General features: G+C 40.0%; 37 protein-coding genes and 1 tRNA gene. 26 read left to right on the top strand and 12 right to left on the bottom strand.

Annotation, left to right across the window (positions count from 1 at the left end; genetic code table 11):
* Positions 1 to 123: 123 nt before the first annotated feature.
* A complete protein-coding gene (locus tag ACIQZ2_RS08390; RefSeq protein ID WP_395768407.1) occupies positions 124 to 1,152 on the bottom strand; it encodes a GntR family transcriptional regulator in 1,029 nt (342 codons plus the stop codon).
* Between the two features lie 210 nt (positions 1,153 to 1,362).
* Between ACIQZ2_RS08390 and ACIQZ2_RS08385 the strand changes: the two genes are divergently transcribed.
* Genes ACIQZ2_RS08385 through ACIQZ2_RS08375 form a run of 3 tightly spaced genes read left to right on the top strand, consistent with a single transcriptional unit; the run spans position 1,363 to position 6,945 of the window.
* Positions 1,363 to 5,451 (top strand): two-component regulator propeller domain-containing protein, encoded by a 4,089-nt coding sequence (locus tag ACIQZ2_RS08385; RefSeq protein WP_395768406.1) that lies wholly within the window; start codon positions 1,363 to 1,365, stop codon positions 5,449 to 5,451.
* Entirely contained in the window at positions 5,438 to 6,406 is a 969-nt protein-coding gene (locus ACIQZ2_RS08380; RefSeq protein WP_395768405.1) for a zinc dependent phospholipase C family protein, read from the top strand. Before ACIQZ2_RS08385 ends, ACIQZ2_RS08380 begins: the two co-directional genes overlap by 14 nt.
* A 2-nt stretch (positions 6,407 to 6,408) precedes the next feature.
* The gene (locus ACIQZ2_RS08375; RefSeq protein ID WP_395768404.1) at positions 6,409 to 6,945 is read left to right on the top strand and encodes a metallophosphoesterase family protein; all 537 of its coding nucleotides are present in this window, start codon (positions 6,409 to 6,411) and stop codon (positions 6,943 to 6,945) included.
* Between the two features lie 38 nt (positions 6,946 to 6,983).
* Here the strand turns inward: ACIQZ2_RS08375 and mnmA are convergent, their stop codons facing one another.
* Positions 6,984 to 8,132 carry a tRNA 2-thiouridine(34) synthase MnmA gene (mnmA, locus tag ACIQZ2_RS08370; RefSeq protein WP_395768403.1) on the bottom strand — a complete coding sequence of 383 codons (1,149 nt, stop codon included), beginning with the start codon at positions 8,130 to 8,132 and terminating at the stop codon, positions 6,984 to 6,986.
* Between the two features lie 102 nt (positions 8,133 to 8,234).
* Here mnmA and ACIQZ2_RS08365 point away from each other — a divergent pair, with 102 nt between their 5' ends.
* From ACIQZ2_RS08365 to hemF, 3 genes are read left to right on the top strand one after another with little or no spacing between them, the layout of a single operon-like run.
* Positions 8,235 to 8,825, top strand: a complete 591-nt coding sequence (locus ACIQZ2_RS08365) for an N-(5'-phosphoribosyl)anthranilate isomerase (protein WP_395768402.1) — start codon at positions 8,235 to 8,237, stop codon at positions 8,823 to 8,825.
* 3 nt (positions 8,826 to 8,828) lie between these two features.
* Positions 8,829 to 11,450, top strand: a complete 2,622-nt coding sequence (locus tag ACIQZ2_RS08360) for a transglycosylase domain-containing protein (protein WP_395768401.1) — start codon at positions 8,829 to 8,831, stop codon at positions 11,448 to 11,450.
* A gap of 1 nt (position 11,451) precedes the next feature.
* On the top strand, positions 11,452 to 12,336 hold the full coding sequence (gene hemF, locus ACIQZ2_RS08355; protein WP_395768400.1) for an oxygen-dependent coproporphyrinogen oxidase: 885 nt from the start codon (positions 11,452 to 11,454) through the stop codon (positions 12,334 to 12,336).
* Positions 12,337 to 12,371: 35 nt separating this feature from the next.
* On the opposite strand, the gene ACIQZ2_RS08350 is transcribed toward hemF, so the two are convergent.
* Both ACIQZ2_RS08350 and ACIQZ2_RS08345 read right to left on the bottom strand, forming a co-directional pair.
* Positions 12,372 to 12,773: a hypothetical protein gene (locus ACIQZ2_RS08350; protein WP_395768399.1), complete on the bottom strand. Its 402-nt coding sequence runs from the start codon at positions 12,771 to 12,773 to the stop codon at positions 12,372 to 12,374.
* A 39-nt stretch (positions 12,774 to 12,812) separates the two neighbouring features.
* Complete coding sequence (locus ACIQZ2_RS08345; protein WP_395768398.1) at positions 12,813 to 13,859, bottom strand: o-succinylbenzoate synthase; 1,047 nt, start codon at positions 13,857 to 13,859, stop codon at positions 12,813 to 12,815.
* A gap of 51 nt (positions 13,860 to 13,910) precedes the next feature.
* Between ACIQZ2_RS08345 and lpxK the strand changes: the two genes are divergently transcribed.
* From lpxK to mnmE, 7 genes are read left to right on the top strand one after another with little or no spacing between them, the layout of a single operon-like run.
* Positions 13,911 to 14,909, top strand: a complete 999-nt coding sequence (gene lpxK / locus ACIQZ2_RS08340) for a tetraacyldisaccharide 4'-kinase (RefSeq protein ID WP_395768397.1) — start codon at positions 13,911 to 13,913, stop codon at positions 14,907 to 14,909.
* A 30-nt stretch (positions 14,910 to 14,939) separates the two neighbouring features.
* On the top strand, positions 14,940 to 16,904 hold the full coding sequence (locus ACIQZ2_RS08335) for a putative porin (protein WP_395768396.1): 1,965 nt from the start codon (positions 14,940 to 14,942) through the stop codon (positions 16,902 to 16,904).
* Positions 16,905 to 16,943: 39 nt separating this feature from the next.
* Positions 16,944 to 17,450, top strand: coding sequence for a gluconate 2-dehydrogenase subunit 3 family protein (locus ACIQZ2_RS08330; RefSeq protein WP_395768395.1), 507 nt, complete (start codon positions 16,944 to 16,946; stop codon positions 17,448 to 17,450).
* Between the two features lie 3 nt (positions 17,451 to 17,453).
* Entirely contained in the window at positions 17,454 to 19,163 is a 1,710-nt protein-coding gene (locus ACIQZ2_RS08325; protein WP_395768394.1) for a GMC oxidoreductase, read from the top strand.
* A 3-nt stretch (positions 19,164 to 19,166) separates the two neighbouring features.
* The gene (locus ACIQZ2_RS08320) at positions 19,167 to 22,082 is read left to right on the top strand and encodes a PD-(D/E)XK nuclease family protein (protein WP_395768393.1); all 2,916 of its coding nucleotides are present in this window, start codon (positions 19,167 to 19,169) and stop codon (positions 22,080 to 22,082) included.
* A gap of 30 nt (positions 22,083 to 22,112) precedes the next feature.
* Positions 22,113 to 22,397 (top strand): SCP2 sterol-binding domain-containing protein, encoded by a 285-nt coding sequence (locus ACIQZ2_RS08315; RefSeq protein WP_395768392.1) that lies wholly within the window; start codon positions 22,113 to 22,115, stop codon positions 22,395 to 22,397.
* Positions 22,397 to 23,764 carry a tRNA uridine-5-carboxymethylaminomethyl(34) synthesis GTPase MnmE gene (mnmE, locus tag ACIQZ2_RS08310; RefSeq protein ID WP_395768391.1) on the top strand — a complete coding sequence of 456 codons (1,368 nt, stop codon included), beginning with the start codon at positions 22,397 to 22,399 and terminating at the stop codon, positions 23,762 to 23,764. Before ACIQZ2_RS08315 ends, mnmE begins: the two co-directional genes overlap by 1 nt.
* 3 nt (positions 23,765 to 23,767) lie before the next feature.
* On the opposite strand, the gene ACIQZ2_RS08305 is transcribed toward mnmE, so the two are convergent.
* Positions 23,768 to 24,289, bottom strand: coding sequence for a murein L,D-transpeptidase family protein (locus ACIQZ2_RS08305; RefSeq protein ID WP_395768390.1), 522 nt, complete (start codon positions 24,287 to 24,289; stop codon positions 23,768 to 23,770).
* A 226-nt stretch (positions 24,290 to 24,515) separates the two neighbouring features.
* Between ACIQZ2_RS08305 and ACIQZ2_RS08300 the strand changes: the two genes are divergently transcribed.
* The gene (locus ACIQZ2_RS08300) at positions 24,516 to 25,217 is read left to right on the top strand and encodes a spheroidene monooxygenase (RefSeq protein ID WP_395768389.1); all 702 of its coding nucleotides are present in this window, start codon (positions 24,516 to 24,518) and stop codon (positions 25,215 to 25,217) included.
* Between the two features lie 129 nt (positions 25,218 to 25,346).
* Here ACIQZ2_RS08300 and ACIQZ2_RS08295 read toward each other — a convergent pair whose 3' ends face one another.
* Positions 25,347 to 25,688, bottom strand: coding sequence for a P-II family nitrogen regulator (locus ACIQZ2_RS08295; RefSeq protein WP_395768388.1), 342 nt, complete (start codon positions 25,686 to 25,688; stop codon positions 25,347 to 25,349).
* An 18-nt stretch (positions 25,689 to 25,706) separates the two neighbouring features.
* A complete protein-coding gene (locus ACIQZ2_RS08290) occupies positions 25,707 to 26,960 on the bottom strand; it encodes an ammonium transporter (protein WP_395768387.1) in 1,254 nt (417 codons plus the stop codon).
* Between the two features lie 105 nt (positions 26,961 to 27,065).
* On the opposite strand from ACIQZ2_RS08290, the gene ACIQZ2_RS08285 reads away from it, so the two are divergent.
* From ACIQZ2_RS08285 to ACIQZ2_RS08275, 3 genes are read left to right on the top strand one after another with little or no spacing between them, the layout of a single operon-like run.
* Positions 27,066 to 28,976, top strand: coding sequence for a beta-N-acetylhexosaminidase (locus ACIQZ2_RS08285; RefSeq protein ID WP_395768386.1), 1,911 nt, complete (start codon positions 27,066 to 27,068; stop codon positions 28,974 to 28,976).
* A complete protein-coding gene (locus ACIQZ2_RS08280) occupies positions 28,976 to 29,728 on the top strand; it encodes an alpha/beta hydrolase-fold protein (protein WP_395768385.1) in 753 nt (250 codons plus the stop codon). The genes ACIQZ2_RS08285 and ACIQZ2_RS08280 overlap by 1 nt, the downstream gene beginning before the upstream one ends.
* A complete protein-coding gene (locus ACIQZ2_RS08275) occupies positions 29,725 to 30,378 on the top strand; it encodes a DNA/RNA non-specific endonuclease (RefSeq protein ID WP_395768384.1) in 654 nt (217 codons plus the stop codon). Before ACIQZ2_RS08280 ends, ACIQZ2_RS08275 begins: the two co-directional genes overlap by 4 nt.
* A gap of 121 nt (positions 30,379 to 30,499) precedes the next feature.
* Here ACIQZ2_RS08275 and ACIQZ2_RS08270 read toward each other — a convergent pair whose 3' ends face one another.
* Both ACIQZ2_RS08270 and kduI read right to left on the bottom strand, forming a co-directional pair.
* Positions 30,500 to 32,359 carry a glycoside hydrolase family 88 protein gene (locus ACIQZ2_RS08270; RefSeq protein WP_395768383.1) on the bottom strand — a complete coding sequence of 620 codons (1,860 nt, stop codon included), beginning with the start codon at positions 32,357 to 32,359 and terminating at the stop codon, positions 30,500 to 30,502.
* A gap of 13 nt (positions 32,360 to 32,372) precedes the next feature.
* A complete protein-coding gene (kduI, locus tag ACIQZ2_RS08265) occupies positions 32,373 to 33,203 on the bottom strand; it encodes a 5-dehydro-4-deoxy-D-glucuronate isomerase (protein ID WP_395768382.1) in 831 nt (276 codons plus the stop codon).
* A 62-nt stretch (positions 33,204 to 33,265) separates the two neighbouring features.
* Between kduI and ACIQZ2_RS08260 the strand changes: the two genes are divergently transcribed.
* From ACIQZ2_RS08260 to ACIQZ2_RS08220, 9 genes are all read left to right on the top strand, one after another.
* Entirely contained in the window at positions 33,266 to 33,982 is a 717-nt protein-coding gene (locus tag ACIQZ2_RS08260) for a hypothetical protein (RefSeq protein ID WP_395768381.1), read from the top strand.
* Positions 33,966 to 34,715, top strand: coding sequence for a tRNA (adenosine(37)-N6)-dimethylallyltransferase (locus ACIQZ2_RS08255; RefSeq protein ID WP_395768380.1), 750 nt, complete (start codon positions 33,966 to 33,968; stop codon positions 34,713 to 34,715). Before ACIQZ2_RS08260 ends, ACIQZ2_RS08255 begins: the two co-directional genes overlap by 17 nt.
* 64 nt (positions 34,716 to 34,779) lie before the next feature.
* Positions 34,780 to 34,867 (top strand) — tRNA-Ser (locus ACIQZ2_RS08250).
* Between the two features lie 58 nt (positions 34,868 to 34,925).
* On the top strand, positions 34,926 to 35,597 hold the full coding sequence (rsmI, locus tag ACIQZ2_RS08245; RefSeq protein ID WP_395768379.1) for a 16S rRNA (cytidine(1402)-2'-O)-methyltransferase: 672 nt from the start codon (positions 34,926 to 34,928) through the stop codon (positions 35,595 to 35,597).
* A complete protein-coding gene (locus tag ACIQZ2_RS08240) occupies positions 35,598 to 36,701 on the top strand; it encodes a DUF4105 domain-containing protein (RefSeq protein WP_395768378.1) in 1,104 nt (367 codons plus the stop codon).
* On the top strand, positions 36,702 to 38,891 hold the full coding sequence (locus ACIQZ2_RS08235) for a DUF5916 domain-containing protein (protein WP_395768377.1): 2,190 nt from the start codon (positions 36,702 to 36,704) through the stop codon (positions 38,889 to 38,891).
* Between the two features lies 1 nt (position 38,892).
* Positions 38,893 to 39,906, top strand: a complete 1,014-nt coding sequence (locus ACIQZ2_RS08230; RefSeq protein WP_395768376.1) for a threonine aldolase family protein — start codon at positions 38,893 to 38,895, stop codon at positions 39,904 to 39,906.
* Between the two features lie 39 nt (positions 39,907 to 39,945).
* A complete protein-coding gene (rhaM, locus tag ACIQZ2_RS08225; RefSeq protein ID WP_395768375.1) occupies positions 39,946 to 40,260 on the top strand; it encodes an L-rhamnose mutarotase in 315 nt (104 codons plus the stop codon).
* A 3-nt stretch (positions 40,261 to 40,263) separates the two neighbouring features.
* Entirely contained in the window at positions 40,264 to 41,373 is a 1,110-nt protein-coding gene (locus tag ACIQZ2_RS08220) for a glycoside hydrolase family 88 protein (RefSeq protein WP_395768374.1), read from the top strand.
* Between the two features lie 32 nt (positions 41,374 to 41,405).
* On the opposite strand, the gene ACIQZ2_RS08215 is transcribed toward ACIQZ2_RS08220, so the two are convergent.
* The 3 genes from ACIQZ2_RS08215 to ACIQZ2_RS08205 form a co-directional block, all read right to left on the bottom strand.
* Positions 41,406 to 42,644 (bottom strand): hypothetical protein, encoded by a 1,239-nt coding sequence (locus ACIQZ2_RS08215; protein ID WP_395768373.1) that lies wholly within the window; start codon positions 42,642 to 42,644, stop codon positions 41,406 to 41,408.
* A gap of 9 nt (positions 42,645 to 42,653) precedes the next feature.
* A complete protein-coding gene (locus ACIQZ2_RS08210) occupies positions 42,654 to 43,301 on the bottom strand; it encodes an ATP-binding cassette domain-containing protein (RefSeq protein ID WP_395768372.1) in 648 nt (215 codons plus the stop codon).
* 17 nt (positions 43,302 to 43,318) lie between these two features.
* Positions 43,319 to 45,011: DUF4836 family protein (locus ACIQZ2_RS08205; RefSeq protein WP_395768371.1), on the bottom strand; the 1,693-nt coding region annotated here is incomplete at its 5' end.

Here is a 45,011-nt window from a genome sequence, read left to right as displayed (position 1 = left end):
ATTTAAAAACCTTTTTCAGTATTCAGCCATTAGTCGAACCAAGTTGGGGGGTATTCGAAGAAACATTGCTCATGCAAAAAAAAAGAGGCCATGAAAATCATGACCTCTTTTTGCAAAATAACCTTAAAGTGATTTTCTTACTATAAATTGTAATGCTAGCTCATGACTTCCTTTATCATTATGGTTGATAAGTTTGGCAGCCATTTCGCCCATTTGTATAGGTTGGTTAGATAAAACCGAAATTCCACCTACCAATATTTCCTTAAAATGCGAGTCGTTGAATGCAATGATTCCCACTTGTGATCCAATGCATAATTTATTTAATTCTGCGTATTTGATGGCCCGAACTAAATCTTGGTCGTCTAAGGTGAAATAAATTATCCCTTCACGCACATCTTCTGGTTCGAGGCCATCCAATACTTGAAAATCCAATTGATTGGATTCGCAGAATTCACTACATCCATTTATCATGGCAGGGTCGAAGTAATCTTCTTCCGAAACAACTAATTTAAATGAATGGTACTTATTAAACAGGTTTAGTTGGTTTTCAAATAAAGCAATTAACTGGGCTTTCGGTTGGCTCACAATACTGGCATGAGCATGCGAAATGCTGTTGAAATTTTGGTCTAATAAGATTAATCGATCCCCCGAAATCTTTTTAAGACATTTGATATTTTCTTCCTCCTCTTCAATCAAATGCGGCATAATTACGTAATAATGGTAATTGCCTAATTGTTGAGACATAATCTCTTGGAATTGACTGGTCTTGTATTGATAGGTGTAAATGTCAACCATGACATTTTTACCTAAGGATTCACAGAAGGAATCAAACACAACTTTATTGGTATTGGTTATTTTCCCTACTAAAAACAATACCTTGGTTTTTGTCTTGACTTTAGCATCTGAAATAAAATAGCCTTTACGGAAAATGGAGGTAATTACACCCATTTTATGTAATTCTGTATAGGCTCTTTCTACCGTATCGCGCGATAGATAGCATTCCTCGGAGGCTTCATTGATGGATGGTAAACGTTCTCCTGGTTTTAGTTCCCCCATTTCAATATCCCGTAACAGCGAGTTAATGAGTTGCTGGTACTTCGGCAATTTATTGTCGGCGTTTTTCGCTGAAAATGAAATAAATGATTTTACCATGAGTTTACCTTGATTAAAACGCTACTCTGATATTCAAAGCATATACAAATCTACATCGAGTTCGGTCTTTCGTTTGGGACAAATCTTACAAATACATGGATTTATCTTGCAAAAGCACTCCAATTTCAAATATGTACAAGTTTTTTATTCAATGTCCTCGGGATAATGCAGCAAGAACTCTGTTAATAATTTTCTATTTTAGCTACCCAAATGATGCAGTTCAATAAAACTTTCTTTTTATTCCTCATGCTTTGCGTGAGTCTACCAAGTTTTGGTCAGGCAACCCAGCGTTATGAGCGTTTGAGTACGGCATCCGGTCTTTCTCAAAGCACCATCTACAAGATTATTCAAGATCAAAAAGGATTTTTATGGTTTGCTACGGCTGATGGCTTAAATCGATATGATGGGCATTCATTTGTAATTTATCGGCATGATCCCGGTGATTCCAATACCTTGAGTGGTAGTGATGTTTCAACCATTGCTGAAGATGATGAGGGTAATTTATGGGTTGGTACTAGAAGTTCGGGATTAAATAAAATCGATTTAAAAACTGGGAAAATTACGCGTTTTACCAGAGGTCCCAAGGGGATTGATTTTTCTTCAATAACGGTTTCTTCCATGCTTAATGTAGGTAAGCATCGTATTTATGCAGCCGTTCTCGGGGTAGGTTTACTCGTTTTTGATTCGCATACCAATACTTTTTTACCCAAAGAGTCTGAGTTAGTTAATCCCTTAGCAAAGGATGTTGTTCGATTTTTCAAACATTCAAATGGTTCTGTATGGATGGGGACAAGAACGGGTCAATTGATTTCGCATTTAGGAAATCATAGCTTTATCCCATTTGATTTTTCTGGCAAAACGATGGCAAGTAATTACCGGGTTAGAGCCTTGTTTGAGGCAAAAAATGGTGATTTATTTGTTGGTACAGAGGGTAAAGGATTATTTCGTTTTAATCCTCAAAATCAGCGATTCAAGAATGTCTTTTATTTATCGAGCGATCCTTTAAGTCGGCAGAATGTAGTCACATCCCTCGTTCGTGATGCCTATGGTAATTTACTTATTGGGACAGATAATGGGATATTTAAGTTGAAAGGCGAAGACTTTTCTAAAACGCAATATATTCCATCTAATCCCGACCCAGATTTAGGCATTAGTTCGTTTTCAGTAATGAGTATGTTTACTGATTCTGATAAAAATACGTGGATTGGAACATGGGAAGCGGGTTTAAATATTAGTTTTTTTGAAAAGGCTCGATTTGCAGTGTTACGCTATAAGCCCAATACCTTTCAAGGATTATTGAGTAATAAAGTTACCTCATTAAGTGCTGGAAACGATCGAGGCGTTTGGGTAGGTAGTAATGTGGGACTATCATTTTTCAACCATAAATCTGGTAAAGTAGAACATTATGTTAATCAAGCGGTAGAAAATAAATTAAATGTTTCTACGGGTTTTGATGTCAATTTAATGCAAGCGCTGGAAGATGGTTCCGTTTGGGTTTCTGCTTGGGGGAAGGGCCTATTTCATTTTACCCCTCCCAATGACCTAAAATCTTATCCTTATCGAATAGATGAAGCTGGAATGAAATGGACCGCCTTATATTTCGATACCAATCGTTTGCTTTTGGGATCTCAATCTAGGGGTATTTTCGCCTTTGATTTAAAGAGCAAGAACTTTTACAACCCTTTTGGTGAATTCAGTTCTCAAGAGTTAAAGAATAAGAATATCAATAGCATTCTAAAGACTTCGAATGGAGACATTTGGGCTGGCACAACGGTGCATGGGATTTACATATACCATACTCAAACCGAACAAATAGAACATTTAGAACGTACGAACTTAGCTAATAGCCTAACCTATAATCACATAACTTGTATTAAAGAGGATCGTCAAAAACGGATTTGGGTCCTAACGAACGGGGGAGGTTTGCATTTGTATCTTGGAAAGGGGAAAGGGTTTAAAGTATTTACCGTAGCCGATGGATTAGGTAGTAATACCCTGCGCGGCATGCAAGAGGATAAAAAAGGTGATTTGTGGTTTACAACCAATGGTGGGATTTCAAAACTTGATACCAAGACGCTGAAATTTGTAAATTATGATGATGCTGATGGTTTACAAGGCAAGGAATTTATCATTACAGCTCACACCAAGAACAAACAAGGATGGTTGTTTTTTGGCGGAGTTAATGGATTGAATTACTTGAAATCAGACAGTTTGCGAATGGGTTTAGATGTTCCAAATGTTTACATCACAGGCTTAAAAATCTTCAATAAATCGGTAGGCGTAGGGGAGGATAAATCCCCCTTGTCGGTTGATTTGCCCTATTTAAAAACCTTAGTTCTACAGCCTGACCAATCAGTTTTTAGTCTCGATTTTGTGGCTTTAGAATACCAAAGACCCAAAAATAATCGCTACGCATACCTCTTAGAGGGATTCGATAAAGAATGGAATTATGTAGGTACCCAGCGGACTGCTTCATATACCAACCTAAGTCCGGGCTCCTATATATTTAAAGTCAAGGCTACAAATTCTGATGGAGTCTGGAGTGAAAAGCCAGTTGAGTTACGGATAGAAGTACTACCGCCTTGGTATCGTACGTGGTGGGCCTATTTGTTTTACACGTTCTCCATAGCTGGTATTATTTATGGTTTTATACGTGAAATTCAAATACGAGAATCATTTAAAACCGACATTCGATTAAAGGAAATCGAAAAAGAGCGTATTCGTGAGTTGGAGCAAATTAAAACCTCCTTTTTCACCAACATCTCTCATGAGCTACGCACTCCACTAACCTTGATTATAAGTCCGATAGAGAAGTATTTTTTGAAGAATAAAGACATGCCTAAAGAACAAGTAGGTAGGTTAAATGCTATTCATCAAAATGCGCAAAAATTGTTGCGACTAATTAACCAATTGCTTGATTTGTCGAAAATTGAAGCGGGTAAACAACATCCAATCATTGCTAAGCATGATATGATTTCTCAATTGGAACAAATTTTACAGGGATTTGAAGCTTATGCCCAACAAAAACAAATTCAATTAAAGTATAAATTTCCAGTGGATACCTTATGGGTCTATTACGATTCGGATATTCTCGAAAAGTGTCTGAGTAACTTATTGTCAAATGCATTTAAGCATACGCCTGAAGATGGCAAAATAGGGGTTGAACTAGAATTAGATACCATTTTTGTGGATGGCGTTTCCCATGTCCGAAGAGTTTTGCTTCGGGTGATGGATACAGGACGAGGAATTTCTGAAGCACATTTGCCGCATGTTTTTGATCGGTTTTACCAAATACCTGATGTCGCTAAAGTGGTAGGTACTGGGGTCGGATTATCGTTATGCCGGGAATTAATGAATTTACATCTTGGGGTTATACAAGTCAAAAGTAAACTAGGGGAAGGTAGCGCATTTACGTTACAATTTCCTGTAGAAATAGCGGCATTTGATTCTTCGTGGGTTCAATCAACTGTTGCTAATATCCCCCTGACATCGCTCGTGGATATACCTGAATTAGGTGTCATTCAAAAAGAGAAACCGATCTTATTAGTCGTTGACGATCATGCTGAAATGCGTCAATTTATAGGCGGAATTTTTGATATACGTTTTCAAGTTATTTATTCAGATCGAGGGGAAGATGCCTTGGAAAAAGCGAGTGATTTTTTGCCTGATTTAGTAATAACTGATTGGATGATGCCCGGCATGAGTGGAATTAATTTATGTAGGGCTCTTAGACAAAATGCAAAAACAAGTCATATTCCGATCATTATTTTGACATCGAAAAGCTCTCAGGAGAGCCAGATTGAGGGGATGCAATCGGGGGCAGATGATTTTGTAAGTAAACCATTTAATGCTGATTTGCTTGAAATACGGGTTAAAACCTTGTTGGAGGCCAAAGAACGTTTACGTAAAAATTGGCAGAAACAAATGATACAGCAAGACCTGAGTGTGGGGAAAATGCCTATTTTTGAGGATGCGTTTTTAGTTAAGGCTACGCAATTAATTATTGATCATTTAAGTGATGCAGATTTCGATGTGGAAGATCTTGAGAAGGGGTTAGACATGAGTAAAATGCAGCTCTATCGAAAGTTAAAGAATTTAACTTCTTTAGCTGGTAATGAATTTATTCGATCGATTCGACTTCAACAAGCTAAGATTTTATTGGAAACATCAAGTCTTAATATTTCTGAGATAGCTTATCAAGTTGGCTTTAACGATCCAGCCTATTTTACAAGAGCATTTAAAAAACAATACGGCCGTACGCCAAAATCCTTTATCAACAATACCCATGAAAAAAGTTAGTGTATTTATACTTATCGTCTGTGCCTCTTGGGGTTTTTTGGCGCATAAAACGTTGCAGCAGATTTCAATTTATCAGTTGCCAGACGATTTGGCAGCTTATTTTTATGCGAATCAAGACTATTTAGTCCAACAATCCATTCGTCCTGATGTTCGTCGGAAAGATGATAAACTAGAAGATGCGAAACATTACCTTGATATGGATGCACCATTGTTTGGGGCTGATTATAAGACATCTATTCCACATGATTTTAAGCAGGCCGTTTTAAAATATAGCTTGGATAGTTTACGTAAGGAAGGTTTGGTGCCCTGGGAAGTAGTACGTGTTTATGGCCGTTTGGTTGAGGCATTTAAAACGGAGAAGCGAGATTCTGTGTTGTTTTATGCGGCTGATTTAGGTCATTATGTAGCTGATGCACATGTACCTTTGCATACAACGAAGAATCATGATGGTCAGTTGACAGGACAGAAAGGCATGCACGTGTTATGGGAAAGTTTGGTTCCTGAGGCTCAGTTACAAGGATATACCTTAAGCAAAGTTTCTGGTGTTCAATACATCGCGAAACCTCAAGATTTTATCTTTCAAATTTTATTGGAATCACATGCTATGCTTCCTGCGATGTTTGCCGCTGAAAAGGAAGTCCGCAGTGCTTTAGGAGAGGATGGTTCATTTGAAATGGTTGAGAAATATGGCCGTAAGCAGCGTTATTATACAAAAGCATTTATTCAAGCTTACGGTGAAAAAATGGGCTCCTCTATTCCCAATCGCATGTTGCTTGCCTCTTCTCGCGTAGCTTCTTTTTGGTACTCTGCTTGGAAAGATGCAGGTTCACCAGCCTGGGTAAAACAGGATGTAGAGGTTGTTAATGCGCTGAATCAAGAAAAGGTTATTTGGAAGAAAAATGAATTAATTTCATCCAATAAATTGATCTCGTTAAAAGCTAAAAAAGCTGAATAGGCATGGTTAACGTATTATTACTTTCTGATACTCATAGTTATTTGGATCCGAGATTGGATGAACATTTAAAGGCATGTGATCAAATTTGGCACGGGGGTGATTGGGGCTCTGTGGAATTAGCTGATAAGTTGGCCGCCTACGGAAAACCTATTGCAGGGGTTTATGGTAATATTGATGATCGCACGATTCGAAATATGTATCCCAAAATAAAGCGTTTTCGAGTAGAGGATGTTACGGTTGCGATGACGCACATCGGGGGCGCTCCTAGTCAATATAAACCAGATGCCTTGGAAGCTTTTTCAAAAGGCGTACCTATGATTTTTGTCTGTGGACATTCGCATATTCTACAAGTCAAACGGGATGCAAAACGCAATAACATGCTATTTTTGAATCCAGGTGCTGCAGGCCAGCATGGATTTCACCCAGAACAAACTGCACTTCGGTTTAAGATTGATGGTGCCCGTATTTTTGATATGGAGCTTATTCAAATGCCTCGTATTAAGGTAAAATTAACGCCTGAGGAAGCCAAATTGTTATGACCCCGGCAGCGTGATTCCACGCCGCTGCGTACTTCAATTTACGCGTTTTTCACTTCAAAAGACTGATAATTTTCGAACACAGAACCTTGTTGGTACGATTTTAAAATCCAACCACCTCCCACAACATCATCTCCTTCATAGAATACAGCTGCCTGACCTGGAGCGATCCCACTAACTGGATCATGAAAATCGACTTTGATTTTATCAGAAAACTGCTGAATAATGGCTTCCGTCCCTGAATCCTTGTAACGTACCTTGGTCACTGTTTCAATTCCCTCAGTAGGGATTTCAGAATATTTTTGAAGATTTAACTGTCCTACCCACATGCCTGTCCGATTCAAATCTTCTATTTGACCAATTACCACTTCGTTCGTCTCTTTACGTATTTCAATCACATAAGCAGGAAATCCAAAAGCTTTTCCTAAACCTTTTCGTTGGCCCACGGTATAGAATGGATATCCTTCGTGTTGACCGATAACTTTGCCGTCTACATCAATAAAATCACCACCAGCAACCTGAGCTTCTAATTCAGGTAATCGACGTTTTAAAAATCCTCGGTAGTCGTTATCGGGAACAAAACAGATTTCATAGCTTTCTGATTTATTTACTAAATCGACAAAACCTCGTTCGGTGGCCATTTCTCTGATACGTGCTTTCGTCAATCCCCCGAGTGGTAAAATGGTTCTCGCCAAACTTGATTGTGATACGCCCCAGAGTACATAGCTTTGATCTTTTAAGGTATCTACTCCTTTGGAAATAATATGACGACCGTTTTCTTGTCTTATTTGAGCATAATGTCCTGTGGCGATGAATTCACAGCCTAATTGGTCGGCGCGGCGCAACAAGGCATCCCATTTAATATGGGTATTACACATAACGCAAGGGTTTGGGGTACGCCCATCCACATATTCTTGCGTGAAATAGTCGATTACTGAATCACCGAACTCTTCGCGGATGTCTAGAATATAATGTGGAAAACCAAGGGATACAGCAATGTGCCTTGCATCATTGATTGAATCCAACGAGCAGCAGCCCGTTTCTTTTTTATCACCCCCAGAACTAGCATAGTCCCAGGTTTTCATCGTCATTCCGATGACCTCATAACCTTGTTCGTGTAACATAACAGCTGCGACCGAGCTGTCGATTCCGCCGCTCATGGCGACTAAGACTCTTCCTTTTGATTCCATATTCAAATACAGGTTCAAGGCCTGTCGAAAATTTCATGCAAGTTAGGATATATTTTTCTGAAAGCGTAGTTTTGTCCTCACGTCTAAGCACACATTTTCCTCATGTTAAAAACGCTTGTCAAAGTTTCATCCATTAGCAACTTATCTGATGCACGTTATTGTGCTGGTATGGGTGTTGATTTCTTAGGTTTCCAAATTCAGGATATTTCGCTTGAGAAATTTACGGAAATTCGAAATTGGCTAGCGGGTGTTCAAATTGTAGGGGAGTTTTCTAGCCATTCGGCAGATGAGATAAGGCTTAAAGTGGCAGAATATATGCCTGATGTGGTTGAGGTTGATACGAAAGTTAATTTAGTTGCAATTCAAGATATTACCACTCCAAAGATTTTACGGGTGAACATTGATACCGATAATTTACCTGCGGTTTTTGCGGCTTCAGCACCTTATGTGCGCCATTTTTTGTTGGTAGGCGATAGCCCTGAATCATTAAATGGCATGGAAGGGTCTATTGAAATCTGGTCGGCTCAATACCCCATTATATTGGGTATTGAAATCCCTGAATCTGATTTGGAAGAATGGGTTGAGCAGAGTTCTATTAAGGGAATTGGGTTGGTTGCCGGTGATGAAGCTCGACCAGGATTCCGGGATTTTACAGATTTAATGAATATCTTAGAAAAATTAGAAACCGAATAAGTTATGTTCCAAAAGATTCAGCAAATCTATTCGCTCAGTAAATCCAAAATTAAACAAGGATTTCTTTTCCTTTTAACCTGGTTGTTATTGGGTTTGAAAAAGGTTTTGGGGCAGGCGCGCTATGGGAAATTGGAGAGTTTTTATGATCAAGGTTTGCTGTATTATCAAGAACTTCGTGCACAAGTTCAAGCATATTATGATGCGCGTGTAGATAAAGAATCTCCTTATTATGCGCCAATTGTACGTATTTGGCGAATTGCCGGCAAGACTTTGTGGTATGGCATTGTTTATTTGTTGATTATTGAAACAAATATATTTTGGTTGACTGGAGAAATGCCAAGTGTTGACGACTTGCAAAATCCCAAATTATCTCAAGCCTCCGAGATTTATTCAGCTGATGGCGTCCTATTAGGAAAATACTTTGCAGAAAATAGAACTCCTGTTCGTGATTTTAAGTTAATTTCTCCTTACCTCGTTAAAGCCTTGGTTGCAACGGAGGATGTTCGTTTTTACGATCATACGGGCATAGATTTTCAAGCGTGGGCTGGCGTTGTTGTCGGTATCATTAAAGGGGGAGATCGTGGGGGAGGTAGTACTATTTCCCAACAATTAGCTAAGAATTTATTTAAAACCCGTACTAAGAAAGGTTTTACGAAAACGGGTCTTTTGGGATATATTCCGGGGTTAAGTAAGTTGATATACAAGTCCAAAGAATGGGTTACTGCCATTAAATTGGAACGGTTTTACACAAAGGATGAAATAATTCTTTGGTATTTGAACACGGTTGATTACGGTAACAATGCTTATGGCATAAAGGTGGCATCTAAAACCTATTTTAATACGTCACCAGATAGTTTAACTATTCAAGAGGCTGCTATTTTGATCGGTTTGCAGAAAGCTACAACTACCTACAATCCCACCCGATACGATGGAAAACCTTTAGCTGAAAATAAGGCTTGGAAACGTCGCAATGTGGTTTTGTCACAAATGGTAAAAGCAGGATACCTGAAACAGACGGAATATGACTCATTGGCTCCCATGCCGATAGTCTTACATGAAAATGAAGAGTCGCCATATGATGGTACCGGTAATTATTTTAAAGTAGCCATCGCAAAAGAGATTCAGGAATGGGCGAAGGCGAATGATATGGAGGTTGATTTGTATCGGGATGGTTTAAAGATCATGACTACGATTGATTCTCGTTTACAGATTCATGCAGAAGAAGCGGTAGAAGAAGGCATGCGAAGCACGCAAAAGTCATTTGATAATCACTGGTCGGGCAATAATCCCTGGATAGATGAAGCGGGGAGGGAAATTCCCGGTTTTGTTGATACGATGGCCAAGCGAACTGAATATTACAAGACTTTAGTTAAAAAATATCCCAATAATCCAGATTCTGTTTGGTATCAGATGAAGAATGTGAAGCGAAAAATGTGGGTTTATTCGCGAAATACGCTAGGTGAGGAGGAAAAGATGATGAGTGCTATCGATTCCATCAATTATTACAAGCGTTTTTTACAAGCTGGTATGATGACGATGGATCCGTTCACTGGACATATTAAGGCTTGGGTAGGCGGGCTAGATTTCAAGTATTTCAAATATGATCACGTGAAGCAAAGCAAGCGCCAAGCTGGTTCAACTTTCAAACCTTTTGTTTATACGGCGGCGATTGATGGTCCGCGTGATTTGTCTCCCTGCTTTACTGTTGAGGATGCACCATATACCATAGAAATTGAGGATGAGGGGGTAAAGAAAATGTGGAGTCCTCACAATGCAGATGGTACTTTTTCACATACCAAAATGCCATTAAAACGTGCTATCGCAAAATCCGTAAATACGGTTGCAGCACGTTTAACAAACGATATTGTGGGTCCTGATACGGTCGCCTACTATGCTAAAAAGATGGGGATTAAGAGCCCACTAAAACCTGTTGCATCCATTGGCTTAGGTTCAAATGATGTTTCTTTACATGAGATGATTGGCGCTTATTCTGCTTTTGTAAATGAAGGGATGCACGTAGAGCCTATGATTATTACTGAAATTAAAGATCAAAATGGGAAAGTCCTGGTTGATTTTGAGCCAGTAACCGAACAAGTAATTAAACCTGAATCAGCCCAATTAATGCGGTTTATGTTGGAAGGCGTTGTACATGAAGGGGGAACGGCAAGCTCATTACTATGGGGTGATGGTGCTATTTTACTGCCACAAGGGAATAATCGCTATGCTCATAATTTCGCCGGAAAAACGGGTACAACTTCGAATCACTCCGATGGTTGGTTTATCGGAATGACCCAAAATCTCATTACTGGTGTATGGGTGGGCGGGGATGACCGTTCAATCCACTTTCGTACCGGTGCGCTAGGTGAAGGATCAAAGACTGCCATGCCTATTTATAAACGATTTATGATTAAGGTTGTTAAAGACCCTATGTTGGCGATGTACAAGCCTACTCCATTTGATAGGTTGGATAAACGAATTGTTAAGAAAGAATTTGATTGCGGTGGTGGTATAAGTATTTTACCAGATTCGCTTCAAGTGACGGATTCCGAGTTAGACTCATTGAATGCTTTACTTGAAGAACCTGAAACCCAACCATCGGATACAAGTGCTGATTCGCCTAATTAATATGAATAAAGAGCATATAGCTGCATATTTTCAAGATCTTCAAGATCGAATTTGCCGGGGCATTGAAGTTGCTGATGGCAGTGGTAAGTTCCGAGAAGACCTTTGGTCTCGCCCCGAGGGTGGCGGTGGCAGGACTCGATTAATTGAAGGTGGGACTATCTTAGAGAAAGGGGGCGTTAATTTTTCTGAAGTTTCTGGACCCTTGCATCCCAAAATGGTTACTAGTTTAAATGTGACGGAAGAAGTAGAATTCTACGCGACAGGTGTTTCCATTGTGATGCACCCATTTAATGCTTGGGTGCCCATTATTCACATGAATGTCCGTTATTTTGAATTAAGTAATGGTCAGTCGTGGTTTGGTGGGGGTATCGATTTAACACCTCATATTGTTATTCCGGAGCAAGCAAAGTGGTTTCACCAACAAGTCAAAGCTTCTTGTGATGGATTTGGTGCGGATGTTTATACTAAATATAAGACATGGGCAGATGATTATTTCTTCAATACCCACCGAAACGAAACGCGGGGAATTGGCGGGATTTTCTTTGATTATTTGAAAGAAGATAAAGAGAAGACTTTCGATTTTGTGAAGTCGGTAGGTGAGTCTTTTGTCCCTATTTATAGTCATTTGATGCAAGTAAATGCACGTAAACCGGTTAGTGAGCAAGAAAGAAATTTTCAATTATTACGTCGGGGCCGTTATGTGGAATTTAATTTAGTGCACGACCGTGGAACAAAATTCGGCTTAGAAACGAACGGTCGGACGGAATCAATACTAATGAGCTTACCTCCATTAGCATCTTGGGAATACATGCACGATGCTTCGGGGTATCCCGATGGCCAAATGACTTTGGACCTGTTGAAAAAAGGAATTGATTGGTTGGCATAAAAAAAGGTGAGGATTTTGTTCCGCACCTTTTTTGTTTATTTCGATTCTTCCCAGACAATTTCAAGTCCTTTGGGTGTCATCAGTAGGACACGTGTAGGAGATGGTAATAAAACCAATCTTGCTGCGGCTACAGGATCTTCAATCCATTCTACTTCAACCCCTTCTTTTTTGCTGATTTCAACTTCGCCATCTTCCGTTTCAACAAATTTCTTTGCTAAATAGGCTGTTGGCAATAAAACATCTGATTCTGGGCAATGCTTCAAGTGAACTTTTTCTAGGATTTCCTCTAATTGGTCCCCATACTTTTCATTGAAATCATCTTCTAAATCATGCAATAACTCTTCTACGTCATCGTAGTTTTCATCAGAGTATGACAATTTACTTAATTTCAATCGTTGCTCTAAAATGGCAATCATCGCCTCGTCAATCGTATTCATGCTTTTATTTTAATTTTTTGCTGAACAAATATAGGGGTTTTAGTCAAAAGGCGTGGCTCTTTGTACCCCGGTTTTTTGAAAAATATTGCCTTGTTGGATATAAAGTCCACTTTCAAAATTATTCGTGTATAATTGACCTGTTCCTAAGCCTTGTGGAAGCGGATTATTACATGATGCGCAGAATTGAGCTATTGCCTGCAAACCAATGTTTGATTCCAATGCTGAAGTAATCCACCAATCGATGCCAAGTTCTTCTGCTGCTGAAATCCAGCACCTAGTTGCATGAAAGCCTCCTAATAAACTAGGTTTCAAAATTATGTAGGGTGGTTTAATCAATCGCAGTAATGCTGACCGGTTTTCTATGGAAATCAATTCTTCGTCGAGCGCTATGGGTAATATGTTTTCCCTGCATAAATCATGCATCGCTTCCCATTGTCCCGCTTCGATGGGTTGTTCAATGGAATGCAGGTCAAAGTCCGCTAGTCTTTGTAGTTTACCTTTAGCTTCATTTATGCTAAATGCGCCATTGGCATCTACCCGTATAATTAAATCAGTTGCGGAATACCTAGAACGAATATCTCGCAGGATTTCGATTTCTTGTTCAAAATCAATCGCGCCAATTTTTAATTTTAAACAAGTATAGCCTTCAGCTAATTTAGCATCGATTTGTTTCCGCATGAATGCCGGATTACCCATCCAGATTAAACCATTGATGGCAATGGGTGTTTCTTTGGTCGAAAACGAATTGTTAAAATATTGACCATTCCCACCCTGCACCCAATCGATAAGTGCCATTTCCATCGCCATGCGCAGGGAGGGGAAATGGAAGGGGATATTTTCTAAAAAAGTGGGTATATCAGCTACTGTTTCAGGAATTGCTGGTAATCCATGAAGGATAGATTTAAAGCGCGCAGTGCAATCTTCTTCGAATTCAGGACTTAATCCTCGCAAAGGTCCCGCCTCACCTATTCCCGCACGCCCACCTTGTTCTATTCGTAGAAAATAGCTGGTTTTGTTCGTTAAAACACCCCTGGATGTGCCTGCTTCGAAATGGAAGTCAAGCTGATGCGATTTCAATTGAATCATGCCCGCAAGTTATTATTTTCTATTGAATTGTTTATTTAGTAGTTTTAAGGAATGATAAAACGCTTCGTATTTTATTGGTTTGCTAAGCTTTTTGGGTTGATTACTTTCATGCGCAATAGGCTATATGATCGCGGTATTTTACAATCAACGCATTTTGTTAAACCGACCACGCTGGTCATAGGGAATTTAGCTGTCGGCGGAACAGGAAAGAGTCCATTCGTTTCTTATTTAGTGCAAAATTGGCCTGAAAAAGAACGCTTAGGAATTTTGAGCCGTGGTTATGGGCGAAAAAGTACAGGCTTTCGTCTTGTTGAAAGCAATTCCACAGCTTCCGAGGTTGGAGATGAGCCACTGGCTTATAAACAATTGGTGCCAGCTGTTACGGTTGCGGTTTGTGAAAATCGCGTTTTAGGCGTAAGTCAATTGCAAAGTGACGTAGATACGTTGTTTTTGGATGATGCTTTTCAACATCGAGCAATTCAAGGGGATATAAATTTACTTTGCACGACTTACGATAAGCCATTTTTTACAGATAAATTATTGCCTTTAGGCCGACTTCGTGAGTCGATTCAGGGTGTAAATCGAGCACAGGCGATTATCGTGAATCGTTGTCCAGCTACCCTAAATGAAGCAAAAAAAACGGCATTTGAATCTTTTGGTTTGCCCGTATTTTATACACGTGTAACGTATGGGACACCTTTGGGACCGAATGGTAACTCAATAAAAAATTGGCACTTAGTAGCTGGAATCGCCGATCCTTTGCCATTTTTTAAACATGCCAAAAACTTAGGTGAAATTTTAAATCAAGAATCTTATCCGGATCATTATGCATTTAAAACAGCAGATTTTCAATATTGGGAATATATAGCTAAAAAATGCCAATCTGAAACGGGAATTTTAACCACTCACAAGGACTTTATGCGTTTTCAAGAGCGTATTATTGATTTTCCAGCCTTGGCCACGCATTTATATTATTTACCTATGCACATCGAGTTTGTGTCTGATGAATTGGAATTTTGGACTTGGTTAAGGCAAAGCCTAAAGCGCTAAACAATATTTAATTACCTTTGCGCTGTGAAAATGCGGTCAATTTCTCTTCTTCTTGTTTTTCTTTTTCTGTGTTTGAAAGGATATGGTCAGTTTCCAGCGAATCAAATGGGGACAATCGATCCCGCCAATGCTGGATTTCCTAATCCTAAATTGCAAAATAAGAATGGCCAACAAACTTCCAATAAAACAGGACGGGCAGCCTTAGATGATTCTACCAAGCAGATTTATGGTCCGAATACCGTGCATTATTTTTTGGAGTCTGATGCTGTGAATAGTATTGACATTAAGCGCCGAATTGATACCACACTAACTTTGATGCACCGCTATTTGTATCAGGAACGTGATGGATTTTTGTCAACAAATTTAGGGAATCAAGGAACAGCCTATCGGGATATATTTACGCTGGCTCCCAAATCAATAGGTACCCAATTAGGCTATAATGCCTATTTACCTTATGCTTTTCAAGCTGATCAGGTTCGTTATTTTCATACAAAATCCCCTTATTCTGATGTAACCTTTAATTTGGGTGCTGGAGGACAAACCAATCTTAATTTTACTTTTGCGCGTAATGTGGATTCCCTGTGGAATGTGGGTGTAGAACTTCAGCGAATGGTTGCTGACAAGAATTTAACGGATGCCGCATTTAAGGCGAGGGATCTAAGTTTAACGGGTCAATGGGGCTTGATTTTGCATACCAATTTTACATCAAGAAATAAGCGATATCGTTTATTGGGGCATATAAATTACTTTGATCAAGGTACCAATGATCAAGGTGGAATTCGATTGAGCGCTAGTCAAACTCCCGATGCCGCCTTGAAATATATCGATAATACAGCCCTGTTAAATGACGCTAAGTCCCAGTCCAACGACCAGTTTTTGAAACTTCATTTGTATCATGAGTTTATAGGATTTAAAGGCTTGCAATTATTTCAGCGTTTAGACGCTGAAACGCGAAAGGTGAAATACCGTGATTTAGCGTTTCAGACTAATTTAGCTGATGGTTTTTACCCTCGAACCTACATAAATTTTATTCAGGCGCCGGCGTCAGATTCACTTTATAATGAAAATCAATGGCGTTCATTTAGTCACCAAACGGGAATTAAGGGCATCTTTCGCCAGTTTACTTACCGAGCACATGTAAAGCAACGTTATTGGTCGGCTTATAATCCATTAAATGATGCAAGCCTCGATAAATTGGAAAATTATGTAGGATTGTGGTTACGCCAACAAGTTGGTAAAAACCTTGATTTTCAAGCGGAGGGTGAATACCTCATTGGGTCGGATTATTTGATAAAGGCGTCTTTGGTTTCACCTTGGTTTTGGGCGAATTACCAGCGGACATCGGTAAGTCCTACCGTTGTGAATCAATGGGTTTATAATACATCTTACCGCTGGAAAAATAATTTTGATAATATTCAGTTTGACCAACTAGCTGGGGGTATTGAGGTAAAAAGTAAGCATTTTTTTGTTAAGCCATCCGTAACGATTCAGCGGATAGGTTCTTGGGTTTACTATGATCAGCTAGCCACGCCGATACAAGCCAAGGAAGCAATTGCTGTATTCCGCACATCAGTAGCTTTAGGCGGCAATTTTAAGCGTTTTGAATGGCAATCAAATGTGCATATAAATACACAAACGGGACCTGATGTGATGCGTATGCCGAGTTTAGTGGCAAATGCCAACCTAGCCTTGAATGTTCAGTATAAGAAGTTGTTGTACATGCAGTTTGGATTGGATGTGATTGGTCAATCAGCCTATTATGGAGATACCTATCAGCCTGCTATTCAACAATATCATTTGCAAAATCGCTACGAATTGCCAGCTTTTGTGCAAGTAGATCCATACGTTTCCTTGCGAATTAATCGGGTTCGTTTATTTTTTAAAATGGCCAATGTTACTCAGGGGTTATTGACGGATAATTATTATGCAGCTTATTTGTATCCTGCCATGAGACGAGGCTTTGCTTTTGGCGTTAAGTGGCTTTTATTTGATTAATTTTTGATATGTTTGTGAGATAATAAAAACCTTATAAACATGAAAATGTCGAGTCGCCGTGATTGGATAAAAGGGATGACTTTAGCCGCCCTTGGAACCGTTGCCTTTTATGATTTGTCGGCCAAATCAAAACCTGCATCTTTCGCCTTAAGTATTGCTGAAGAAGATGTACTCAACCGTTGGATTGGTGGAATTATTCCCGAATCTTCAATTCCAGGAGCTGTTAGTTTAGGTGTTCCTACCTTCGTAAAAACCATGTTGAAAGATTGTTATGAACCCAAGGCTCAGGAAAGTTTCCGTGCGGTATTGGGTCAAATTCCATCCTATTTTAAAGGCGATTTCAATCAAGCAAATGGACCTTCCTTGGAAGCTTTTTTATTTGAGTTGGAGCATGGGAAACATGGTTCTGAGGCTCAAAAGGCTATGGCAACTTTGAAGGGATTAACCATTCAAGGGTATGTGACGAGTGAATATGTTATGGTCAATCATTTAAACTATCAAATGGCACCGGGATTCTGGAATCCTTGTGTACCTGTTAAAAAATAAGCGATGGAAATTTTAAAACATGCAGAAAAGCGTTCGTATGGTGCGATTGTTATAGGTTCAGGCGTCGCAGGAGGCTGGGCCGCAAAAGAATTTTGTGACAAAGGAATTAAAACCTTAGTTCTTGAAAGAGGACGTAAAGTGACACATAACGAAGATTACCCGACGACCTTACTGAGTCCTTGGGAATTCGAGCATCGGGGTCGTTTGACCAATGAAGAAATTGCAGCGAATCCGATTGTCAGTAAATGTTACGCATTTAAGGAAGATGCCAAACACTTTATGGTCAAAGATGCTGAACATCCTTACGTTCAAGACAAACCCTTTGATTGGATTCGTGGCTACCAGGTAGGTGGTAAATCATTGCTTTGGGCAAGACAAACACAGCGCTGGTCTCAGATGGATTTTGAAGGTCCTGCCCGTGATGGATTTGCAACTCCCTGGCCAATTAATTACCAGGATATTGACCCATGGTATAGTTATGTTGAATATTTTGCCGGTATTTCTGGAAATAAAGATGGTTTAGATTCCTTACCGGATGGGGATTTTTTGCCTGCTTATGATTTAACCTGTGTGGAAAAACATTTCCAAGCAGAAATGAAAAAGCATTACCAAGATCGCCATGTAATTGTAGCACGTTGCGCGCATTTATCTGAGCCGCGAGAGATTCATTACCAACAAGGTCGTGGAAGGTGTATGAGTCGTAATTTATGCCAACGAGGCTGTCCATATGGGGGGTATTTTAGCTCGAATGCATCTACTTTGCCTTGGGCTGCGAAAACAGGTAATATGACCTTGCGTCCTGATTCGATAGTTGAATCGATAATTTATGATGAGAAAAAAGGACGCGCAACAGGTGTTCGTGTGATTGATGCGCATACGAATGAAATGGTCGAATATTATGCTAAAGTAATTTTTGTGACGGCAGCCGCGCTGAATACCAATGCCATCTTATTGAATTCGAAATCGAATCGTTTCCCTACAGGATTGGGTAATGACAGTGGTGTATTGGGTAAATTTGTAGCTTTCCATAATTACCGCGCTTCGCTTTCAGCCGAGTATGAAGGATATTTAGATTCGAAGAGTGAGGGATCTCGACCTACTTCAGGTTATGTGCCACGCTTCCGGAATTTATATAAACAGGAGACCAACTTCCTACGTGGTTATGCCGCCGGCATGAGTGCTGGTCGTGGATCGCATGCTGATCGTGAGTCGGTTGGTGAAAGTTTAAAGAATTCCTTGTTGAATCCCAAATTGAATACGAATTGGTACGCTGGTTCTCACATGATGGGCGAAACAATTCCAAAAGAAACGAATAAGGTTACTTTGGATACTTCGAAAAAAGACGCACATGGTTTGCCTATCATGCATATGGATGTTTCTTATGATGATAATGATGATAAAATGGTAAAAGATTTTATCGAGCAGTTTACGGAAATGTACCATAAAGCTGGATTTACCAACATTCGTACGCGTGATTCAAAACAAGCTCCTGGATTGGATATCCATGAAATGGGCGGTGTTCGCATGGGTTCAGATCCTAAAAATTCGATGCTGAATAAGTGGAATCAGATGCATGCTGTTAAGAACGTATTCGTAACGGATGGTGCTTGTATGACTTCTACCTCAACTCAAAATCCGTCATTAACCTATATGGCATTGACGGCTCGTGCAGTGGACTACGCAGTAAAAGAAATGAGAAAAGGGAACATCTAATTAATGAAGACTTTTTTAGGGAAAACAGCAGCGCATTTATGGGCCCAACACGGTGTCGATGAAATGCAAGACATTGCGGTGGTTATGCCATCACAGCGTGGTGTGCTGTACCTTAAGAAAGAATTAGCTTATTTGTCGGACAGACCCTTTTTAGCGCCTGACTTCATGACAATCGAGGAGTTTGCCTTGAAAATGACTGATTCGAGCCTGGTTGATCCGATTGAATTGTTGTTTGAGGCCTATACTTGTTTCAAAGAGGTTGACCCTTTGGTTGATTTTGATCGGTTTATGGGTTGGGGCCAAATGATGTTAAAGGATTTTGACACTTTGGATATGTATTTGGTAGATCCTTATCAAATATTTTCGTTTTTGTCAGAGGTAAAATCTTTGGAACGGTGGGGAGCAGCCTATGGGGAGGAAGATACAGGCAAGTATATAACCCAACATACGCAGGCTTATTTCAAATTATACGATCATTTACTGGAAGTTTATGGCCGTTTGCAGGCGCGCTTAAAGGATCGCGGGCAGGTGTACCGTGGTATGGCTTATCGGGAGTTGGCAACTGTTTTGGCTTCGGGTACTGCTATGTCAAAGTCGTATAAAAAAATCTATTTTGTAGGTTTTAATGCCTTATCCAAAGGGGAGGAAGAGATTATTCGGTTGCTTGTTAAGTTGGATTTAGCCGAAACGCTCTGGGATGCGGATTCATATTATATAAAAAATCCGTTTCATCGCGCAGGTAATTGGCTTAGAAACTATTCAGATTCAAGTTCTACTAAGTTTTTAAGCAAAACGAGTTTTAACTGGATGGAACATCATTATGCGAATGATGCGAAACAAGTAGAAGTCTTAGGTGTTGCGAATCCCAGTGCTCAGGTATTTGTGGCGATGGAATTAATCCGTCAGTGGCAACAAGAATATGGTTCTGAAGAGCAAGTGGCGTTGGTTTTGGGAGATGAATCGTTACTTGATCAGGTTCTTTTGTTTGTTGGGGAATTCAAGGATCGCTTGAACATCACCATGGGATATTCATTGAAAAAGACGCCAGTTTATTCCTTTTTAAACTTGCTGGGTGATATACACAAGCGCGCCGATCAAACGCGAATACCGGTTGCCGTATTCAAGAATTTAATGCAACATGCCATCATGCAATATTATATTGATGGTTGTTCCAGGAAGGCATCTAAGGATTTAAACAAAGCGTGGCAAGCATTAGCTGGGCCGGCAGATTTGTATGTATCCTTGGATTCAATTAAAGCGCTGGCATCATTGCCCGTATTGAATACGCTACTTCGTACGGGGAGCTTCGCGGAAAAATTACCTGAGTTTTCATCGGCTTTTGAGCAAATTCTAAAGGAAATGCCCAAGCGCGAATGGGGAGCAGATGCACAAGCGCTGACGCAAGCACGCCGAGTTATTGATAATTTGAGTGATGTCATTGATCGTGTGGAGGAGGTTTCGATTAAAATTGGATTTAAGCTGTTATTAAATTTAGTCCAACAACAAAAATTAACCTTTGAGGTAGCAGAGCAAAAGAATCGAACGCTGCATGTCATGGGATTGTTGGAAACAAGAACGTTGGATTTTGACCGCGTTATTGTATTATCCTTAAATGAAGGAAGTTTACCCGGTACACGAAAGCGGGAGAGTTTAATTCCCTTGGATATTGCCCAAATGAATACCTTCGATTTGCCTACGTTCACGCAAGCGGATGCGGTTACGTCCTATCACTTTCACCGGCTATTACAAAGACCTAAGCAGATCGAATTGATTTATGTTCAACCATCTGAGAAGTCGAGCGTTAAGGAAATGAGCCGGTTTATAAAACAATTGCGATTGGATTGGCCTTCCCAAAATCCATCATTATTATGGTCAGAACCCCAATTAAAGTTTAATTTAGCAGACCAGGTTCCAAATGATTTCGTTCATCGAATTGAGAAAACGGATGAGGTGATAGCCCTGGTGAAGGATAAATTAGCATTGCGTGGTTTATCACCATCTGCGATGGCTCAGTTTGCTAATTGTAGTTTGCAATACTATTACAGCTATGTTTTGAATTTGCGGAAGGACCGTCTTTATGAGGATGAAATGGGTGCAGATGTTTTTGGTACCTGGATTCATAAGGTACTGGAAAATGTGGATAAAACGATTTTGGAAAATCACCACGGTTGGGTAGATCAAACCGATATTAATGCGCGTATCGATAGCTTGGATGCTCTTTTGGATGAAGCCATGCAGGAAATTCAGGATCGTGAGGGAGTATTTGAGATGGAGAAGGGATTCAACTATGTCTTGAAGGAAGTAGCCAAAACACTTTTAAGTTCGTATTATCAGTTAGAGCGTACCTGGAATACCGGTCGGGTACAGTTATTGGATACGGAAATGGATTTGGATACCCATGTGCCGGTGATGTTCGAAGGAACGCCATTTTCGGTAAAAATGAAGGGGCGTGTCGACCGCTTAGACCGCGTGGATGGTGTATATCGGATCATTGATTACAAGACGGGAAAAGTTGAAACGAAAGATTTGACCATTGGAGCGCTAGGTTTGATGGGAGAACTGGTCTCGGAGGATTTAAAAGGAAAATTATTACAGTTGTGGCTATATAAATTCTTATTAGCTCAATCGGTGGAACAGCAAGTTAATCCATTGTTTGGGGGGTTGGACTGGAAGACATTACCTGTGGAACCGGGTATTATATCTTTTCGAAATTTAGGTGCCGGGGTTTTATCAGTTCCCAAAATGGGACTTTGGTTTGAGGAAGGACAAAATATGGAGTCTTTTGTTGCGGATTCTAAACGATTGATTCAGGCTTGGGTAGATAAGATATTGGATCGAGCTAAGCCTTTTGAGAAAACTTCTGATGTAGAATCCTGTCAGTATTGTGACTTTAAAGTAATTTGTCATCGGGAGATTTAAGTAGTAGTTTTGTATTTTAAAACTCATTATATGACATTTCAAGAAATCAACGAACGAATTAGCGCATTAGCTGCTCAAAAGGGTGGCCAAGGCGTATCATTTAAATTTGCATTCCCATCGGGAATTATTGTTGTCAATTCTGACGGTACCGTTACCAATGAAAACGTGGATGCGGATTGTACCATTGCGACAACTGAGGAGAACTTTGCGGGATTATTGAACGGCGATTTAAATCCAATGATGGCTGTGATGACAGGTAAAGTAAAAATCTCTGGCGATATGTCGGTAGCTATGAAGCTTCAAAACTTGCTTTAATGTTATTTCATGATACGATCGTGGCATTGGCTACACCCGCAGGGGTGGGGGCGATTGGGGTTATCCGTTTATCTGGACCTGATTCGATTCCTTTGGTTAATGCCGTATTCAAGCCCAAAGACTTAACGAAACAGGCGTCTCATACGATACATTATGGTCGGATTGAAGATGCTGGTCGGGTATATGACGAGGTGGTGGTGAGTTTATACATGGCCCCGAAGAGTTATACCAAAGAGGATGTGGTGGAGATATCGTGTCATGGATCTCCGTTTATTCAGGAGAGTATTATTCAATTATTTGTAGAGAAAGGTGCTCGTTTGGCGCGTGCTGGAGAGTTTACGCAGCGTGCATTTATGCATGGAGCCTTCGATTTGGCGCAAGCAGAAGCGGTTGCGGATGTGATTGCGGCAGATTCAGCGGCGGCGCAAGCGGCTGCCTTACACCAATTACGGGGTGGATTTTCAAATGAATTAGCGGCTTTACGGGAGCAGTTAATCCATTTTGCCTCCTTGATTGAATTGGAATTAGATTTCGGGGAGGAGGATGTGGAATTTGCGGATCGTAAAGATCTGGAGGATTTGGTGAATCAGTTATTGCGTGCAATCCGACCGTTAGTTGACAGTTTCCGAGCTGGAAATGCAATAAAAAATGGGGTTGCTACCGTGATTGTGGGTAAACCCAATGCCGGGAAATCTACCTTATTAAATGCCTTATTGAACGAGGAGCGAGCGATTGTTTCGGATATTGCGGGAACGACGCGGGATAGTTTGGAGGATTCGTGGTTATTAGGCGGAATAAAGTTCCGTTTGATCGATACGGCGGGTTTGCGTGAGACCGAAGATGTGATCGAGGCGATGGGTGTGGAGCGAACGCAAGCCTGGGTGAAGAAGGCACAAGTAGTGATATACATGGCAGATGCGACCACGGAAACGGTTGCTTCGATTCGTGCAGGAGTTTCTGCTTTAGGTGATTTAGACATACCGATTATTCAGATTTTAAATAAGAAGGATCAAGTTTCTATCGAGGCGTCCCAAGCGATAGCACAGGAATTGCCTTCGTTGATTTGCCTTTCTGCGAAAAATAAGGATGGTTTAGCAGATTTAGAGAAGGCTTTACTCGATGTGGTAGGCTTGGATCAGGTAAGTGCAGGAGGAACCTTGGTGACTAATTTGCGTCATTACCAACATCTATTACAGACGCAGGAGACCTTGGAATCTGTTTTGCGCGGTTTGCGAACCGGTTTAACCGGTGATTTAATTGCTCAAGACCTTCGCTATGCTTTACACGATTTAGGCGAGATTACGGGGCAGATATCGAATGATGATTTATTGAAGAATATTTTCGGGAAGTTCTGCATCGGGAAATAGATATCAAGGCTTTATCTCAATTTTTGTTCCCACTTTTATAAGCTTATATAGCTCATCTATTTCATCATTTGTAACGGCGATACAGCCTAATGTCCAATCGCGGAGCGTATGAAGCTTTCCTACTTTGGCATAACGTTTATTCAATCCATGAATGTAGATTAATCCACCTGGCTCTTTGTGCTTTTTGTGCGCATTGATTACATCTGATTTATTTGGGTACGAGATGAATAAATATTTATGATATTTTGCATGTGGGCCTTTTTTCCAAATGGTGTAATTTCCTTCAGGTGTTTTTTTATCCCCTTCGATTTCTTTTTTCCCAACAGGCTGACCACCAAGTGCTATTTTATAAGTTTTTACTACTTGATTTTGAGCGTATACCAACAAAATTCTTTTTGATTTTAGGACGACAATTTTGTCAATGGAAACAGTTGGATTAAACTTTTCAGTTGTCTTATTGGCGTAAACTGTAATGCCAACAAGGCTAGCAAATATTGTTATCCAAAATTTTCTACTTTTAGACATATACTATATACAAATGAATTTGGAGTGGTTTGGTTATTCTCCCAAAATAAACAGCAATATAACCGCTGATTTGTTGAATTATTGTCTGCGAAAGTCATTTAAATTGCGTTTAAATGAAGAGATTTATAAAGTGAATAGGCTGATGGACTTTTGATTAATTATTTATCCTTAAATTTTTCTATTTAAAGGTACTTTCCTTGTAAATTGCCTAGCTTAATGTTATCCCATGCCAGGTAAATTCATCACCATTCGATTTTTAGAATTCAAAGGTTTTTCTGCCAAACGTTATGCGTTTGCGGAAATGGGACGTTCTCTGGTTAATGGTTGGATGGCTGATGGATTAGTCTTTTCGAAACAATTGGGCACAGGAGCAGGAAATGGTTTTTCGGTTTTGCCTAATTTTGGTTTATATGCATGGTTGGGTGTTTGGGAATCCCCTGCACATGCAGAGCAGTTTTTTCAACATGATTCGCGTTGGTTGAAATTGATTCATGAATCAACTAATATTTCTGGATGGGATGCTGTGCCTATGAAAGGAAAAGGCACATGGAATGGTCTGCAGCCTTTTGATTTCTCAGAAGGAGAAACTGATTGGGATGGTCCAGTGGCTGTCATTACGCGCGCCAGTATTCGTTGGTTTAAATCGCTTTTGTTTTGGTGGAATGTTCCATCAGCAAGCAAGCATTTGGAAGGTAAACAAGGCTTAAAATATGCCAAAGGAGTGGGTGAATTACCTTTATTCGAACAAGCGACTTTCTCGCTGTGGGAATCTGCACGTAATTTGGATCAGTTTGCTTATCAGAGTAAAGAGCATGCGCCTATGATCAAGAAGACTAGGCAATATGATTGGTATAGCGAGGAGATGTTTGTAAGGATGAAGGTGGTGAAGCTAGTCAGTAGTCAGTGGTCAGTAGTCAGTGGTCAGTAGTCAGTGGTTAATAGTCACTGATTAGAAAAAAAAGCCCGAAATCAAACTTTTGATAGAATGACCTCGGACCATTTAATTGCCCTCAGTGAACTTAATGCTAATTACTGACCACTGAACACTATAAACTGTTTACCTAATCGCCTCAACCCCCCTTGTCTTCGTTCTTATCCGAATCGCATCTTGCACATCGTAGATGAAGATTTTACCATCACCTACATTTCCTTCGGATGCATTTTCAAGGATTACATCAATGCACTTCTCCAAGTTCTCATCACTTACAACACAGATGATCATCACTTTTGGGAGTAAAATCATCGACTTTTCGGTTCCTCGATATATTTCCGAATAGCCTTGCTGGAGCCCGGCACCACGTACCGGAACTACCGTCATACACGGAATATTGGCATCTATCAAGCCTTTTTGAATAGCTTTTAATTTCGATGGTTTTACAATGGCTTCTACCTTTTTCATATCGTTTTAATTTAGCTATTATTCAAATGTTGTATATGCCTCTACTCCAAATTCAACGGCATCAATACCTGCAGACTCTGCTTTATGACTTAATCGAATTCCGATTGTCTTTTTCAATGCCATAAAGATGGCATAAGTTAAGACAAATGAGAATACCGATATAACCGATACGCCAATTAATTGCGTGATGAATTGAGTACTTTCTCCTGTGATAAATAATCCGTTTTTCTGAGAGAATAAACCGACTGCAATTGTTCCAAAAAATCCATTTACGCCGTGAACAGCAACGGCACCTACTGGATCGGCAACTTTCATTTTATCTACAACCACGACTGCTATATCGACAATCGTACCGGCAATTAAACCAATGATCAAGGCAGAATCAGGACTTACCACATTGCATCCCGCCGTAATGGCTACTAAACCTGCTAAAACCCCATTGATTACCATCGTAATATCAACCTTCTTGTAACGCATAAATGTGTAAAGCATCGTTGCTACACCACCAGCCGCTGAGGCTAAAAATGTATTGGTCGCAACCGAGCCGATTAAATCCCATTTTCCTACCGCACCTAATGTAGAGCCTGGGTTAAATCCAAACCAACCAAACCACAAGATAAATGCGCCAACGGCAGATAAGGTTAAATTATGACCTGGAATGGCATTTGCTGTTCCATCCTCGTTGTACTTGCCTAATCGAGGTCCTAAAACAATGGCACCTGCCAAAGCAGCAAAACCTCCCATTGCGTGAATGGCGGCGGAACCAGCGAAGTCATTGAAGCCTTTTAGCGCTAACCAACCAGTTGGATTCCATACCCAGTTGGCAGCTAATGGATACAGTATGGCACTAAAAATTATAACATAAATAGCATAGGCCCACATTTTCATGCGTTCAGCAACGCCACCAGAAACGATGGAAATGGCAGCAACCGCAAATCCCATTTGGATGAACCAGAATAGTGAATTGGAGATGGTCAATCCAAGACCTAAATCGCCTTGAATAATACCGGTATCAAAAGCCCAGTATCCATTTGATTTTCCATAGGCGATACCAAATCCCACTAAATAGAAGGCAATACCTCCAAACATAATGTCAATGATAACTTTGGCGATAATACTGACGGCGTTTTTCGAACGGACAAATCCTGCCTCTAATAAGGCAAATCCTCCTTCCATTTGAAAAATGAGTGCCGCACATAAGGCAACCCAAACGGTATCAATGGCATGTGTTAATTCCGCTTGCTGAGCAGCAAGGGTAGCAGATTCATTCATGGTTTTGTTATTAGTATATAATGCTTAATCCTTGCAAAAATATAAAACCATTTGGAAATAATAGCAATTAACATGAACTTTAAACCCTATATAAACCTATTTATCATGCTTAAAAAAATCAGCTTATTGGGCTTAACTTGCTTATTGTCAAGTAGTTTACTTGCTCAAAATCCAGCTATAATTCCTGCCCCTACGAAGGCAATTTATCCCAAAGGATATTATGCACTTTCAGCCTCAATCAGTATAGCTGGTCCCAAACATGATGCGTTAACGACCTCATATGCGAATCTGACTGATAAATTGACGCGCATAGCCGGTAAAAAGGTGCAATGGCTGTATGATCAAAGTACAGCAGCTTCCTTAGCCGCTATTCGATTTAAGTTAAATGCGAAGCCTGATAGCATACTCGGTAATGAAGGCTATAAATTAATTTCAGATGTCAAAGGCGTACAGATTTCGGCCAATAATCCCGTGGGTTTGTTTTATGGCATGCAAACGCTAATGCAATTAATGCCCAAAGAAATTGAGTCATCTCAAGCCATTTCGGGTGTTTCTTGGAAAGTTCCTTATGCGAATATCACCGATGCACCTCGATTCGCATGGCGTGGAATGATGCTAGATGTTTCCCGTCATTTTTTTACCAAGGAAGAGGTTAAACGTTTCATTGATGAAATGGTCGCCTATAAATACAATGTACTGCATTGGCATTTGACCGACGATGAGGGCTGGCGTGTTGAAATAAAATCATACCCCAACTTGACCGTAAAGGGAGCCTATAATGTAAAAAAAATAGGTCATTTTACCGATTTTTCAAAACCACTTCCTGATGAGCCACGTACCTATGGGGGTTTTTATACACAAGAGGATATCAAAGAAATCGTCAAGTATGGCCAAGAGCGTTTTGTAAACATCATGCCAGAAATTGATGTCCCAGGCCATTCAATGGCTGCTGTGGCCTCATATCCCGAGTTATCTTGCACACCAGAAGCGGTTAATTACCAAGTTATTTCGGGGGAACCATTCATTGATTGGTCAACTGATCATGCAATTGCGTTACAAGACAATACCTTATGTCCTGCCAACGAAAAGGTGTATACGTTTTTAGATAAAGTGATGGGGGAGGTTTCTTCCTTATTCCCATTTGAATACATCCACATGGGTGGGGATGAATGTCCTAAGAATTACTGGGATAAAAATCCGCAGATTTTAGCCATGCGTAAAGAATTGGGATTAAAAAATTCGCAAGAAGTTCAGGCGCATTTCGTTCGCCGATTAGAAAAAATCATCACATCTAAAGGCAAGCGCATGATGGGTTGGGATGAAATTCTTGAAGGTGGCGGATTGCCAAAAAGCACCGCTGTGATGTCTTGGCGTGGTATGGACGGCGGAATTCAAGCTGCCAAAGACGGCCACGAAGTTATCATGACGCCAAACAATCATGTATATATCGACCTCATGCAAGGGGATAGAGCCATCGAACCTCCGGTTTATAAAACGGTACGTTTACGTGATTCCTATGCTTTTGAGCCAGTTCCTGCTGGTGTAAATGCCAAATTAGTGAAAGGTGGCCAAGCGAATCTTTGGTCTGAGCAATTATTCAATTACCGTCATTTACAATACATGACCTATCCACGTTCATTTGCCATTGCTGAAGCCTTATGGTCCGAGCCTGCGAATCGCAATTGGGATAATTTTGTTGGACGTGTCGAGTCTCATATGGCTCGTTTTGATGTTGCCCAAAAGAAATATGCACCTAGTATGTTCGAGCCGATTATCCAAGTTGGCCGTAATGCACTTGGTGAATTAACAGTCTTGCCAACGACCGAAATTGGCGGCTTAACAATACATTATAGTTTTGATCACTCATATCCAGATCAGTTCTATCCTGTGGCTAATGGACCGGTGGTCGTACCTAAAGATGCGACAGTGATGAAAATTGTTACCTATCGTGGCAATAAAGCCATGGGAAGGACGATGGATTTAACCGTTAATGATATAATTAAACGCGCAAAATAATGATCAAATACGTATTCCTATTTATTGCTTTTACGTTTGTAGCAAACGGGCAATTTGAGAAAAAGAGTTTTATGGGTGTAGATGGTAAGGCTTTACCCTACCAAATTTTGTATCCCAAAGACTATAAACCAGGTAAAAAATATCCTTTGTTGGTAGTTTTACATGGTGCCGGAGAACGTGGGGACGACAATGAAGCGCAAATGAAATACGGTAAAAATGTGTTTTTGGATTCATTGAATCGCATTAATTTCCCTGCTATCGTTATTTTTCCACAATGTCCAAAGGATTCGTATTGGTCTTCCGTGAAGATTAATCGGTCGACAGTCCCAACAAGCTTTATTTTTGATTACTCAGCACCGATAAATTGGCCGCTTCAGGCGGTTATTGATTTGGTTAAATCAATCAAACACGACAAAAATCGTACCTACATTATGGGTCTTTCCATGGGCGGTATGGGAACTATGGAAGCGGTTTCGCGAAATCCTAAAATGTTTGCAGCTGCGTCTCCTATCTGTGGAGGTGCTGATTTAACTTATGTAGCTCAATATGCGAAGCGCGTGCCTTTATGGGTTCACCACGGCGATGTGGATATCGTTGTGCCTGTTCGTCATTCACGCGAGTTAGTAAAAGCGATTCAAGATCAAGGCGTAGATGTTAAATATTCGGAATATCCGGGTGTCAATCACAATTCATGGGATAATGCATTCAAGCAACCCGATTTGTTAAGCTGGATTTTCAGTCACCGTAAATGATTTTAAATCTCCTGTTTTTTGTCTTATCGTATTTGCCCACCGGGGTGCCTAATATTTCGGGCGCCTCGACGGCTTCTACGACTAATTATTTAGCTGTCAAAAAAGGCTATGTGATGTCGTATAATGGGGTAGAGGGACGTGCCAACTGGGTTGGTTGGACGCTTCAATTTTCTGACTTAGGCTCTGTAGAACGATCTAATCGCTTTCGGGAAGATTCTGATTTGCCGCGGCAGTTTAAACGGATCGATCACGATGATTATCGCGAATCTGGTTATGATCGTGGGCATTTATGTAATTCAGAGGATCGTACTTCATCAGAATATTTAAATGAAGAGACTTTTCTTATGTCGAATATGATTCCGCAAACGCCGGAATTAAATCGGGGACCCTTTAAGTTTCTTGAGGCATATTGTCGCAAATTGGTTTTAAAAAAAGGTCAGAAATTATTGATTTACTCAGGAGGAATTGGAGCTAAGGGTAGACTTACTTCTGGTGTTCCCATTCCGCAGTATTGTTGGAAAGCAATTTATACGCCCACAGAGGAGATTTATGTGCTGTTTCCGAACGAGCGTACTTTAGAGAAGAATTGGAATAAGTATCGCGTCACCAAGGACCGACTTGAAAAAATGACAGGATTTCAATTTCCTTAAGACAGACTTCTTGCTTGAGCTTTGGCAAAGCTTTTAGCTTTGCCAAAGCTAAGGGGAATACGTGGTACGCTAATCGATAAAACTGATAATTAAAAAGCCCGGACGAACCGGGCTTTTTCTTTTATTTCAACATGAACTCAGCCAGCTTTTTTGCGGCTAAGAAATTCTCGTATTCCAGCGGCGTTCTTCGGTTGTTTGTATACTCATTATACAACCATGGATCACCGAGTGCGAATACTTTTCCTTTGCCTACCTTGGCAACAGCCATAACGGGATATCCTTGAAGCGTCGCTATTGACTTGGCTGGTCCAGATAATTTCAATGTCGTAATCTCTTTGATATACACCTTCTTAATCGGGTCGAATACCACGTTGCCCGGTTCGATTAAGACCGTTCCTTGGTCCCAATTACGCCCTTGAACAAAGTTTAAATTGGGCGCAACAAATTCAATGCCAAATCGACGAGCCAAAATATTGAATTGAGGTATTTCACAATTGGTGGTATCGTTAGCCAATAAAATCAAATTTCCACCCGCTTTTACCCATGCCTCAATTTCATCCGCCGCTTTTGCATTCATGTAATTCGGTTTAGCCGTTTCCTTGGGAGAATCTGGATCCACAATAATGTATACCGAAGCGCCTTTCAAGTTTTCACGCGTTGGCGATACCCCTAACGTATCCAATGTAGCGCCCAATTGCTCAAATTGAATTCCCCATAAATGGAAGCCCGAATCTTTGCGATCTTCCCAGGTGTAATGAAAGCGCTGGCCATTTTTGGTTTCATGATTAAAGAAGTAATCCAATACCACTTTTTTTCCTTTTCCCACAGAAAGTTCTTTCGCAATTTCCATTTCTAGCGATGCCAAAATAAATGGACCAACGCCCTTTAAATCATCTTGACGTAGTGGCTCGCTCAAATAATATTCATATGAACCGTCTCGGTAAGGAACGCCGCCCAAACCGCCAACGCTCACCGTTTTCTCTAAGTGAATATACCCTGAAGCGTCTGTTGAGATGAAGTTTTTAAGTGCTCCCGCATACGCTTTTTCAGCGGCTTTTAAATAAGAAGCCGGTAAATATCCTTTCCGTGCTCCTTTGGCAAAAGCATAAATAAACATATTCGCTGCAGATGCTTCCAAATAATTCCCCTTTCGTCCCGGGAAATTAGGAACTTGATACCAAAGACCAGAGCTTGGATCCTTAATCTTTAGTAAAGCCGCCGAAAGCGATTGCAATTGTTTGATTAAAGTGCCACGAGAAGGATGATTTACAGGCATATAGTCCAATACGTCCACTAATGCCATTTCATACCAACCCATCGAACGCCCCCAGAAATTAGGTGAATGCCCCGTTTTTTTATCTGCCCACGGTTGAACGCGCGCTTGGTCATATGCGTGAATCAATAAACCTGTTTTGGGATCCAAGGCACCTTTGTACATGAGTTCAAATTGCTTTACGATATCAGACCAATTATCCTCGCCCGTAATATTACCATATTCGGCATAGAAGGGCTCCAACATATACAATCCATCCAACCACATTTGATTTGGATAGCGTTGTTTATGCCAAAATCCACCGTCCGAATCCCGCGGTTGAGCCGTGATTTGCGCACGTAATTTATCAGCCGCTTTTTTATACTTCATATCCCCCAATTCCTGGTAGAGATAGAGAAGCATACGCCCTGTTGTTATATTGTCTGAGTTAAATTCATTGAAATGGTAGGTACGAATGTTTCCTTGTTCATCTACGAAACTGTCGATGTTCTTTTTGATGTAGTTGAAGTACTTCGCATCGCCCGTCCGCTGGTACATTTTTTCCAAGGCCTTTAATAGTAGACCTTGTTCATAATCCCATCCGGCAGGTTTACCCACTTTGACCGTTATCGAATCGGGATGGGTGTGCATGATGCTAGCCGACATCCGCTCGGAATAGGTTTGACTCTTCAAAACAAATCCCCCTACGAGTAGGAGGATTGATAACATTGATTTTTTCATATTAACGTAAGTCAGAAATTTCAGCAAAATCCATATCGGTATAATCCTTATTTTCACCCGCCATTCCCCAAATAAATGAATAGTTTTTAGTGCCTGCACCGCTATGAATCGACCATGGTGGCGAAATAATCGCTTGATGATTATGTACCCACATGTGTTTTGTTTCGTTGGTTTCACCCATCAAATGTAAAACGGCATGACCAGGTGTCACATCAAAGTATAAATAGGCTTCCATCCGACGATCATGAACGTGTGCCGGCATCGTGTTCCAAATGGAACCAGGTTCCAAGATGGTTAGGCCCATCACCAACTGGCAAGATTGAATACCTTCATTATGAATGTATTTATAGATTGTGCGGTGATTAGAGGTTTCTAACGTTCCCAAGACAACCGTTTGCACTTGTTCTTTATCGAGTTTAGCACACGGATAATTTGCGTGGGCAGGCGAAGAAAGTATGTAAAATAAGGCTGGATTTTCGCTGGAATCTGAGCTAAAGCTTACTTCTTTGGTTCCTCTGCCTACATATACAGCTCCCAATTTATCAATACTAAAAGCGACGCCGTCAGCAGTAATGGTACCTTTTCCGCCCACATTGATAATTCCCATTTCGCGACGCTCCAAGAAATAAGTAGCACGAAGCTTTTCGGGATTAGGCAGGTGTAAAGTATTTGAAATGGGCATCGCACCGCCAATAATCATTCGATCGTATATGGTATATGTTAAATTAATTTGATCCGCTGAAAATACGCGTTCAATTAAGAAATTGTCTCTGATCTCCTGATTCGTAAAGGTGGAGACTTCCTTGCGGCTCGCCTCAAATCGATAGTCCATTCGTTATGTTTTTTGTTTGAAAGCGCCAATGCGCCTAATTCTACTGTATATTTACACGTTTTATGTCAAAAGAGTTCCCACATAGCCTCGCTTTTTTCTTACTTTCTATCGGTTTTGAATCGATTGGAGATGGTTTGTGGCTTCAAGCAGAATCAAAGGTACGTGTTAAAGCATTGCCTGGTGAAAGTCAGGAAGGAGATATTTGTATTTGGGAGGATGATTGGATGACGCGTCGGGAATCGCTTGAAAAACATCTTATTGCACGCGTGAACCCTTTGCGATCTGTTTTTGCACGTGATACGCGAATTGTTCCCATAGATGCCATTGTAGCTCGGGATTTTTTGGACAAAGAACATGTGAAGGGATTCTTAAAGGGTTCGCGTTATTTTGGCTGTATTGTACCGCCGCATCGCGTTTTTCGCGGCATTGAAAGTTCATATACGTTTGAAGGTAACCCTTTGCTAGCAGTGGCTGTTTTTGGTAAATCAATAAAAATGAAAGAACCAGGATTAGCAGGCTGCATATCCGGTGAACTTATCGAAATAGCAACTTTATCAAACATTCGTCTTGTTGGTGGACTAACCAAATTCCTACAAGCTTATAAAGACCTAAATCCGGAATTACATAACATAATGACCTATGTGGACAAGGAATGGAATTCCGGAAAGGGTTTTTTATCGATTGGATTTGAAAAGGTTGGGGAAACGGAACCGATTAAGTTTGGAACAACTCGAACAAATAAGGGAAATTTGAAATTGCGCTATGTCTATAAAAACTAAGGTTTTGGTGCTTTTGGGGCCTACGGCAAGTGGAAAAACAGCCTTGGCGGTTACACTTGCTAAGCAATTGGATGCTGAAATTGTATCGGCGGATTCACGTCAAATTTATCAAGGAATGGATATTGGGACTGGAAAGGATTTAGAAGAATATGGTTCAGTACCTTATCATTTGATTGATAATCATCCAATTGGTGATGATTATTCAGTTGCGCATTTCCAAAAGGAGGCGACAGATGCTATTCAAGAGATTACATCGCGGGGTAAATTAGCTATTGTTTGTGGCGGGACAGGCTTGTATTTGGAGTCATTGATTCAACAATATCAATTTTCCAGGGTACCTGATTTTCTTGAAGAGCCATTAACATATGATTTTGAATTTAAGGTTTTTGGGTTACATCCTAAATTGGAAGATCGAAGAGCACGAATTACGGACAGGTTAGAGAAACGTTTATCGAATGGATTAATAGAAGAGGTACAAGGTTTATTGGATCAAGGAATTACTTCCAAGGCACTTCATTGGATGGGTTTAGAGTATAAATGGACCTTGAATTATTTGCAGGGTAGCCTTGCGCGCGATAGATATGAACAAGGTCTTGAGATTGCTATTCACCAATTTGCCAAACGCCAGATGACCTTCTTTCGCAAGATGGAGAAGGGGGGGATACAAATTACCTGGATTCCAGATGACCTTGATAATCAGGCTAAATGTGATTTTGTTATTGAAAATCAATAATTTTTTTCAGGTGCTCTTGTAAAATGTCCGAAAAGCAATTACTTTTGCATTCTCATTACGAGACAGAGAGTTGGCAGAGTGGTCGATTGCGGCAGTCTTGAAAACTGTTGACTGTTACAGGTCCGGGGGTTCGAATCCCTCACTCTCTACCAAAAGCGAAGCGCAAGTTTCGCTTTTTTTGTTTCTACCAATTTTGGCTAAATTTCGAGTATGAAATTATATTTGGTCCCTACGCCTATCGGTAATTTGGAAGATATTACCTTTCGAGCGATTCGTGTATTAAGTGAAGTGGATGCAATTTTGGCGGAAGATACGCGTACTTCGGGTTCGTTATTAAAACACTTAAATATCTCTAAACCCCTTTATGCGCATCATGCGCATAATGAGCATGCGGGTGTTGCGGGAATTGTCAAATTAATCAAAGAGGGTAAATCCTTAGCATTAATTTCGGATGCGGGCACTCCGGGGATATCAGATCCAGGATTTTTATTGGTGAAAGCCTGTGTTGAACAGGGTATCGAAGTGGAGACATTACCGGGACCCACGGCTGTAATTCCAGCCCTAGTTAATTCAGGATTTCCGATAGACCGATTTGTTTTTGAAGGATTTTTGCCGCACAAAAAAGGCCGACAAACCCGTTGGAAGTCCATCGCAGAAGAGGAGCGAACAACAGTATTGTACGAATCTCCACATCGTTTAGTCAAGGCCTTGGAACAAATGGTTGAATTTGTAGGTGCTGATCGGTCAGTGATGGTGGCACGTGAGTTAAGTAAAATGCATGAACAAATGGTTCGTGGTACGACGAGTGAAGTTTTGGCGTATTTCAATGCGCATCCAGATAAAGTTCGAGGTGAAATTGTGATTGTAATTGCAGGTAAATAGATGAAAAAACTCTTATTTCTTTTATTGATTTCTATCGCTGCCAAGGCTCAGTTGAGTTCAAAAGCGGAGGTTATTTTAGTTACAGTAGCACCTGGAAAGGAGTTGCATTCGGCATTTGGTCATACGATTTTATGGATTAATGACCCGACCAACGGTATTGATCGCGCCTACAGTTATGGAACGTTTGACTTCAATACGGAGAATTTTTATTTGAAATTTTTAATGGGTACGCTACCATATACCATTTCTGTGCATTCGATGCAGGATGAATTTAATTTCAATATGCAATATGAAAAGCGGGGGATGATTGCCCAAAAGCTTGAACTTGATTCGCTTCAAAAAAATGCCATCTTACAGGATTTGGAAACGAATCTATTACCCGAGAACAAGGAATATGCGTATAAATTCTTTTATGATAATTGTTCCACTCGGATACGTGACATGATTGAAAAAAATGCGCCAGGAAAGTATCAATGGTCGCAAAATCCTACGCTTGAAGGTAAATCATATCGTGATTGGATGAATAAATACTTAGCTCCTAATTCGTGGGTAACCTTGGGAATGAATTTGGCCTTAGGAATTCCTTCCAACGTAACAGCAACAGCTTCTCAATCTTGTTATTTGCCGGACAATTTATCTTCAGCGACCAATTTAGCCAAAGGACTTGCTGCGAATCCTGTCAGTATGTTTGATGCACAAGCTGAGGAGCAATCTGGTTTTGATTTTACCGGGCCTTATGTGATATTGGGTTTGTTAACTTTGGTTATAGGTCTGTTATCATACAAGAAAGCTTTCCCTTTTGCCGCAGACGTAACTTTGTTTAGTATTATTGGTTTGTTGGCTTGGTTCGTTTTCTTCTTAGGCACTGCGACCAATCATGAGGTGATGGCATGGAATCCAGCGTCCTTGATGTTATTCCCATTAAATTTTCCACTCGTAATTTGGTTTGCGCGTAATCCGGTTAAATGGGAGAAGTATTTACGAGTGGTAGTGGTTTTATGTATTGTCGGGACGGTATGGTGTGGTATTCAGTTTTGGCCAATGATATTTGTTGGCCTACCTATTTTTATCCGATTATTTAGTTTATCCTTCATCAAAAAATAAATGCGTTATCTTTTACTACTCGTCTCTTTTTGTGGATTTTCACAGGAGGTTTTTAAGCCTTTAAATCCGCAGAAAGAATTTCAGCCGTTAAAAATCGAAAGCAGTCTGAAAGCGGATGGGCATTTGGATGAATCTGAATGGCAAAACGCGCCATCCGTAAATCTGGATTTTCAAGTTGAGCCTTTTCAAGGTCAAAAAGCCTCGTTTAACTCTACGGTAAAAATGTTGTATAATCACCAATTCCTATATGTGGCTGCCATTCTAAAGGATACCGTAGGTAAGAATGCGTATCGCGCTCCTAATTTAAAACGTGATTATACGTTTGTTGAGAACGACTTGTTTGGAATTGCGATTGATGGGTTTAATGATAAACGAAATGCGCTAGTTTTGCAATCGAATGCCTATGGCGCCCAAAGAGATCTATTGGCTTTTGATGATCGACAATTTGATATCGATTGGGATGGACTTTACCGAGTTCGAACCCATCGATCAGATTCATCTTGGGTGGCAGAATTTGCGATTCCTTGGCAGACCCTACGTTACCCCAAAACAGATGGGAATAAGACACAAGACTGGGGAATTAATTTCTTTCGAATTAGAAGGTCAAGTAATGAATTATCTGTTTGGTCGCCGCATCCGCGTTCAATGAGTCCATTGCGCATGGAATATGCTGGAAAATTAATGGGTATTATTCCTCCGCCGCCTACGTCTACGAATATTCGTTTTAACCCGTATTTATTACAAGTGTCAACTAAATCGGATGGAACTGAAATAGGGAATGCGCGTAATGCCGACTTTAAATTAGGGGGAGAGATTAAATGGGCGATAAGTCCAACTTCCGTGATGGATTTTACCTTTAATACCGATTTTGCGCAAGCGGATGTGGATTTACAGGTAAATAATATTTCTCGATTCTCGGTCTTTTTTCCTGAGCGCCGCCAGTTTTTCTTAGAAAACGCATCTCTTTTTTCAGGTGGTTTAGCACCGGTAGATCAGGTGATAGGTGGTTCGATGTACATTCAACCCTTTTTTAGTCGGACCATAGGGTTAGACCAAAATGTTAACCCCATTGCCATTACGGCTGGTACTCGCTTCGTTTACCGGTCTGAAAAAAGAAATCTAGGGGGAATTTTTATGCGACAAGGGGAAGGTGATGGAGATCCGTTTGCCAATTTCCTTGTAGGGCGTTATTCAGAAAACTTTGGCAAACAAAATAGAATAGGGGCCATCGTTACCACTAAATCGTCTCCATCGGCGGTGCAATCTACAGGAGCTATTGATGCCTTCATTCGATTTAATGATAAGTTTTCATTTACGGGTATGGGTACACTCACGCAGGATAGTAGAACGGGTGATCAAGGCGTAGCCGAGTATAGTCAATTTCTATATACAGGTAATTTTCTTCGGGCATATTGGACTCAGACTTTAGTGTCTGAAAACTATAATCCAGCCATGGGCTTTGTATCTCGGCGTGGTATTTTATCCAATTCGCAAGGATTTGATTTCAATGTTCGGGGGAAATGGTTGCCTTCATTTGTACGTAGTTGGGGGCCAGGAATTTATACGGAGGTCTATCACAGCTTAAAAACGGGTAATATTATTGAGCAGCGTGCACTTTCAGGCCCACTTTGGTTTGATCTTCAAAATGGAGGAATTATTGGTGGTTATGTGGAAGCGACTGCACAAAATTTGGAGGAAACTTTTAGTCCTGTTGGAATTAACATCGATCCGGGAACTTATTCGTATTTCCGAAAGGGTTTTTTATTAGCCAGTGACCCAAGTGCCAAATATTCAGGTTCCACAGAATACGGATGGGGCGGTTTCTTTAATGGAACGTTACAGACACTAGATTCAAAATTTCGTTTAGCACCCATTCCGCATGTAAATCTGGGTTTATCGTGGAATTGGAGCAAATTTGAGAATATGGGTGCTGCGCGAGAGACGAAAGAGGTCAATTTATTGATTTTGGAAACCCGTATGGCGATCAATCCACGTTTACAATTGATTGGATTTTACCAAAAGAATACTACGGATGATTTAAAATCTTTAAACCTACGTTTATCATGGGAATACCAACCGCTTTCTTTTGTCTATTTGGTATTTAATTCACTGAATTACCAAGGAATGGATAGTACCCAACAGAAGCAACAAAGTTTTTTAGCTAAATTGTCTTACTTAAAGCAGTTTTAATATGCATGTGGAATTAAGAAGTGACACGTTTACCTTGCCAACTCAAGCAATGCGTGAGGCTATGTTTGCCGCTCCGCTGGGGGACGATGTGTTTGGTGAGGATCCTTCCGTTAACGCATTGGAGCAAAAGGTGGCCGATATGTTTGGTATGGAGGCTGCGCTATTTTGTGTTTCTGGTACGCAGACCAATCAAATCGCGATGTCAGTTCATTTGAGTAAGGGTCAAGAGGTGATTTGTGATGAGTTGTCACATATTTATTTATACGAGGGTGGAGGTATCATGGCGAATGCAGGCGCATCCGTTAAGTTGTTGAAAGGTGATTTAGGCCGCTTATCGCGGGCTCAAATCGAAGCTGCAATCTCTCCAGATGACATTCATGCATGTGAAAGTCGTTTAGTAAGTCTAGAAAATACAGTCAATAAAGGTGGAGGTAGCGTGTATAGTTCGGAAAGCTTACAGGAAATTTCAGATTTTTGTCGGCAAATTAGTATCCCGCTACACCTCGATGGTGCGCGTATATTCAATGCGATGGCTGTAACAGGTCAAACACCCCAGCAATTTGGGGCATGGTTTGATTCGATTTCGGTTTGTTTATCCAAAGGTTTGGGAGCTCCGGTGGGTTCTGTTTTGTTAGGTTCACAAGCCTTTATCAAACAAGCGAGGAGAGTACGAAAGCGTTTAGGGGGTGGTTGGCGCCAAGCAGGATTTTTAGCTGCGGCTGGAATTTATGCACTTGATCATCATGTGACGCGTTTACAGGAAGATCATGCTCGAGCGAAAGAAATAGCTGCCATTTGTGCCGAATTGCCTTGGGTAGATTCTATTCTTCCTGTGTCGACGAATATTGTAATTATTCAATTGAAGGAGGGTATTCGTTCGGTTGACCAAGTGACAGAATTAAAATCTAAGGGTATCTTTTGTGCGCCTTTTGGGCCACAGTACATACGATTTGTGACGCATTTGAATTTTGATGATGCCGCTTTGGCTGCATTTAAGGTCCAAATAAATCAGTAAGATTCTGCAAATATATTCTTTTAGAAGAAACCTATGTATATGCAGCGCAAAGCGTTTAAAATGTTTCTTTTGCCCGGTTTTGAGGCCGAATATGTCCGTCGGCATGATGCAATTTGGCCAGAGCTCGTTGATTTATTACACGAAGTAGGCATTCAAAATTATTCCATATTCTTGGATTCAGAGACCTTAACGTTGTTTGCTTATTTGGAGGCTCCTGATTTGGGCGCTTTGGACCAACTGCCTGCCCAGGAGGTGATGCAGCGCTGGTGGAAATATATGGGAGATATTATGCAAACTAATCCGGATAATTCACCTGTTGCCATCGATATCCCTTCTGTTTTTTACCTTCCTTAGTTTATGAAAAAGATTTGTTTACTTATTTTTTTGACATCGTTTACCGTATTGGCTGCGCCTAACAAAAAACAAGTGCTTGCGCAGATGCATTTGGCGAATCAATATTTCCAACAAAAATGGCCGGATGTAGGTCAGGTAATTGTCAGTCCTGATAAGACAAGACCTTCCAATATTTGGACTCGATCCGTCTATTATGAGGGTTTAATTGAATTATATAAACTAGATCCGAAGGCGTCTGATATGAAATATATGGTGGATTGGGGTAATTTTCATCACTGGGGCCTTCGAAATGGCGTAAAAACCCGAAATGCGGATGATCAAGCGTGTGGGCAAGTATACATGGATCTGTTTTTGCTATCAGGAGATTCTGCGCGAATCAAACCAATTAAGGCGAATATTGCTAACATGGTGGCTTCAGAGAAGGCGGATGACTGGTCTTGGATAGATTGTTTGCAGATGAGCATGCCCGTTTTTACGCGATTGGGAGTTATTTATCAAGATCCGCGTTACTTTCAGAAGATGTATGATTTGTATGCTTACACCAAATACAAGCATGGAGGAAATGGATTGTACGATCCTAAGGAGCGTCTTTGGTGGCGGGATAAGGATTTTGTTCCACCCTACAAAGAGCCCAATGGTGAAAATTGCTATTGGTCACGTGGAACGGCATGGGTATATGCAGCTTTAGTTCGGACGCTTGATTTATTGCCTGCAAATGATCCACATCGTGCAGAGTACCTAGCTGATTTTATCGCGCTTTCGGAAGCATTACCTCCCTTGCAGCGCGCTGATGGCTTTTGGAATGTTTCCTTAAAAGATCCTACAAATTTTGGTGGTCCTGAATTAACTGGTACATCGCTCTATGTGTATGGAATGGCTTGGGGAGTTCGCAAGGGTATTTTACCAGCTAAAAAGTATAATCCCATCATACATAACGCATGGAAGGGTATGACTACATGTGTGCATCCAAATGGTTTCCTTGGTTTTGTGCAGGGGACAGGGAAGGAGCCTAAAGATTCTCAACCTGTGACCTTTGATCATGTGCCTAATTTTGAAGATTTTGGATTGGGATGTTTCTTATTGGCAGGTTCAGAATTATTGAAAGCGAAATAATATTAGTTGGTAAACACGCGCATGCAAGCTGATTATCTTGACCCATTTTTTGGAGGCAAGGCAATTTGGTATATCTCAGTTCTTATTTGGAAGAAAAATAACATGATTAAACTGATTGCCACTGCACTAAGAGAAATCACAGAATAGTAATGGATTTGATTGGGTATTTCAACGGTATACTTTAGAAGTAAACCGGCTATGTAGTGTTGGGAAATAAGTAAACAAATGATTGCGAAAGAAAATAGGCTGGATACAATGATCACAATCCGAGATAGATAGTTCTTTACCAACTTTGAATGAGGGTAGCCTAATCTTAAAAGGGAATCTATTTCATTTCTTGAGCGATAAATCAACAAGTGGAAATATAATATAAAGCCAGTAAATGCATTGAAGGAGATAATTATTCCGATGATGAAAATAATTGAAATGAGTAAATACATGATTCCAATAAATTTTCCATTTCGAAGTAATTCCTGATTGGTCTCATAATTATTTTCAGCTAAAAAGGTTTCAAAACCATTAAGCTGTTCAGGTTTTACAGCTGCAATAATTCGATAACTTGATTTTTCTTTCTGAAGTGCAGGAAGGCCATATTTTTGATTAGCAAAGTTCATAAAACTAATTGGAACGAGCATAGAAGATATCCGATCGCTAAATCCAATAATATTCCCTTTATAAGTCTTCTCTGCATTATTTCCTCGAATGATAATGGAAAAGCCAAAGAGCTTTACCGTATTCTTGGATATTTGAGGCAAGTTACGCGACGGAGCATAAGTAAAATTATATAAATTAATGAAGTCGGAGGGAAGAATGACAGGTATCTCATCGCTTTGGGTATCCCATTTCCATTTTTGTAAATCAACATCAATAAACGCATCTTGTACGCTTTCTAAAAATAAATCTGTTTTAAGTCTTGCCTGATTTGATCCATTATTCAATTCTAAGAAAGCTTCAGCTTCAAATTTATTTCCAACAAATGCTGAAATTTTTTGAATGGAAGGTTGGGTAGCTATGCTTTCAATTTCCTCTTCACTAAATGTAGTTTTTCCAATATTAAATGAATTTAAAAGGCCTACTTTTTTATTGATTACCATAAATTGAGAGCCTATTCCTTGGCTTGATTCATTGAAAAGGTAACGGAAGTTGATAATGCTTTGAACAGAAACAAGGATTAGAAAAAAACCGATTAAACAGCCTAGCATGGCCAATCCTATTTGAAACGGCTTTTGATTGGACGTTAGAATTTTTTGAATGGATTTCTGTTGTTTCACCCGATTAGATTATAGATGGAATACTTTATCTGCTTGAATGAAATCGTAGGCATCTAAGCATGCGATTATGATTCCAGCATTTCTTCTTTTGGCTTCTTGGTTAATTAAATTCCATGCCTTGGTAGCGTTGCTTAAATCCAAATGGCTAAATGGTTCATCCAATATAATCCATTCATAGTTGCGCATCATGGCTCTAATAATCGCAATTCGTTGCATCTGGCCGAATGAAAGATGCATAAGCAACTTATCTAATTGATTTCCCACTTGCATGGCTTCGGCAAATTCCGCTATTTTTAAGTTGGATTCGGAAGTTTCGTTTCCCGTTATTTCTTGTGATAGTAAAATATTTTCTCGCGCCGTCAAGTTAGGGAATAGTCTTAGATCTTGATACACTAAACTTATTTTACTACTTCTGAGGCTACTCCAATCCTTTGCTTTGAATTTTAAGAGGCTTTTTTGATCGTAACTAATTTCTCCCGAATAATCTGATCGCAAACCCGATAAAATGGATATGAGGGTGGATTTTCCTGAGCCACTGGATGCAATAATTTTATATACTCCTGGGGGGCTTAGTGAAACATTTCTTCCCCAAATCGAGTCAACTTTTTTTGAAAATTCAAAAGAAAGCGGCTGGATATTATTTAATTCTATATTCAAAGTAATTCGGTTTGTAATTAGCTTGCAATTTGGTAAGCTTCCTGCAATAACTCAATAATTCTTTGCAAGCTGTTGGTATTTTTTTGGCTGAATTTAATACTGATTTCAGCCTCATTCTGTTTTCCAGTTATACTAATGCTTTTAAATGCTGATAAAATGTTTTCAAATTTATCCATTGTACTAAAATCGTAAGGATTCATCTCCTTTTTTAGCATTTCTTTATAGCTGGAATATCTTAAATCCATGTAGAGAGCAGTGGAATTTGCTAGAACATCCTTTTTTCCGTAATCGTCTGCCAACTCAATCCAATTTGCCCCCTGCATTTTATTCACTAGGGGTTGTTTTTGAGTCGAAATAAATAAATCTTTATCAATAATTGTCATAAAGATGGCGGGCTCTCGTAGGTTTGTTTTTTCTGCATAAATTCCGTCATCGTTGACAAGCCCTCCTTGAATCGTTGCTAAATCAAGCAATTTTTGAGCGGCATTTTTATTCCCCAATTGGATCCAGCCATTTATGATGGGCTTAGTTGGGTTTCCATAAGACTTATTTCCGTGTTGCATTCCTGAAAATGAAAGACTCAATTTTCCGCCAATTAAATTCATTAAATCATCTTTGGGTATCCCTAATTTTCTAGCGAGGTTGTTGATTTGGATATCTAGGTCTGAATAACCTCTATTTGCTGTCTGCTCGATAAGTAACTCTAAAGCTTTTTTGAAATCGACATTCATCGTTAGGTAGGCCAATGGGCTTCCGTTGGGATCGATGTTTTTTAGTTCAGAATCTGTAAATTCTTCTTCTTTATAGAATGATCCAAATCCATTTTCCTTTGATTTATTTCCGATCATTTTAATCGCAACTTCATCTTCATTGAAATTTAGGGTCAGTCCATGTGGAATAGCATTAACGGATTTTTTTATTCGATTAACTTCCGCGCTGTAGTTGTTTATTGATACGGCATTTAATAACTCTTTGGCATTAAAATATAGCATCATATCACTTGATTGCTTATTAACAGCTACATAATCTTCATTACTTAGGATAGAGTTATCTTTATTCATGCTAAAAATAGAATCTCTAATTTGTTTAAATGGAAGTTCTTTACGGTCAACATCGCTGATCATCAAACCCATTTTATCATTAAAATAGATAACGAATTGTTCTGAATTGTTCATTTTAACACGATAAAAGCCATCTGGGTCTACATCATCAACTTTTAAATCCATTGATACTTGGCTTATAAAAGTTTTAAAATCTTCCTTATCTGAAATTCCAAACATAAATGCGACGACGGGTTCGCTCTCCGTAGTTGAGGAGTTGTATACAAACAATGTTGGTTTAGAGGCAAACTTTATTCCTGATTTTGAAGGATTATTGCTTATTTCTTCCATCATTATTTTTTGTGATGGACTCAGGTTTTTCAAAATCTCATTTTTGAATCCGTTTGATTGACTAGCATCAGTAAAATTCACCTTTTTGCCGATAGAAAGTAGATTTACTTTCATAACTACCACAGAGTTGCTGGGGATATATTTTGAAAAATCGATGCCATTTAAAAAGGTTAGGTATAAATAAAATAAACTACCCAATACTAGGACTGAGACTGAACCAATGGCAATGATTAATTTATTTTTCATGTTTATTTTCTTTAAGATGTTTAACGTTGATTTTATAAAAAAAATCAAGAAAAATAGCGCTGTAAGATTTAAT

Source organism: Aquirufa sp. (genome assembly GCF_044342065.1).
Taxonomy (GTDB): domain Bacteria; phylum Bacteroidota; class Bacteroidia; order Cytophagales; family Spirosomataceae; genus Aquirufa.
The sequence above is the reverse complement of the archived record's forward strand: the minus strand, read 5'-3'. Positions and strand labels throughout refer to the sequence as shown.

Bases quoted from the DNA above. Each gene is read 5' to 3' on its own strand.
- ACIQZ2_RS08365 (WP_395768402.1), top strand. From the start codon at position 8,235: ATGTTAAAAACGCTTGTCAAAGTTTCATCCATTAGCAACTTATCTGAT.
- ACIQZ2_RS08305 (WP_395768390.1), bottom strand. From the start codon at position 24,289: ATGTCTAAAAGTAGAAAATTTTGGATAACAATATTTGCTAGCCTTGTT.
- ACIQZ2_RS08375 (WP_395768404.1), top strand. From the start codon at position 6,409: ATGGTTAACGTATTATTACTTTCTGATACTCATAGTTATTTGGATCCG.
- ACIQZ2_RS08280 (WP_395768385.1), top strand. From the start codon at position 28,976: ATGATCAAATACGTATTCCTATTTATTGCTTTTACGTTTGTAGCAAAC.
- ACIQZ2_RS08390 (WP_395768407.1), bottom strand. From the start codon at position 1,152: ATGGTAAAATCATTTATTTCATTTTCAGCGAAAAACGCCGACAATAAA.
- ACIQZ2_RS08255 (WP_395768380.1), top strand. From the start codon at position 33,966: ATGTCTATAAAAACTAAGGTTTTGGTGCTTTTGGGGCCTACGGCAAGT.
- ACIQZ2_RS08290 (WP_395768387.1), bottom strand. From the start codon at position 26,960: ATGAATGAATCTGCTACCCTTGCTGCTCAGCAAGCGGAATTAACACAT.
- rhaM (WP_395768375.1), top strand. From the start codon at position 39,946: ATGCAGCGCAAAGCGTTTAAAATGTTTCTTTTGCCCGGTTTTGAGGCC.
- ACIQZ2_RS08240 (WP_395768378.1), top strand. From the start codon at position 35,598: ATGAAAAAACTCTTATTTCTTTTATTGATTTCTATCGCTGCCAAGGCT.
- ACIQZ2_RS08345 (WP_395768398.1), bottom strand. From the start codon at position 13,859: ATGATTCAATTGAAATCGCATCAGCTTGACTTCCATTTCGAAGCAGGC.
- ACIQZ2_RS08325 (WP_395768394.1), top strand. From the start codon at position 17,454: ATGGAAATTTTAAAACATGCAGAAAAGCGTTCGTATGGTGCGATTGTT.
- ACIQZ2_RS08285 (WP_395768386.1), top strand. From the start codon at position 27,066: ATGCTTAAAAAAATCAGCTTATTGGGCTTAACTTGCTTATTGTCAAGT.
- kduI (WP_395768382.1), bottom strand. From the start codon at position 33,203: ATGGACTATCGATTTGAGGCGAGCCGCAAGGAAGTCTCCACCTTTACG.
- ACIQZ2_RS08335 (WP_395768396.1), top strand. From the start codon at position 14,940: ATGCGGTCAATTTCTCTTCTTCTTGTTTTTCTTTTTCTGTGTTTGAAA.
- hemF (WP_395768400.1), top strand. From the start codon at position 11,452: ATGAATAAAGAGCATATAGCTGCATATTTTCAAGATCTTCAAGATCGA.
- ACIQZ2_RS08320 (WP_395768393.1), top strand. From the start codon at position 19,167: ATGAAGACTTTTTTAGGGAAAACAGCAGCGCATTTATGGGCCCAACAC.
- ACIQZ2_RS08330 (WP_395768395.1), top strand. From the start codon at position 16,944: ATGAAAATGTCGAGTCGCCGTGATTGGATAAAAGGGATGACTTTAGCC.
- rsmI (WP_395768379.1), top strand. From the start codon at position 34,926: ATGAAATTATATTTGGTCCCTACGCCTATCGGTAATTTGGAAGATATT.
- ACIQZ2_RS08270 (WP_395768383.1), bottom strand. From the start codon at position 32,359: ATGTTATCAATCCTCCTACTCGTAGGGGGATTTGTTTTGAAGAGTCAA.
- lpxK (WP_395768397.1), top strand. From the start codon at position 13,911: ATGATAAAACGCTTCGTATTTTATTGGTTTGCTAAGCTTTTTGGGTTG.
- ACIQZ2_RS08295 (WP_395768388.1), bottom strand. From the start codon at position 25,688: ATGAAAAAGGTAGAAGCCATTGTAAAACCATCGAAATTAAAAGCTATT.
- ACIQZ2_RS08300 (WP_395768389.1), top strand. From the start codon at position 24,516: ATGCCAGGTAAATTCATCACCATTCGATTTTTAGAATTCAAAGGTTTT.
- ACIQZ2_RS08230 (WP_395768376.1), top strand. From the start codon at position 38,893: ATGCATGTGGAATTAAGAAGTGACACGTTTACCTTGCCAACTCAAGCA.
- mnmA (WP_395768403.1), bottom strand. From the start codon at position 8,132: ATGGAATCAAAAGGAAGAGTCTTAGTCGCCATGAGCGGCGGAATCGAC.
- ACIQZ2_RS08315 (WP_395768392.1), top strand. From the start codon at position 22,113: ATGACATTTCAAGAAATCAACGAACGAATTAGCGCATTAGCTGCTCAA.
- ACIQZ2_RS08235 (WP_395768377.1), top strand. From the start codon at position 36,702: ATGCGTTATCTTTTACTACTCGTCTCTTTTTGTGGATTTTCACAGGAG.
- ACIQZ2_RS08220 (WP_395768374.1), top strand. From the start codon at position 40,264: ATGAAAAAGATTTGTTTACTTATTTTTTTGACATCGTTTACCGTATTG.
- ACIQZ2_RS08385 (WP_395768406.1), top strand. From the start codon at position 1,363: ATGATGCAGTTCAATAAAACTTTCTTTTTATTCCTCATGCTTTGCGTG.
- ACIQZ2_RS08380 (WP_395768405.1), top strand. From the start codon at position 5,438: ATGAAAAAAGTTAGTGTATTTATACTTATCGTCTGTGCCTCTTGGGGT.
- ACIQZ2_RS08260 (WP_395768381.1), top strand. From the start codon at position 33,266: ATGTCAAAAGAGTTCCCACATAGCCTCGCTTTTTTCTTACTTTCTATC.
- ACIQZ2_RS08275 (WP_395768384.1), top strand. From the start codon at position 29,725: ATGATTTTAAATCTCCTGTTTTTTGTCTTATCGTATTTGCCCACCGGG.
- ACIQZ2_RS08350 (WP_395768399.1), bottom strand. From the start codon at position 12,773: ATGAATACGATTGACGAGGCGATGATTGCCATTTTAGAGCAACGATTG.
- mnmE (WP_395768391.1), top strand. From the start codon at position 22,397: ATGTTATTTCATGATACGATCGTGGCATTGGCTACACCCGCAGGGGTG.
- ACIQZ2_RS08360 (WP_395768401.1), top strand. From the start codon at position 8,829: ATGTTCCAAAAGATTCAGCAAATCTATTCGCTCAGTAAATCCAAAATT.